Origin of the sequence: Chitinophaga sp. Ak27, assembly GCF_012726295.1 — a bacterium.
In the GTDB taxonomy this organism is placed as follows: domain Bacteria; phylum Bacteroidota; class Bacteroidia; order Chitinophagales; family Chitinophagaceae; genus Chitinophaga.
Genome location: NZ_JABAOB010000014.1, coordinates 57,672 through 115,183, shown reverse-complemented (window position 1 = coordinate 115,183; position 57,512 = coordinate 57,672). Strand labels below are relative to the sequence as shown.

Sequence of the window (57,512 nt, the reverse complement as noted above, 5' to 3'; positions counted from 1 at the left end):
TGCAGATATGATTGTTTTTGCCGGGGTTCACTTTATGGCTGAAACAGCGAAAATTTTGAGCCCTCAAAAAAAAGTACTGCTTCCTGACCTTAAAGCGGGTTGTTCATTGGCTGATAGCGCACCTCCAGAGCTGTTTAAGAAGTTCCGGGACCGTTACCCTGACCACATCGTTATTTCCTATATAAACTGCTCTGCGGGTATCAAGGCGCTCAGCGATATCATTTGCACCAGCTCTAATGCCGAAAAAATCATTGAAAGCGTACCTCGCGATCAGCCGATTATATTTGCCCCTGACCGGAATTTAGGGTCTTATTTGATCAAAAAAACGGGTAGAGACATGGTTTTGTGGAACGGCGCCTGCATGGTACATGAAATTTTTTCCCTGGAAAAGATTACCAAACTGAAGATCCGTCACCCCAAAGCCAAGGTGATAGCACATCCGGAGTGTGAACCTGCAGTATTGGCCATTGCTGATTACATCGGATCCACCACGGGACTGTTGAAGTTTAGTCATAAAGACGATGCCCAGGAATATATCGTAGTAACTGAAACAGGTATTCTTCACCAGATGCAAAAGGAAAATCCGGGTAAGACTTTTATCCCTGCTCCTCCCAACAATGCATGTGCGTGCAACGATTGTCCACATATGAAATTAAATACCCTGGAAAAGTTATACCTCTGCATGGAATATGAACAACCAGAAATTACGATGGAAGAAAACCTGCGAATTGCAGCGAAAAAGCCAATTGAACGGATGCTAAAAATCAGTGCTCAAGCTGGTTTGTAATGTAAATACTTGAATATCAATATAATTTGAATTTTAGTTTACGTTAATAAAATTATAGAATGTAATACGAAGGCCATGAGGATGTAATATTCTCATGGCCTTCGTATTTATATCGGAAATAATTAATTCTCAGTTAGTTATGATCATTTTCTGGCAATCCCTGCAGCTTTGTGCTAGCGAATTTTTTTGTGGATAACCTGGTTTATTTACTAATATTCTTGTTGAAAAGGGTGTGAATATGTTTTTAAAGGCTGTGAGAATCTAATATTTAAAAGTGCCCTTGGGTAAGTCAAGGATTTCAAAAAATTTTGGATTCTCAGCGAGCTACTATCGCGCTGTGAGTACCATATTTTAATTATTTCTGTACGTTGACCTGTGAAATGGCCGTATCATCTTCCTGGAGCCTATTTTCTGAAGAGCCTGACATTCTTCTATTTTTCTCTTTCCTTGGGATATGGCGGATGTTCTATTTTTATTCGATTGTCAGTGCTCATTATTTTTGTTACGAATGATTTAGTGTTAATAAGTCCATTTAGATAAAAGCATTTTGGTGGATATCTCTATATGGCTTGTGTTTTTGGCGTGCATAAACAAGGATGGTAGGGGGCTGAGTTTGATTTTAAAAGAGGCTCGTGAGAATTAAATATTTTTTTCTGATACGGGGTTACCACGGGAAATTTGTTTTCATTCAATTGTCAAGACATTCGTAGTTTATTGAGAATCAAACATATCTGGGCCTATGGAAAGGCCGCATAATTTCATTCAATTCTCAGCGCGTTGCCAATGCGCTGAGAATTGAATAAATGATTTCGGTTTTATTGACGGTGTGGATAAGTAATTTATAATGGATTCTAATGAGGCAATGAAAGCGCTGAGAATCGGATATTTTTTGTTGTGTCGACAAAAGTGATTGATTCCATCTTTTATAGGCACCTCAAGTGTTTACCAATCAGCCGAGGTTGTGATATTTAAAATGTTACGGTGTTACCCCCGGGGAAATAGATCAATGAAAACCTCAGCGAGTTATGAAGGCGCTGAGAATTAGATATTTTTTATCTCGCTTTTAAGTATGCAGTAAATTTTAGGGAGCTTGTTCTCAGTTCGCTGGGTAGCTGCTGAGAATCGCATATTCTTGAATAACCTGATAATTGTTTGGAGAAGAAAAAATTACAGGTGAATGTGTAGGCGATTAGAATCGCCTATTTTTTTATGAGCTGGCATCCTGCCAGGATATCAGAAAATAGGAGAGTGTGGGTCCATATATTTACGTGAATGCTTTTCTAAGAAATGTTTGACAATGAGATATAAACGCAAAATTTTTTTTGAGAAAATTAATATCCTTAAGATGGGATAAATCACTGATTTAGTCGAAAAGAAAGTTTTTATCTAAAAGTGCGGAGAAAAATGGGGATAAATGGGGAAGTTTTCTATAAGTGGAGCTATTTTTCTAAAAATTTTTTCTTTTTCCTTCAAAAAAAGGCTAAAAAATGTGAATAAAACAAGCAAAACGGTAAATTTTCCCGCTTTTTCTGTTTTTTTTTATTTTTTTTTCTGGTATAAAAAAAGAGGAAATTAAATTTCCTCTACCCAAATATGATCAGCTTCTGTTTTGCGAAGTGAGAGATTATAACCAGCCACCATAATTGAAATGGGATCTCCCAGTGGCGCTATTTTTTCAATCTTCACTGTTTCACCTGGTACGCAGCCCATTTCCATCAGTTTGATATGAAGATCGTCTTTTTCAAATTCTATAATTACTGCACTCTTTCCTGTGGTCAGGGATGACAATTTTATAATGCCTTTTTTCATTTCCTGCTTGTTAATCTGTTTAAACATAGTTCCGGCATACTGATGCTTGTATAGGCAAAGGTAGTCCTGTAAGACCAATATGTCAAAAAGAAACGGGGGCAATCGGAAATTTCACTTTACTTTTACATCCACATAATTTTTTAAGCGTAAATGGCCATTCAATTCACCTCGCATGAGGTAAAGGATTATTTAAAAAATAAACGGAAGTTAAAGAGCTTCCTGGTTGATCTTTTTGCTACGGAAGGACAGGGGCTAAAGAGTCTGCATTTTGTATTTTGTTCTGATGCCTATTTATTAGAGATCAATAAACAGTTTTTGCAGCACGACACCTACACAGATATTGTTACTTTTGAGATGGGAGAGGACCCAGCTGTCACCGAAGGTGAAATATATATCAGTATAGATAGAGTGATAGAAAACGCTGCAAAGTTTAAAGTACCTATTACTCAGGAACAGCATAGGGTTATTTTTCATGGAGCATTACATCTTTGCGGTTTTAAAGACAAGAGTAAAAAGGACGCCATGCTAATGAGAAGTAAAGAAGATGAATATCTGGAGAAATACTTTGGAGGTAGATAATCCTTACCAGAAATAGGTTTATTAAAAGATGTTCCACGTGGAACATCTTTTATTTTTGGCTAGATTTTATTTTTTAAACATTCATATACAATGTTCCACGTGGAACATTGTATAACAACAAATAGGTTTAAAGATTTTATTGAGATCAACACGCTGGAGTTTTATAAATTTTTTTGACAATAGTTCGGTTGGTTTTTGTGAGTTGATTTACACTGGAGAATTTGCTTGTGTTCATCGCACGGTACCAAACTGCTTGAGTTTGATATAAACGTAAATGATGAGAAAGGGAATTGATCTGTGATGCTGCTAATTAAGTGCTAGAGATAGCAGGAAACACTTTTAGTTGTTATATCTGAGTATATAAACGGGATATTATCGGGTGAAATGAAATAAAAAGGATCACTCGGGTTAAGTCCAGAAATATGAGACCAGGAGCAATAGATTGCGATTGTTATATGCCAGCTAAAGAGTGACTTCAACGTCTGCATTTTACTCAGGATAAAAAAGTGTAGGTTTCCAAAGGACAGGGAAGGAAGGAATGATATTTATTTTCAGATAGGTCTATTTACAGTACAGGGAGGAAGAAGCGCTACTTATTGAATGGTTTACCGTGAGATATAAGTGAGTTGGTAGCATGGGTTCTTGTTTTGTGTACGCTATTTTGGGTGAGAACAACAAAATGTAGTGGCATTCGAATTTAGCGGCAGGAAACTCTTTATGTTCCACGTGGAACATAGACACTTATGCCAGGATATTTTCATTTCCTGATGTTCCACGTGGAACATCTTAGTTTATCCAAACAATCTCCCTTCTTCTACGTAATTTTGCACTTTCTAAAAGTTATTATGTTTCCATCGTACGATATAATTGTTGTAGGCGCAGGTCATGCCGGCTGCGAGGCCGCCGCCGCTGCTGCTAATATGGGCTCCAAGGTATTGTTGGTGACCATGAATATGCAAACCATTGCCCAGATGAGCTGTAATCCAGCCATGGGAGGTATTGCAAAAGGACAAATTGTAAGAGAAATAGACGCATTGGGAGGATACTCTGGCATTGTTACGGATCAGTCGATGATTCAATTCAGGATGCTGAACCGTTCCAAAGGACCTGCTATGTGGAGTCCCCGTACACAGAACGACCGTATGCTTTTCGCCGCCAAATGGAGGGAAGCCCTGGAGAAAACCCCGAACGTAGATTTCTACCAGGATATGGTAAAAGGGCTCTTGGTAAAAGATGGCCGTTGTCATGGCGTAATTACCGGGCTGGGTCATGAAATAAAGGCAAAGGCCGTGGTATTAACCAACGGTACTTTCCTGAATGGGGTAATACATATTGGAGATAAACAGTTTGGTGGAGGCCGTGTGGCAGAGAAAGCCGCCACAGGTATTACCGAGCAATTGGTTTCCCTCGGCTTTGAAAGCGATCGTCTTAAAACAGGCACACCTCCCCGTATTGATGGACGTAGCCTCGACTATTCCAAAATGGAAGAACAGAAAGGGGATGATGAGATTGTTGGGTTCTCTTACCTGGATGTAGAACGAATTAAACCAGCCCAACAAAGGAGTTGCTGGATTACATATACCAGTGATGCTGTACATGAGATGTTGCGTACAGGCTTCGACAGATCACCTATGTTCCAGGGACGTATCCAGGGAACGGGCCCTCGCTACTGCCCAAGCATTGAAGATAAGATAAACCGTTTTGCAGAAAGGGAACGCCATCAGTTATTTGTGGAACCAGAAGGTTGGGATACGGTGGAAATCTATGTAAATGGTTTCTCTACTTCTCTGCCTGAAGATGTACAAATGAAAGCGCTTCGTCTGGTACCAGGATTTGAGAATTGCCGTATGTTTAGGCCTGGTTATGCAATAGAATATGACTTTTTCCCACCTACCCAGTTGCAGTTTTCCCTGGAAACAAAACATGTACAGAACCTCTTCTTCGCCGGACAAATAAATGGTACTACCGGTTATGAGGAAGCCGCCTGTCAGGGTATAATGGCTGGTATAAATGCTCACCTGAAAGCAACAGAACAAGATCCTTTTATTCTGAAAAGAAGTGAAGCTTATATTGGAGTGCTTATTGATGACCTGATCAACAAAGGTACAGAAGAACCCTACCGGATGTTTACTTCACGGGCAGAGTTCAGAACCCTGCTCCGCCAGGATAATGCGGACCTGCGCTTGACAGAAAGAAGCTACAAAATGGGACTCGCTAAGGAGGAAAGGCTGGAGAAAGTACGGGAAAAGAAGAGTGGGGTAGAGCAAATTAAACGTATCCTGAAGGAATTATCGGTGGAACCGGAAGAAATAGCTGCACTACTGGAAGCCAGATCGTCTGCTCCGTTAACCCAAAAACAGAAAGCACACCAAATATTACTGCGCCCTGGTTTAGATATTTTTGCCATGAAAGAACAGGTAGCAAAAATTGGAGCGGCACTTTCCGGCTTTAACAAAGAAATATTGGAACAGGCAGAAATCCAGATCAAGTATGATGTATACATTGAAAAGGAAAATGAACTGGTGCAAAAGATGAGTCAACTGGAAGACCTGGTTATTCCAGCCAATTTTGACTATGGAAAGCTGGTATCTTTATCGACGGAAGCCCGGCAGAAATTTAATAAAATACGTCCTCATACTTTGGGACAAGCGAGTCGGATTAGCGGAGTTAATCCGAGCGACGTACAAATCCTCATGGTTTATATGGGACGATAAAGTAATAATCACTATTTTAAAGCGGGCAGATTGTTTTTACAATTTGCCCGCTTTTTTGGCGTCTATTTCAAAAAAAACAGTCAAAAAGGCAAAAAATCGACCTTCATAAAGTGGGTAAATTTCGCACATCAGGAAGAAGCCGGATATAAGTGTTAAAAACAGGGGTAAGGTGAACTAAAGGGCTAAAAATGCGTTTTTTTGATAGTAGAAATGTTTTTTGAATGTAAGCAACCATTTTTCTACAGGGTTCGTATCATTAGTATGAATGATTTCAATAAATCAGCATCAACCATCATTTTCCCTTAGAGGAAGGAACACATTTAAAAGAAAAACGAAGGCAAGAATTTTTTTGTGCAGGATCTGAACAATATTAATGATCTCATTGCCGGTTGCTGCAAAAAAGAACGCAGCAGCCAGGAGGCGTTATACCGAAACTTCTTTGGGTATGGGCTCAGTATTTGTTTGCGGTATGCACAAAATAGAGAAGAAGCAGTGGAGATTCTTAACGATGGTTTCCTCAAAATATTTAATCATATCCAGTCATTTGATACCAGCAGGTCATTTAAAACATGGTTAGGCAAAATCATGGTTAACACCTCCATTGATTTTTTACGTAGTAAAAAGCGGTTGATATTTATGGATGATATCAGCCAGGTTGCTGAACCTACCACGGATGAAACATCAGTCGATAAGTTGTCCTATGATGAACTGCTCCGGCATGTGCAAGCATTGCCGCCGGCTTATAAGACTGTCTTTAACCTATACGTGATGGAAGGTTTTCAACACCAGGAAATAGCTGCTATGCTGGGCATCTCAGAAGGAACCTCGAAATCAAATTTATTTAAAGCGAAAAAAATATTAAAGGAAAGAATCACAAAATCATCTATGAACATTGCAGATGGGATAGACATAAATATGCATTAGTATAAACAATGAATGACGCGTTTGAAAATAGCATCCGGAATAAGCTGAATGAAGGAGATATTCCTTTTGACCAGGATGCGTGGACTAAAATGGAATCACTGCTGGATGGTAAGCGCAAAAAGCGCCCGACCGCCTGGTGGTGGTTTGTACTGTTGCCCATACTTGGAGGACTGAGCTGGTGGATAGTACAGATGCCAAAAGGAGGTAAACAACCGCAGCAAACTATTGTAATGGAGGTCCCTAAAGAAAATGCGTCTCAAAAAACCACAACAGATAAAACTACTACTACCAATACTATACTTGCAAATGAAAGTCACTCATCCAGTCAACCTGGACCTATACCAGGATCGGCTGCTGACAGCCATCCATCTGCTACTCAGCAAACCACTGAGCATGCCGGTAACCCTGTGACAACCAGCGGTAAAGGAAAAGCTACTACCCCGGTTATCCATCTCCCCATACCTGATGCTGCTACCCGGCAATTGAATCAGCAGGTGATTAACCCGGTTAACCCTCACACTAAAAATCCGATATCAGATAACGCTATTCATAATCCTGGTAAGGAGACTATAAATAGTAATATCACCGACGCTACACAGACGATTTATAATGATATCCATCCGGTTAAGATAAAAAACGTTAATAACGGTAACGTATATACGAAAATTGAAAACGTCCATGAAGTACCTATTAATACTGCTATTCCGGCAACACAGGAAAGTAAAATTAACAGGAGAAAAATAAATAGTAAGGGGCTGTACGCAGGTGTTACGCTTGGTCCTGATCTGAATGTGGCGCCTTCTATGAATTATGGAAAAATTGGCTTTAATGCCGGCGTATTGGCACATTATTATTTCAACAAACATTGGTTTGTAACTACAGGCGCCGTGTATAGCAAGAAAATATATGGTGCTACCGATAAGGATTATAATTTACCGTCCGGTTATCCCAATACCTATGGATTAGTAAAAGTAAATGCCAACTGTGATGTGCTCGATATACCGGTAAATGCGAACTATACCTTTTTAGAAGTAAAAAATAATACCGTGAGTGCCACACTGGGGATCTCCAACTATTTTATGTTGAAAGAGAAGTACCAGTATATCTACAAAACCTTGCCAACAGCAGAAAAGACTGTGGAGAATGAAAATCAGCATTACCTGGCTATCCTGAATGTAGGTGCGCTTTATCAGCATCCTGCCGGCAGGAAATTAATTATAGGTGTTCAACCTTATGCCAAAATACCACTTCGCGGAGTAGGGCTGGGTCAGGTAAAACTCTATTCCGCAGGAGTATCTCTTCAGGTTAACCTGGTAGGCAAAAAGCGCTGAGCGGCGTTTTTGCTACCGTAAACAATCACCATTTTAGGTTGTTATCAATCATGGTAATGCCTGCTGCTTTTCGCAGGATTATTCATGTTAAAAATGTGTTGATTATGAGTAACAAAAATAAACCAGGCAAGAAAGCTACCGAATCCAACGATAAAGCGCAGGAAGATTTTCCGGGATATCCTGAATATCCTTCCGGAGAGGATATTATGAGCAAGCGGAACAGGGATATGGAGGTAGATGTAGACGTGAATGCACTTACCGGCTCATTCCGCCATAACAGCGAATTGCCCAGTGAAAAAAAGAAACCAGCTGAAATGGATGACGAGCAGGAAGAAACCTGGCGTAAGGATAAAGTGGGAGATGACCTGGATGTTCCGGGATCTGAGTTAGACGATGATGAGGAAGCGATAGGGCAGGAAGACGAGGAAAATAATATTTACAGCATAGGTGGCGACCGGCACCAGGACCTGGAAGAAGACAATGGGGAATTTCTTGACTTTGATGATGAAGAAGAACGTAACTCATAGTAATGGTGTGAGTAAGCGGCATACCGCATCCATAAAACGCTTTAATATATTACGCTTGTTCCAACGGGTTTCCTGTACAGGTACAGCATACAAGAGGTCTTCATCAAATGCCCTGTTTAATTTTGCCGCTACTTCCTGGTCGTATATTAGCGCACCGATTTCACAATTAAGATAAAAGCTGCGGTTATCGAAATTAACGGAGCTTACCCAGGCAAGATTATTATCTATTACCATCGTTTTGGCATGAATAAAACCACGGGTGTAGAAAAATATTTTCACACCCGCAGCCAGTAGGGGCTTTATGTATGAGAGTGCTGCATGTTGCACAATATAGGAATCCCCTTTCAACGGTAACATGAGTTGTACATCTTTACCTGCCAGCGCAGCCATCTGTAATGCAGTCAATAATTCTTCTGTGGGGATGAAATAAGGATTGCTGATACGAATACTTCTCTGTGCAATATTAATGGCCATCAGGATGGTTTGCATAGCTATAGGCCATTCAGAATCCGGACCGCTGGCTACTATGTCTGTGAAACAGTTGCCGGTGAGCACCGGCCGTTGGAAGAAGGGCTCAGCAAAGGGAAATACTTCTTTACTGCAATAGCGATAGCTCATTAAGAACTGCAGCTGCAAAACATTTACAGCATCTCCTTCAATACGTAAATGCGTGTCGCGCCAAAACGTAGGGTGTTTACCGTTATTGATGTAACGTTCGTCCAGGTTGATACCGCCTACGAATCCAACGGTGCCATCTACCACAATTATTTTCCGGTGATTGCGGTAATTGGCATTCAGGTAAAAATCGACCAGTACCGGTGAAAAGGTGTGTACACTGGCGCCTTGTTCGCGTAGCCGTTTGGGAATATCTCCTATACGGTCGCTTCCCATATCATCATAAATGAAACGTACCTGTACACCGACATTCAATTTTTCGATCAATATTTCGGTGAGTTCGTTGCCTACATCATCTGCCGCTACCATATAATACTCTATGTGGATATGGTGTTTAGCGGCTCTGAGCGCGCTGAATACGGCTGGAAACTTTTCTTCTCCGTTAATCAGCAACTGTACCTGGTTGTTCTTACTTAGTACCGATTGCCGGGTATTTAGTAACATGGCAGAAAGTTCCTGTTTACTACCGGCCTGTTGCCGTAGTTCCAGCTGCATTTGCTCGAGCTGAGCCCGCTGGGATTCCCAGTATCGTAAAAACAATACTTCATCTTTACTTCCTTTTAGAGTAAACCGCCGCCTCTTACGCAGGTCCCGGCCCAGGTAATAGTACACGATTAATCCTACGATAGGAATAAATACTAGCACCAGGATATAAGCAATCGCTTTAACAGGATTACGGTTTTCGAGAAGGATAGTAGCCACCAGCCCCACAAAAATGAGGATCAACAGCACGGTACTGCCTATTTTGATATAAAGATGCCATTCGTTGCCCGTAAGGTAGCCTATCAACGTTTTCACCGGCCGTAAGAGTTTAAACAGTTAGCAAGATATATTATTAACGCGTTGGGGCTAAAATGGTTATGTTTTTCTTTTTCTTCAACATAGGCAAATGTATTGACAAAGCGAGTACCACATTGCAGATGGAGAAAGCTGTCATATACCGGTTTTCTGCCGAAAAGCCTCCCAGGAACAGCCAGGCGAGAAAATACACGTGGAACCATAATGGCACTATCCATGCCGCCAGCGGGAAATAATGAGTATCTGCCTGGTTTCTCTTGAGGTATCCGGCAATTGTCAGTGAAACGAATAGCACCAGCAATACCACTAACCGGTGCCCGGCAGTGATACCAAAATATTGTTTTAGTAAATCAGCTAAAGGAAATAATGACAGCCATAATGCTACTTGTGAAATAAGGATGGAGAGTAACGGGATAGTGGCTTTCCAGGAAGCAGTGACCAATCGTTTTTCCAGTAGCCGTCCAAACAGGGAATAGAAGAAAACGACCGATAGCCAGCCGTAGAAATTGGCGTATGGAACGCCAAACCATTGCCCTGTGAGCGCTTGAGCAGATAGTCCTTTGCCTGCCCAATCCCAATGCCACATATGCAGGCGATATGCCACTACATCCATGCTCAGGTCGATATTCAGTGCTAACAGGCTATCCAGTGCAGCAGCCGCCCAAACTGGCAGGCCAAAATTATCTGTAAACAAACGCGACGAATAAATGATCACTGCCCAGCCACAGCCAATGCAAAGAGGAATGTTGCGGGGAGCAGTACCCAGCATTAGCCAAAATTGTCCGTAGCGATAACCGTTACTGGTAGTGACGTTTACGTATTCCAATAATAACCCGAAGCCCAGTCCGCCCAACAGCCAGGAAATGTGGCCTACCCCCTTACCACCGGCATGCCAGCCGCAAATCAGCAACAATACATACATGCAGATTCCCGTAAGCGGAAAGCAATATATTGGTGCATAGCCATAGGGCATATCGGAGAAGGGAAGCATGTGCTGGCATTTTTATGGGTTGAAGATAGTAAATCAGGAAGTATTATCCTGCGCTGCCAGCATACATAAAAATGTCCTGCTTCCCCAAAGTAAAGGGTGAGGCAGGACATGCTATTTTTGAGGCCTTATTCGGCCGTTATTTCGAGAATATTGCTGGTTAATGACCGGCCACCCCCTGGCGCCAATTGAATACCTTCTTTCATCAGGAAATCGCCGCTGTAGAGTTTATCCTGGTGAAATGCGGAGTGTGTGCCTGGAAATAAGTTGATTTCCCTGATGCGGTATTGCTGCTGAGGATCGAGCCCCAGGAGTTTTACGGGCGTAAAAACATCGTTTTTGCCAACGTTCATCAGGTAGTTAAAAACAATTGTTTTCTTTTGGTCATCGCTGGTATACTGAAATACTGCCCGATTTTCCCGGTAAGGAGAAACCAGCCGGTATAGGTTGCCATACCATACAATATTACTGATACGCCTATACGTTTCAACGGCATCATGACTGAATTGCAGCTCTTTGTCATTGAAATCGCTCACCTTAATATCATAGCCGAGTTTGCCCATCATGGCTACGTCTGTACGGAACTTAAGCGACTGATGCCCCCAGTTGGTAACATGTGCTGCCATGGTATTGGATGGAAAGAAGTGGGAATATCCGTACTGGATATAAATTCTTTCAAGTCCGTCGGTGTTATCACTTGGCCAGAATTCGGTGAAGTATTTAAGGGCGCCGTAGTCGGTACGTCCACCACCACCAGAGCAAAGCATGATAGGCAGATGAGGGTACTTGGCTCTCACCCTTTCGAATACTTTATATAGACTACGGGTATATTCTATAAAGAGATGTGATTGTTTTTCTTTCAGATAGGGAGAGTAGGTATTGGTAAGCAGCCGGTTACAATCCCATTTAATAAAGGCGATTCCAGGATTTTCGGACATGGTTTTATCCACCACGCCAAATACAAAGTCCTGTACGGCGGGATTGGTAAGGTCCAGTACCATCTGGTTGCGGTAGTAGTTTTCTGCACGGTTAGGGAGTCGGAGGATCCAGTCGGGGTGTTTGGTATACAGTTCACTTTTGGGGTTAACCATTTCTGGCTCCAGCCAGATACCGAATTTAACGCCCTGTTTTTCAGCTTCTTTTACCAGGTAGCCCAGTCCGTGAGGGAGTTTGGCCGTATTGGGTTCCCAATCGCCCAGTCCGGCGTTATCCTCGTTGCGCGGAAATTTATTGGCAAACCAGCCGTCATCTAGAAGAAACAGGTCTACTCCGAGTTGTTTGGCGCCGCCAAAGAGGCCAGTAAGACGTTGCTCATTGAAATCCATGCCAGTGGCTTCCCAGTTATTGAGCAGGGTAAGCCGGGGGCCATGTCCATCCAATATACCGTAGTTCAGTGCCCAGCGGTTAAAGTTGCGGCTGGCTTGGCCTTTCCCCTTATCTGATAAAGTGAAGATAAAAGCGGGAGTTGTAAATACTTCTGCTGGTTTTAGCGTATAGTCGCTGGCGTAAGGATTGATGCCGGCATTGATATGCAGGGCGTTGCGTTCATCTACTTCAAAACCGAATTTAAAATTCCCGGTCCAGGCAAGGGTTCCGGCCAGCACCATTCCATTTTCCTCCTGTGCAGGCTGATCTACAGACAATAGGAACATGGGGGATTGGTACATGTTGGCGCGGGTTCCCAGTTTGCTGTCCAGTATTTTCATGCCGGCAGTGAGGTATTGCTCCTGCATATTTACTTCTTTGGCCCAATCGCCATGGAATTGGGTTAGCCAATATTTTTCTGCATTTATATGCAGCATGGAAGAGGCATAAGCGGTAAGGAGAATTGGTTTCTTCTCGTTATGTTTTATTTCTGTCCATGCTTTAATAATGTCTTCCTTGTCATAGGCTTCAAAATGGAGGATAACCGTTACAGGGTATACCGGATCCTGGAGGGTAATGGAGGTAGCTGTAATATCAGGTGCTGTTGGAGCTGAGGTGTGAGAAATATATTTCAGTTCCAGGGAAGGATTACCATCATTGTGTACTACGCGTATGGCAGGGTCGAGGAGACTTTCCATACCAGCGGTGATATAGGCCTCCTGTTTGTTTTTTACCAGGGTATCGGCGTATTCCGGGCGGAGTTGTGGCCCGAAATATTGTTGTACCAGTCGTCCCTCCTGGTTTACATGGTAAACGAGGCTGATGTTGTGGGTGATGATGCGTATGTTCTGTGCGGATATCCTGACAGACAACAGGAGCAGGCCTATGGCCAGTAGTTTTTTCATACCAGATTATTTATCTACGAGGAATAAGCGTACAAAATACAAATAAAAGGGCATGTTGTATAGAGGGTTTTTTATACCTACTGGTGGAATACCCCATGCAAAAGTGGACGAACATTGTGCATAATCGGACAAGTATATTTATTTTATATTCTGATTATCAATTAATTATGTTGCGGCATTTTTTTGGTGGAAGTCCAGTAACAATTTTTTGCCTTATGATTAAAAACTACTTCCTGGTTGCCTGGCGGAACATTACGAAGCATCGTTTTTTTGCCATGGTAAATGTTTGCGGATTAGCCATCGGAATCACGTTTGTGTTATTGATTGGCGTATTTGCCTGGGGAGAGTGGCAGGTGAACCGGTTTATTAAGAACAGCGACCGTATTTTTCTTCTGAAAAGCAAATGGGCAAACCCTGAAACCGGTGTTGAATTTGCTACGTTAGGGCCACTAACTAAGGCATTGCAGGATAATTATCCTGCCCTGATAGAAAAAGCATATGCGCATGATGCTATCACCGTGGTGGTTACTGTGGGAGATAAGCCTTACCGGGAAGGCGTACATCCGGGAGATTCTACTCTTTTTGATGTGTTTAATTTCCCGGTATTGTATGGGGATCCGCGTACTGCACTGGATAAACCCAACGCCGTAGTGCTGGCCGAAAAGAAAGCAAAACAGTTTTTTGGAAAGTCGGATGTAGTTGGGAAGTTGTTAAAAATACAATCGTTTGACGGCAGGAATGATAACTTTGAAATAACTGCAGTCATTAAAGATTTGCCATTTAATACGGTTACGAACTATGCAAAGCCGGGGAATGAAATATTTCTTGCTCCAGCCAGCGTTCGTTATTTCGGGCGCACTTTTGGATTTAACAGTTGGCAATCCCCCAATATAGTTGGATATGTATTGCTGAAACCAGGTGTGAAACCGGAGCAGTTAAAAGGGCCATTGGCCACGTTGATAAGAACGAATGCGACTCCTGAAATACAGAAGGCTTTGGAAGTGCATCCTGTTGCTTTAAAAGATTGTTACCTTAGCATGTATAAGGGATTAGCGGGCAGGATGGTAGCCATCTTTTCGTTAGTAGCTTTATTTATATTGTTGATGGCAATTATCAACTTTGTCAATATTTCTGTAGGTAATTCCCTGACACGATTGAAAGAAATAGGTGTAAGAAAAGCGATGGGTAGCAGGAAGCGGCAATTGATTCTCCAATTCATTACAGAATCAGTGCTGGTAGTCACGTTTTCCTTTATAGTATCCGTTGCTTTATTTTTTGTGCTGAAGCCCATGTTTGTACAGTTGATCGGGAAACCTCTTCCTTCGCTGGCGTCTTTCCCAGCGTGGTTTGCGTCTTTGCCAGTGATGATTATATTGGTTACCGGTTTGCTGGCGGGTTTGTATCCCGCATTTGTATTATCTGCGCAACCATCTGTAGCAGCATTGAAAGGGAAGTTAAAGAATGTTCAGGAGAAGCTGGTTTTCAGACGTTCCCTGGTCATCGTACAATTTGTAACGGCGATTGTGGTGTTTATTGTTGCCATTGTGATAGATAAGCAGGTGTCTTTTTTCTTTCATACGGATCTTGGCTATGACAAGGATCATATTGTTACAGTGCCGGTTCCGCGGGATTGGACCGCTACCGGCGTAAAGCATATGGAAAGAATGCGGGATGAGTTCCGGGCAATGCCTGAAATAAAAGATGCTTCGTTTTCCTATGAAATTACCGATGGGTGGAGTAGTGGGGCGTATATGGTTTATCGTGCTGAAAATGATTCCAGCACGGCCGTGTCTATGACGTCTGTAATATCAGATGAGCGTTTTCCCACAACGTATAATATTAAGATGAAGGAAGGAGCTTTTTATAACGGGGCTGCTGCTGATTCATCTAAATTAGTCATTACCGAAGCGGCGGTGCGCTCACTGGGCTGGAAGAATCCGGCTGAGGCAATGAATAAGCCGGTGCGTATTCATAATATAAATACTGTGATGTATGTAAGTGGGGTGGTGAAGGACTTTCATTTTGGCACCATGAAAGATGCGATTGCTCCAGTTTGTTTTATAGACGTGCATTTCAATAATATCTACCGGTATCTTTCCTTTCGGTTTGGGCCGGGTAATCCTTCCAGGCAGATAGCTGCATTGGAGCGGAAGTGGCGCGAGGTGTTTCCGGATGCTCCGTTTGACTTTAAATTCCTGGATGATAGTATTGCACAGTTGTATGAAACAGAGACGCAGATGCAAAAGGCTGCCAGGGTAGCTACGGTGGTATCTTTGATGATAGTATTGCTGGGTGTATTGGGGATTGTAACGCTGAGTATTGCCAGGAGGGGTAAGGAGATGGGAATCCGTAAGGTACTGGGGGCTACCAGCGCAGATATTGTATCCTTGTTTGTAAAAGAATTTTCCTGGATCATGGTTATATCTAATGTGGTGGCCTGGCCACTAGCCTGGTATCTTTGTCACAGGTGGTTAATGGATTATGCGTACAGAGTAGATATAGGGGTGGAGCCGTTTTTAATGGTGGGTATGTTGCTGTTGGTGCTGGTGTTTGTTGTGATAACAGGCATGACCAGACGCCTGGCGGCAACCAATCCTGTAAAGAGTCTTAGTACAGAATAAAGTCAATAAATACGTCATTACTGGGCTATCATCGGAAAAAATTTGCCTGTTAAGATTTGATTAACAGTTTGTGTTTTTATTTATAGTTGTTTTGGGTATGAATTTTAACCCAAAAAAATTGTTTGTCATTGTTGGTTACCCACACATAGGCAAGACAAAGACGTTACAACAAATATTTCAAAGAAGATTATTCTTCCCTTTTAAGCAACCCATTCATGCGCCTTCTCTGGGAGACGCGCCTTTTATTGTTGTTAACAATTCTGATACTAACCATCGTTCGGAAGATCAACTGGCGCGAATAAGGTCAGCAATGCATTTTCATACGGAAACGGATACATCTTTCCTGATTCCTGCCAGCCTTGTATTTGATGATGGCATTAGAGATATAAAGGGCATACTGGGGTATCTGAACCGGTCGGGACTGGATGTTCACTATCTGGTACTCAGGAATAGCTGGTTTGACAAGCGGGTTATCAGTGATGATGATTTATTGTTGCTGAAAAAATATGTAGAGAGTGGAACCATACATATATTGGATCGGTTGGTAACACAATCGAAATTGCGATTTGATGAGCGGGTAAAGGAAATGGAGGCGTTAATGCGGACTGTGTTGGAGAGTAGGGTACGATACTGCGAATGACATCAAATAAGGGTGGATAGCATAGTATCAGTATACTGCATAAAGTGCTTTATGGCATTTTATTTTGAGGGGTTGTGGTTGTCGCCCGGGAGGGCGGCAACCTTTTTTGATAAAGAAGGCGTAATAGGTTATTCTTTATCGAACAATGCTTTATGCTTTTTACCCCAGATTTCCAGCTGTTGGATGACAGGGATTAGTTCGTGGCCAATAGGTGTTAATTCGTATTCTACACGTACAGGTACTTCTGCGAAAACAGTTCTGGAGATTAATCCTTTTTCTTCCATTTTCCGGAGCTCTAGTGTCAACATCCGATCGGTGATGGTAGGTAGCTTTTTCTTCAGGGTAGCAAAACGCATTTTGCCGGCGCCGAGGTAACAGCAGATAGCTACCGTCCATTGCCCGTTGATCAGGTTGGAGGCATATATTTCAGGGCACTCTGCTTCCAGCATCCGTTTGTTTTCATCGTGGGTCGATGTGGGTTTTATTTTGCTCATACTTACACTTTTGTTAGCTCCATACATTGGGCTTTCATGCCCGATTACAGCGGCAACTTAAATATTTTTGCACAGAGTTAAAAATAGATAGTAAGATATGAGCAAGGTATTGGTAATAGTGATCCATCCGGATATGGAAACATCGGTCGTAAACAAAAAATGGGCAGCAGCATTGCGGCAATATCCCGATAGATACCGGGTACATGATTTATATGCAGCTTATCCATCTGGTGAAATAGATATTAAAAGAGAACAGGCGTTGTTGGAAGAGCATGAAACCATTATTTTCCAGTTTCCGTTTTACTGGTTCAATTGCCCTCCGCTGCTAAAAAAATGGTTGGATGAGGTACTCACCCATGGCTGGGCATATGGGAGTAAGAGCGGGTATAAAATGAAGAATAAAAAGGTGGCGCTGGCTATTTCAGTAGGCATTGATGAGCAGGAATATACTACTGGGGGTAAGTACAAATACACGTTAAACGAGTTAACTGCGCCATTTGAAATAACCTTCCAGTATGTGCAGGCAGATTACCGGCCTTTGTTTGCATTTTATGGGTTAGAACATCGTGCCACGACCTCGAGGATTGAAAAGAGCGTGGAAATGTACCTGGCTTTCATGGACAAATATTGCGGTACAGCAGCTGAAAATGCAAGAAGCATAGCCGGTGATCGTTAGGTTACACTTTCTTTTGAAGGGATGGGGTGGAAGTAGTAATTTTAAGAGACCTCACAAAAATTACTTATGTCTACCCAGATTATCATCGTTCTTATTCTCACATTGCTGATAAACCTGATTACTACTTTGTCATATGCGGTACGGATTGTAGGCGTCAGAACAGGAAGGATAGCGATTACTTTTTCATTGTTTAACATATTGGTTTTATTCTCCCGTACCGCAAACACGTTACAGGCGCCTTTATTGGCTAAAACAGTGGAGCAGGATTTGCAGCAGCATGTATCATCCAATATGCTGGTATTCAGGTATATTATTTTATCCTGTACAGTAGGATCTGTTTTAGGTGCGTTGCTGATACCTACTTTTCAACGGTTGTTATCCGGGGCTGTAGCTCATTTCAGCATTCATAAGTCTATACCCCGGCTATTTTACCTGGGACTTTCTGGAGCGGGCATGCTGTTTATAAAAGAAAGCCTGAAAATGCCTTCCCGGGAACATATACTGGAGTTGCCGGATCAGCGTAATTTTCCCTGGCGTATTTTTTTATATAACCTGGTGGCGACGGCTGTTATAACCATTTCGGTTTTATCCTGTGTGTATGCAGCCTATCTGAATCCTTCCTATAGAACAACCGCGAGTAATTTATCCGGCGTTATTAATGGGGTAGCAACGGTGTTGATGGCGTTATTTATTGATCCGCATTTATCCATTCTTACCGATGACGTTGTATTGGGGAAGTTGGCAGAAAGTTCTTTCCGGAAGTACATCAGTTATATGGTACTGGCCAGGGTGGCGGGGACTTTATTTGCACAGCTGTTATTTTTGCCTTGTGCACAAATGATTGCCCTGTTGGCAGAAAAAGTATAGATGAATTTTAAGCGAATAAAAAAAGGGAACTTTACCGTAAGTAAAATTCCCTTTTTTCTGTGGTGTGAGCCGGGATCGAACCGGCGACACAAGGATTTTCAGTCCTTTGCTCTACCAACTGAGCTACCGCACCATCCGTTTTTATTGCCCTCTCTCGTGAGGGGATTGCAAAAGTAAGACAATCTTTTGAATTGCAAAATTTTTTTTGAGAAATTTTATAAAACTACTTTCTCTTCAAGGATACCACTCCACAATTGATGCCGCCAATGCAGCGACTGGCGGGCATATTCAGCGGCTTCCTGCCATTTATCTGTATCTTGTCCACATAGTTCACTCACCATTTGCATGGCCAGTTGACTATGATGATCACCATCTACTTCGATATGTCTTTCGAGATAATAAATGAACAGGTCCAGCTTTCCGGGAAATTTCCTGTCAAGATCTTTTACCAGTGCCAGGAACATATCAGGGATAAGGTCCTCCCGTCCAAAAGTAAACACGGATGCCATAATATGGGCTTTGCCGGTAGCAATTACTTCAAAAGTAAAGCCAAGGAACCCCTTTACAGCCTCAGGAAGCGATGAATTGTCCAGAATGTGACGGATAGGCTTCCCGGCTTTTACATCGGCTATAATCGCTTCTATAGGGGCACAGTCGGCGCCAGCCTGTAGCATGGCCCGCTCATACAATTCAAAATGGCTGCAGCGGGCGCCGGTATGGTCAATATCACTTTCTTCCCCGGTTACAATTTCATTGATCAGGTAGCGGGTGGCGGCGTTGCCAACAGGTACCCAGGGGACGTTTACACAGGTGAGTTGTTGTTGCAATGCTTTGAGCAGCGACATAAAATCCCATACCGCATAAACATGGTACTGTATAAAAGTGCGTACATCTTCCAGCGTCTGGAGTTTAGCATATAAGGGGTGCGCTACTACTTTCTGCCGGGCGGCAGCAATGGTTTCCTGAATATATTGAATGCTCATCTTACTATTATTTGTTGCCTGCCGGTTTAGTTACCATATACGACCAGGAATTTGATACGTACCAGTTTTAGTTGTTCCAGGGTGTAGTCATTTTCAATGAGTTCTTCCCTTGCTAAAGCGAGGCTGGAAGTTTCACAGCCTTTGAAATATTCCATGATTTCATCCTGGGCATAGTCATCCAGTTCTTCGTCGAGGCAATAGTCGATATTCAGTTTGGTACCACTGGCAACGATGGTTTCCATTTCATCGAGCAGTTGAGAAAGGCTCAGTTCTTTGTTTTTGGCGATCGTTTCCAGCGGTATTTTTTTATCGATATTCTGGATGATGAATACCTTCATGCCGCTTTTGTTTACCACGCTCTTCATCACGAAGTCATCTGGCTTGGTGATATTATTTTCTTCCACGTAGCGGGTAATCACATCGAGGAATTGCTTGCCGTAGCGAATCGCTTTTCCTTTGCTGACGCCCTGTATTTTTTCCAGTTCCTGGACGGTGGTTGGATATTGGGTGGCCATATCTTCCAGGGACGTTTCCAGGAAGATTACGAAAGGAGGGAGGTTTTTTTCTTTGGCTACTTTTTTCCGCAGTTCCTTCAACATTTCTACCAGCACTGGATCAGCTGCTGCATGGGCTTCTGCGGCGGCGTCTTCTTCATCGTCTGCAGCATCTTCATCAAATTGATGATTCAGCGCCACCATGATGGAATATGGCTTTTTCAGGAATTTAGTGCCTTTATCGGTTACTTTCAGGAGGCCGTACTCTTCAATATCTTTCTCTATCAGTCCTTCGAGCATCATTTGCCGCATGAGGGAGTTCCAGAAGTGCGCATCAAATTCTTTCCCTTCGCCAAATACTTCCAGCTGATCGTGGCGGTAAGTGTTGATCTGGGGACTTGTTTTCCCGGTGATAACGTTGATCACATATTCGCTGCCAAAGCGTTCTTCCAGGGCGCGAATAGCTTTCAGCATGATCACTACCCGGTTTTTCACTTCTATTTTTTCCTTTGGATTACGGCAGTTATCGCACTGACCGCAGTTCTCTGTTTCAAAATGTTCTCCGAAGTAGTGCAGGATTACTTTACGGCGGCATACGGCGCTTTCCGCATAGGCTACCGTTTCATTGATCAGTTGTGCGCCCATTTCGCGTTCGCTGAGCGATTTATCCCGCATCAGGTGTTCCAGTTTCTGTACATCTTTATGGGAGTAATAGCAGATACAATGCCCTTCCAATCCGTCCCTGCCGGCGCGGCCGGTTTCCTGGTAGTAGTTTTCCAGGCTTTTCGGAATGTTGTAATGGATTACAAAACGGACATCCGGTTTGTCGATACCCATTCCAAAGGCAATGGTGGCAACAATGACTTCTGTGTCTTCATGCAGGAACATGTCCTGGCGTTGGGCTCTGGTACTGGGATCCAGGCCGGCGTGATAGGCTACGGCTTTTACGCCGTTGGCTACCAGCATGTCTGCCAGTTCTTCGGTGGTTTTGCGGTTCAGGGTGTAGATGATGCCGCTTTTACCTTTATGTTGGTGAATGAACTTGACGATATCTTTGATGGTCTGGTCCTTTTTGCGTTTTGGCCTGATTTCATAATACAGGTTAGGGCGGTTAAAGGAGGAAATAAAGATATTGGCTTTATTCAGTCCGAGGTTCTTTACGATGTCGCTTTGTACTTTAGGCGTAGCAGTGGCCGTCAGGGCAATGATAGGCAGCTTGTCGCTGATCTGGTCTATCATTTCTTTCAGGCGGCGGTATTCCGGCCTGAAATCGTGTCCCCATTCAGAAATACAGTGTGCTTCATCTACGGCAATAAATGATATTTCCAGTTCCTTGAAGAAATCGAGATTTTCCTGTTTGGTAAGCGTTTCAGGCGCTACATATAACAATTTAGTTTTGCCCGCCGTAAGATCAGCCCGCACTTTTTTAATCTGCGCCTTGGATAAGGTCGAGTTTAAGAAGTGGGCCACATTGTCTTTACTGCTATAGCCTCTTACCAGGTCTACCTGGTTTTTCATCAGCGCAATAAGCGGCGAAACTATTAATGCACATCCCGGGCTCATTAGCGCGGGTAATTGGTAGCATAGTGATTTACCTCCACCAGTTGGCATTATAACGAAAGTATCTTTGCCTGAGAGGATGCTATTTATAATTTTTTCCTGATTTCCTTTAAAGGAATCGAACCCGAAGTGTTCGCGTAATGCATCCATCAAACGTTCCTTAACAACAGCCATTGCATTCAAATTTTAACTCTAAAGAACCAACAAATGACGAAATATATTTATATGTTTTTTAGGGGACACGAAGTTACTTAAAAAAGCCCGGAGTATCAATATAAATTACCGGAGCGTACCAGTGCTGACTAAAAAATGATAAATTTGTAAATCGTCATGAAAAGGAATCAAACTATCAATATAGGAGCCGTAGCCAAACGCACTATTGCATTGGAAGCATCAGCTATTAATGATTTGCAGCAGTTTATAAATGCAGATTTTGAGAAAGTTGTTGAAAGGATTGCGCAATGTGAGGGGAGATTAGTAGTAACCGGGATCGGGAAAAGTGCCATTATTGCGCAGAAAATAGTAGCCACGTTAAATTCTACCGGCACCCCGGCACTTTTTATGCATGCCGCAGATGCCATTCATGGCGACCTGGGAATGATCCGGGAAGAAGATATTGTGATGTGTATCTCCAAAAGCGGTACTTCTGCCGAAATCAAAGTACTGGTGCCACTGGTGAAGAATTTTGGCAACACTTTAATTGCCATGGTGGGGAATACCAGCTCATTTTTAGCCCTGGAAGCCGATTTTATACTGAATACAACTGTTAGCCAGGAAGCCTGCCCTAATAATCTCGCACCCACTACCAGCACCACTGCACAACTGGCGATGGGAGATGCACTGGCAGTATGCCTGATAGAATGGCACGGATTTACGGCAGCTGATTTCGCAAAATTTCACCCGGGAGGAGCCCTGGGAAAAAAATTGTATCTCAAGGTGGGAGACCTTAGCAAGCTACATCTCTCCCCACAGGTACTGGAAGACAGCTCTTTACGGGAAGTAATTGTGGAAATTTCATCTAAAATGCTGGGTGTTACTGCCGTAGTAGATGAAAATGGATTACTTAAAGGTATTATTACAGATGGTGACCTGCGCAGGATGCTGGAGAAAAATGTTCCCACGGCAGCTGTTACGGCCAAAGATATAATGTCGCGACATCCGAAAATGATACAGCAGGATCAACTGGCCATCAATGCATTGGAAATGATGCGCCAGCATGATATTACCCAACTGCTGGTAATGGACGGAGCGCGATATCAAGGTATTATTCACTTACATGATTTAATCAGAGAAGGAATTATTTAGAAATGACACAGCTGAACAGCCATTTTTATGTGGCAATAATGGCAGGGGGTATTGGCAGCCGCTTCTGGCCCCATAGCCGCACAGACAACCCCAAGCAGTTCCTGGATATCCTGAACACGGGGAAAACCCTGCTCCAATGGACATATGAGCGCTTTGTCCAGTTCATTCCAAAGGAAAACATATTCGTCGTCACCCATCACCAGTATACTGGTAAAGTGGGAGAACAACTGCCGGAGCTGCCTGCTGCCAATATTGTAAGCGAACCCTCCCGCAAAAATACAGCGCCCTGTGTTGCTTACATATCCCATAAAATCCATAAACAAGACCCGCTGGCCAACATCATCTGTGCACCAGCCGATCACCTGATTATGGACGGACCAGCCTTTACCAATGCCTGCCTCAACGCCCTGCTGTTTGTACAGAAAAACAGTGCATTGCTAACGCTGGGCATCAAGCCTACCCGCCCAGATACCGGCTATGGATACATACAGTTCGAACCACAAATGGTGGCCGACAATGTATACCAGGTCAAAACATTCACAGAAAAACCTAACCTGGAACTGGCTAAAACCTTTATCCAGAGCGGTGACTTCCTCTGGAATGCCGGCATCTTCGTATGGAATGTAAAAACCATCCTGGCGGCATTTAAACAATACCTCCCGGAAATAGATGAGCTGTTTGAACAGGCCACCTATGCCCTCAATACACCGCAGGAGAAAGAAGCGATTGAACAGGTATACCCGCAGTGTACCAACATTTCTATCGACTATGGTATCATGGAAAAAGCCAGCAATGTATATGTAATCCCATCCAATTTCGGCTGGAGCGACCTGGGCACTTGGGCTTCTGCTTACGAAAACCTGGAAAAAGATTATCTCGGCAACGCCGTACAAGGCAAAAATGTAGTGGTGATCGATGCTACCAAATGCATGGTAAAAGTACCCAACGAGAAACTGGTACTGCTCCAGGGCCTCGATGAGTTCATCGTTATCGATACCAGCGATGTATTACTGATCTGCAAGAAAGACAATGAACAACAGATCAAGGAATATGTAGCGGAAATAAAACGCAATAAAGGCGAAAAATTCCTCTAAAGATTTAATGTTTTTTGGTGTTGAAATTTAGATATTTAGCGCTGGAAAAGCTCTGCGCTTTGCCACTAAATAGCTAAATTTCAATATCTAAAAAAAAGGTAATGATCTCTAAACTCCCCGACGTAGGTACTACTATATTTACCGTTATGTCGTCCCTGGCGGCCACCCACCAGGCAATTAACCTCTCCCAGGGATTTCCCGACTACGATTGCAGCGATGAATTGAAAGCGATGGTGAATGAAGCCATGCAGCAGGGACATAACCAATACGCGCCTATGCCGGGACTGATGCCGCTCAGAACCAGGATCGCTGAAAAAATAAATTGCCTTTACCAGCAATCCGTTAACCCCGACACCGAAATAACTATTACACCAGGCGGCACTTACGCTATCTTTACTGCTATTGCTACGTGTATACGTCCCGGCGATGAAGTCATCATTTTTGAACCGGCATATGACAGCTATATTCCCAATGTATTGGTAAATGGCGGCACGCCGGTGCTCATCCCGCTTTCGTTCCCAGGATACCGGATCAACTGGGATGAAGTGCGCGCCAAAGTAACACCCCGTACCAAAATGATTATGCTCAATACACCGCATAATCCAACAGGAAGCATTTTACAGGAAAACGATATCCGGGAACTGGAAAAGTTAGTGGAGGAGTTTAACCTGCTGGTGTTATCAGACGAAGTATATGAGCACCTGATTTTCGATGGTGCACAGCACCATAGCATATTACGTTATCCGGCTATTTACCGTAACAGCTTTGTCACTTTTTCTTTTGGGAAAGTATTTCATAATACCGGTTGGAAAATGGGCTACTGCGTAGCGCCGGAGCACCTGATGAAAGAGTACCGTAAAGTACATCAATACCTATGTTTTTCTGTGAATACCCCCATGCAATATGGCCTGGCCAGGTTCCTGGAAACACCGTCCCATTACCTCGAACTGCCTGCATTTTACCAGCAAAAACGGGATTATTTCCTGGAGCTCATGAAAGATACCCGTTTTACTCCACTATCCAGCGAGGGCAGCTATTTTCAGCTGATGAAATATGATCGTATTTCCGATGAGGGAGATAAAGAATTTGCCGTCCGCATGACCAAAGATTTTGGCGTAGCTGTAATTCCGGTATCTGCCTTTTACCGCGATGGAAAAGATGATCATGTCATCCGATTCTGCTTTGCGAAGAAGCAGGCAACCCTGGAGCAAGCCGCGGCCAGGCTGCGGCTTATATAGCAAAAGGAGGCAATTAATAACTGTTGGAACAAGTGCCTTTAAATAAAATGTTCCAACGGGTTATTAATGCCTCCTCTACTCATGAAAAAGCAAACTTATTCCCCTTTATAAAAACAAAGTTGTTAAACCGCTACCGCCGACTCGGCTGGTTTGTTGCTTTCCAGGATCAGCGTATGGTCCATGAAGCGTACCAGGCCTGTTTCTACATCATATACCGCTCCTATAATACCGATTTCCCCTTTTTGCAGCATATCACGCAGAATATTGCTTTGTTCTACGATGGCTTGTACAGAGCGTTCTACATGAATATTGTTAACGGCTTCTACAAACGCGCTGTTATGGGAATGGCGATCTGTTTTAATTGTTTTTTCTGCGAAAACAGCGGGTGAAATTTTGTTCAGCAGTCCGGTCAGGTTGCCCAGTTCTACCGCATCGCAGGCTCCTTTAATAGCGCCGCATTTGGTATGTCCAAGTACTACGATGAACTTGGAACCGGCTATTTTACAGGCATATTCCAGGCTTCCCAGCACATTGTCAGAAATAACAGCGCCGGCTAAACGAATACTGAAGATGTCGCCCAGGCCCTGGTCAAAGATTAGCTCTGCCGAAGTTCGGGAGTCCATGCAGCTAACAATAGCCGCCATAGGCCATTGTCCATCGCTGGTGTCATTTACCATTTGCAGAAGGTTGCGATTAAAGCGAAGATTGTCTACAAAGCGGTTATTACCGGCCTGCAGCAGTTCTAAAGCTTTCCTGGGAGATATATTTGCCTGGGATATTTTATTGAGTGTTTTCATGATTGTCATTTTTAAAATTTGAAAAATGAACGGAAAAAAGCATGGTGTTCCGTTTACGATTCCCTAATAATTGAGACGCATGGCCTACGTCCTAATTTAACTGTAACTGTTTCAGTAATTCTTTATGGTTGCCGGAAGAAATAGTATGTACAGATGAGGAGCTAAGCTCCGTCTGTTCTTCCTCCGAGAGGTCGGGCGTATTTTGTATGTTATACACCGGCTTAAACCCCGTTAATATCACTTTGATATTTTTTTGTGGCGCTTTAATATCCTTAAACTCACGGATGGTTTGCAATACATCAAAATCGATGTACGCTGTTTTATGCGCATCTATCACCAGCGTGATATTTTCTGGCATATGATCCAGGGTAAGCAGGATGCTGGCTTTATTCAAGAAAGAAACCTCCTGCGCCAGTTCCAGCCGGATGCTATCGCCGGTATGGTATTTTTCTTTGCGGAAATAGTAAGAGCTTTTCATATTACCGCGTAAAATAGCCAGTACACTTACCGCCATACCTAATGCAATACCGACGAGCAGATCGGTAAATACGATAGCGACTACTGTTACCACAAAAGGCACCCATTGGTATTTACCGTTTTTAAACATCTCTTTGAAGATGGAAATCTTACAGAGTTTATAGCCGGTTACGAGCAATACAGCGGCCAGGGTAGCTAATGGGATCTTGTTCAGCAACACGGGGATCAGGGCCGTACAGCTCAGGAGCAATGCACCATGCACCATGGTGGCCATCTTCGTTTTGCCACCTGCGTTGATGTTAGCGCTGGAGCGGACAATTACGGAAGTAATGGGCAATCCACCGATTAAGCCACTCACTATGTTACCGATACCCTGGGCTTTCAGTTCCCGGTTAGGAGGGGTGTAGCGTTTCAGGGGATCGAGTTTGTCGGTGGCTTCCACGTTCAGCAAGGTTTCCACAGAAGCTACGATAGCAATGGTGACTGCGGTGATCCATACTTCTTTATTAGTAATAGCGCTGAAGTTAGGCATGGTGAACTGGTGAATGAAATCACTGAAGCTATTGGCAACCGGTAAGCTTACCAGGTGCTTAGATCCCAGTGCCAGCAGCTCACTGCCGGAAAATGCCATATTGAGCAATATACCGGTAACTACTGCTACCAGCGGCGCTGGCACGATGTTAAGTTTCGGGATCTTGTTCCAGTACAGAATAATGAAAATGGAAACAATGGTTATAATGGTTGCGCCGATACTGATGTGATTTACAGCAGATAATAAGGCACTAAAGGTGTTATCCCCATCTACCTGGAAAAAAGTGAAATCGCCTTCTGTATTGGCATCGTAGCCAAATGCATGCGGTAATTGTTTCAGGATGATGATGATACCGATGGCAGTGAGCATACCGGTGATGACGTTGGAAGGAAAGTAGTTGGCTACTGTTCCCGCTTTCACCAGGCCCAGCACTAATTGCAGGGCGCCGGCTATCACTACGCTCAGCAGAAATATATCGAAGGCGCCGAGTTTGGTAATGGCTACCAGTACTACGGCGGTAAGACCAGCAGCAGGGCCGCTTACGCTCAATTGAGAGCCACTGAAAAAGCCAATAACCAGGCCACCGATGATACCGGAAATCATACCGGCAAACAAGGGGGCGCCAGAGGCCAGGGCGATACCCAAACACAGAGGCACAGCAATGAGGAAAACAACAAGGCCGGCAGAAAAGTCGCCTTTTATATTGGAGAATAAGGATGTTTGCTTGTTCATAAAATAAGCTTTTCCGTTGAAGGATCGCGTTTCCGGATAGCAGCTATCCGCTGCAACCGTGGAAACGACTTTGCTCGTATAGTGATACCATCAGGAACGCTGTTCGGATATCTCCATAGCGGAGACACGATGCCCTGGCAGTAATCGGTGAATAAAAAAATGAATAATAAAGACAGCCGTTGTGAAACAACAGCAAGGGAAGTTTATGCTATGTGCACATTTGGAGGAGGCGCGTGTATTTCCTGGGCAGGGTTGCTCGGAATATCTTCCATTAATTGATAGTGTATAACATCCAACACCAATTGTGTATTAAACTGTAGTTCGTCAAATTGCTTACAGAATTTAAGATCCTTGGCAATTTTAACGTGGTCACCACCAGCATCTACCGGGTGTTCTTCCACAATCTGGTTATTAAACAGCAGCTTTCCTACTTCCTTGATTGGAAGGAGTTGAGACACCATAAGTGCCAACAGGAATATGCCGATAATTTTCTTCATGTGTATGTTACGCTTGTACAAATGTAATTGAGGGAGACCATAAATACTTACATAGGGTAATTAAAATAATGTTAAAGGATTTTAACAATAGCATCCATTTTGTCCGAAAGTGCCGTCTATAATTATTTATGACCGTTTATCACTTTTGAAATATATTCTGAGAAGCAGCTTTTTCTGTTGAAATGACCGCTGGTATTGCTTTTCTAATCATTTTTCAGGTATCGTGGAAAGCAAAATAACTTGCTTTCTATGGTATTGTGTATTGCATAGTAGTAAATAATTCCTATTTTTGTATTGTAAAGTTGAAAAATAGCTATCACAACTGATCACAAAACCAACATTAAAAAACTAAAGCTCACTTGCCATGAATATAGATAACACACAGTCGCAGATGAGGAAAGGAGTGCTGGAGTTTTGCATCTTATCCGTTATTAAGCAAGGAGAAGCTTACCCTTCAGATATCATAGAGAAGATGAAAGAAGCGAAGCTGGATATCCTGGAGGGCACACTTTATCCTTTACTAACGAGATTAAAAAATGCGGAATTACTCACCTATCGTTGGGTAGAAAGCAGCTCCGGTCCCCCAAGAAAATATTTTTCCATGACTGAAAAGGGGGAAACCTTTTATAAAGAATTGGAAAGTACCTGGAACGAACTGGCCAACGCTGTTCATGAATTAACCAAAACCAATAGCACACCGCTGTAAGCAGCTTACCTAAAACCTAAAACAACTAGTAATGAAAAAGATAATCAATATAAATCTTTCAGGCCGCCTTATCCCCATTGAGGATAGTGCGTATGAGCTACTTAATCAGTACCTCGGCAGCCTGAAGAAATATTTTTCAAAAGAGGAGGGCGGTGATGAAATTGTTTCTGACATTGAAAGCCGCATTGCTGAAGTGTTCCAGGACTTATTGAAGAAAGGGGCTCATTGCATTACCGACGCCGATGTAATGGCTATCAAAGCCTCTATGGGTACGCCAGAGCAGTTTGACGACGCCACCGGTGACGGTACCCAGCAACAACAACAGAAAGATGATGCCTTCGACTTTACTCCCCGCCCACGTAAACGCCTGTACCGCGATCCGGACAATAAGGTATTGAGCGGTGTATGTAGCGGTTTAGGCGCCTATTTCAACGTAGACCCGGTTATTTTCCGTATCATATTTGCCTTGCTGGCTATCGGTGGTTTTGGCTCCGGTGTACTCGTATACTTTATCCTCTGGATTGCCACCCCATCTGCCGACACAGCTGCTGAAAAGCTGGAAATGCGGGGGGAGCGTGTAGACCTCAACAGCATCAAATCTACCATCCAGGATGAACTGAATCACATGAAGGGTCAGATGAAAAATGTAGGAGATGATATCCGAAATTTTTCGCAGGGCCGCGGAAAGCAAGTAGGTAGCGATATTGAACGCTTCTTTGTGAAACTGGCCAATATACTGGGTACTGTATTGGTGGCTGTTACCAAAGGCTTCTTTTATTTCTTTGCTGTAGTGATGCTGATCTGCCTCATCGTGGTAGGAATAGCCATTGCAGTATCTTCCGCGGCCCTTTTCCCCATCAAGAACCTGTTACTTTCTGCTCCGGCACAAACCTTCTTAATATGGCCGGCCATCGGATTGTTGATAGGTATTCCCATAGTAGCGCTGGTTATTTTCATCATCCGTAAACTTACCGGTGTAAAAGAAACAAACCGCTATGCCGGATATACGCTCACTTTCCTGTGGTTGCTGGGACTGGCTTTTGCCGCCATTGTAGCTACTTCGCTGGTGAAAGACTTCAGAAGAACGGCTACCGAAACAGAACTGGTGTCTATTCAACAGCCCAGTAAAGGAAAGCTGATCCTGAAAAGATCACCAGGTATCTTAACAGATAACGACAGGGCCGAAATGAGCTTTTTTGATGATAACATCCTCATCGCGGACGATACAGTGGTGATCAACGACATCCACATTCGTGTCGAAAAGAGTCTGAATGATAGCTTTGCGGTGGAAGTATCCCGGTTTTCCCGGGGCCGGAATGTGCAACAGGCCAAAGAGCTGGCGCATGACATCGCCTTTCAGCTTAATCAGAAAGACTCCCTGATTTATCTGCCGGATGGTTTCTCCCTGGCTCCTCATTCTAAATACCGCGGACAACGGCTCACACTGACCATAAAAGTTCCGGTAGGAAAGAATATCGAAATAGATCATGAAGTTTCCCGTAACTATTCGATAAGCAGATATGGCCGTGGTGATGATTGGGATGATGACGATGAAGACGCAGTACCGCTCAACCTGAAAATGACACCTGATGGTGCTGATGATCAGAATGCGCCAAAAACAGAAACGGAGAAAACGGAGTCATCAGACAAACCGGGAAAAGACGAAAAGAAGGATACTACCCAGATTTATCGTTATAAAGGTCCCTCAGCTGAAAATGCCGTAAAAGCAGTTAAAAATACAACGATCCTCAAGGGAAGCATGTCTTTCCTAGCCGATGCGCTGATACGCATACATAGTATTTAGTAAGCATAATCAGTTAACAACAAGTAAAGTGTAGCGAGAACGACCGCCGGTTTTCGTTACACTTTTTTTATGCGGTTTACCTTTTGAGATTTTCCCGATCGGATCATTCAACAGCCTGATTAATGTTTAACTTTGCATATTCAGCACATAATATTAAATAATAGGATAAGATAAGGAATGCAGGCTCCCATAAACATCGCGCTGGTAGGTAATCCGAATAGTGGTAAAAGTTCCCTTTTTAATGCGCTCACTGGTCTGAATCAGAAAGTGGGTAATTTTCCGGGAGTAACCGTAGATAAGAAAACCGGGATGGCACAGATAGTACCTGGTCTCACGGCCAATATTATTGATTTGCCGGGTACCTATAGTCTGTATCCTAAGAGCGCCGATGAATATGTTACCTATGATGTACTGATTAATCAGAATAACGCTGATATTCCCCGCCTGGTGATTATCGTGGCAGATGCCTCCAACCTGAAACGTAACCTTCTCTTTTGTTCCCAGATCATAGATCTTAAAACACCTGTAATCATTGCTCTAACGATGATGGATATTGCGCGCAAGAAAGGAGTGGAAATAGATATTGACGGCCTGGAAAGGGAGTTGGGTGTACCGGTAGTGGCTATCAACCCCCGTAAAAATAAAGGGGTTACCGAGATAAAGAAAGTAATAGACCTGGCTATCCGTTCTCAATACAGCACACCGCCCCGGGACTTTATCAACAACACTGCCCTGGCGAAAGAGGTGATTGAAGAAGTAAAACGGGTGGTACCCTGTAAAAGTGATTATGGCGCATTGCATATTGCCACAAATGTGGAAGATTTGCCATTTTTAAATGAAACCCAACGGCAAGCAATCAAAAAATCCCTGCAGGCACACCAGTTTAATAAAACCAAGATGCAGGCGGAGGAGATCATGCAACGTTATGCCCGTATCAAACATATCATGAAAGCTTCCGTAGTGGAAACGGATCCACTACAGAAGCAGCTCCGTTCAGAAAAGATAGACGACTTATTGTTGCATCGTTTCTGGGGATACGCCATTTTGCTGGTAGTGATGTTTCTCTTATTCCAGAGCATTTTCTGGTTGGCCTCTTACCCGATGAGCTGGATCGAAAATGGATTTGGCGCCCTGAGCGGCTGGTTAAGCAGCAGTTTGCCCGATAATAAAGTAACCGACTTTTTCATCAATGGTATTTTAGCTGGGATCAGTGGGTTTGCTGTATTTGTGCCCCAAATCATGATCCTGTTTGGGCTTATCACCATCCTGGAAGATACCGGCTACATGGCCCGCATCAGTTTTCTGACCGACAGGCTAATGCGACAGGTTGGCCTGAATGGGAAATCTGTAATGCCACTCATTAGTGGCGTGGCTTGTGCCGTACCCGCCATTATGGCTACCCGCACCATCGAAAACAGGAAGGAGCGATTAATTACTATTATGGTAACGCCACTGATGAGCTGCTCTGCCAGGTTGCCTATTTACACCATGATGATTGCCCTGGTGATTCCCGATAAACGTTTTGGTATATTGGGGCTGCAAGGATTGGTGATGATGGGGTTATACCTGTTGGGCTTTTTCATGGCTATCACCATTGCTGCGTTAATGAAGTTGTTCGTACGGATTAAAGAGAAAAGCTATTTCATTATGGAGCTGCCGGTATATCGTTCCCCGCGCTGGGCGAATGTAGGTACTACCATGGTGGAAAAAGCAAAAATATTTGTGAAAGATGCCGGTAAAGTTATCGTGGTGATATCAGTGATCCTCTGGTTCCTGGCCTCCTATGGTCCTGCCAGCAAGCGTGAGCCGGTACATCAGAAATATGAACCGCTGTTAGCCCAGGTGGCGCCAGGCTCTCCACAGGCGGCGGAATTAAATAAGGAATACCAGTCTGCCAAGCTATCTACTTCCTATGCCGGTGTGTTGGGACATGCTATTGAACCGGCTATTCGCCCGCTGGGTTTTGACTGGAAAATTGGTATCGCACTGATTACCTCTTTCGCCGCCCGTGAAGTATTTGTAGGTACCATGGCGACCCTATATAGTGTGGGGGAAGACCCGGATAACAACAATGCTACCCTGCGTGAAAAGTTATCTTCCGCTCAAAGGCCCGACGGAAGCCCCGTGTATACCCTGGCCGCCGGTTTGTCGCTAATGATTTTCTATGCATTTGCCATGCAGTGCATGAGTACAATGGCCATTGTTAAACGTGAAACTAAATCATGGAAGTTCCCAGCCATACAGCTGCTCTATATGACAGGACTGGCGTATATCTGCAGTTATATCATCTTTCATATCTTCAGATAATATCTTGTACATTGCAGGTATAGTCAAACCATTAATGCAATGTTTATGAAATGGCTTTATTACAGTTTTTGTTTGTTACCAGTGCTTCCTGCAGTAGCGCAAATCAAGGTAGATTCTTCTCAATTGATGAAAGATGTCCGGGCCCTTTCGTCCGACAAGTTTGAAGGCCGCAAGGCTGGGACCCGGGGAAGCCGTCTGGCCCAATTTTACATTATTGACCGTTTCAAACAAATCGGGATTACGCCCTACCACGACACTTACGAATACGCTTTCTATTTCCAGGAAGGCGAAAAAAAAGTGATGGGCACTAACCTGTACGGCTATATTCCGGGAAAACTAAGTACTGTAATGGTTATTTCTGCCCACTATGATCATTTGGGAATGAAGTTTGACCCCGCTACTCAGGATACTGTATACAATGGCGCGGATGATAATGCCTCCGGTATAGGCGGATTATTGGCCATTGCTGCCTATTTTAAAAAACACCCTCCCCGTTATACGCTCGTTTTTGCTGCTTTTGATGGAGAAGAAGAAGGGCTACAGGGTGCCAAGGCCTTTGTGGCGCAGCCACCCGTACCATTAACACAAATTCGGCAGAACATTAATATGGATATGATCGCCCACAATGATAAAAATGAGTTGTATGTGTGTGGCACTACCCAGTATCCCGATCTTAAAAAATATATCGATGATATCGCTGCTGGTAGCAGTGTACAACTGCTTGCCGGGCATGATAAACCGGGAACCGGTATGGATGACTGGACCGGACAGAGTGATCAGTATGAATTCTTTAAGCAGAAAATTCCTTTCCTGTACTTTGGTGTGGAGGACCATCCCGACTATCACCGGCTAACAGATGAGTATACACGAATTAATCACTCTTTTTATTACCGTGCGGTACAAACCATACTGGGCGTAGTAAAGAAGATGGACAGTGATATGCCGGAGAATAAATATAGCGGTGCAAAAAAGATGTAAAACGAAAAGGGCTCGCCAAAATGGCGAGCCCTTTTCGTTTTACAGTTCAACATTTATTGTTTAATAGTTTGTATCATTCCTTTGAAGTGGGTGGCGGCCAACCGGTTAGCGGGAGTGCGGACCATTTCGCTGCTAACTACCCTTGCAGTGCGTCCCAGGGAGGACACCGGTACCCCCATATCAACCAGGGAGGCCCGCAGCAGCGGATCGTTTAAATTGCCCCAATCTGTTGTATAATCGTCAAGCACGGATACCTGTACAGGCAAACCGCTGAAGTAATCACCTTCCCCGGCAGAATTTTTTGTCTGGAAGTTGACGGCATACATATCGTAGTTTCCGAAGGTGATATTGATAAATCCAACCGGTTTACCATAGGTAGTGCTACCAACCAGTTTGGTGGTCATTACAGGTTTTAGCACGTTATACAATAATTCGCTGGCAGATACCGTATTACCAGTTACTAGGAAGTTTAACTTATCCAGTGCCAGGGCGCCATCTTTCTGAAATTTGGCCGTTTTATAGGTAGTAGCCTCGCTATAGAAAATATCACTCCAGTTAGCAGTTGGGAACCAGGGAGCTGCTTTCATATTGGTGAAGTAGCGGCTATACTTGTTGCTATACACATTGCTGTTGAAATACTGGGAATACATTTCTGTATTTGTTTTGGTGGCTGGTACCAGTTTGTTGGCCAGGTATTCGGCCGTTTCAATCAATCCGCCACCATTGTAACGCAGGTCGATGATCACCTGTTTTACGCCGGCTGTTGCAAATGCACCAAAGATGGAGTCGATCTGGGTTTTTACATCAGCCAGGGCCACGAAGTTGTTGAATACAAAATAGCCAATTTTATTGCCGTTGAAGTTGAACAGATGCGAGTATAAAATGGGATTGAGCTTATAGTCGGTTGCTGTTAACACATTTTCCTGGGTGCTGCCATCAGGTTTGCGGAAGCCAAAGGTATTGCTACCGCCGCCACCGAGGGCATTGTTCAATAAATCGTTGGTAGCCTGGTCAGACTTGAATGAGGTAACCCCATTTACTGCGGTGAGCTGCCAGCCACGTTTAATCCCGGCTTTATCTGCCGGTGAGCCGGGGTATACATATACAACCCTTAGTTCTGTGGTGGTCTGGAAGCCCACTTCGAAACCTACATCGCCTACTACTCCCTGTTGCAGGGCACGGGATGTACCCCCGTTATCAAGGAAGCTGTATCGGTCCAGCGGTTGGTTATTACTGCTTTTCTTATACAACATCAGGGCTTTAAACATATCCCCGGTGGTGGAAAAACTGTTGGGTTTGAAGGTAGCGCTATCCGGCAAGGCATCGTTCCAGAGGTAAATGTCTTTAGCGATAAAAAAGATGCTGTCATTGATACTGGCGCCCGTACTCGTATTATTTCCGGGTTGGCGATCAGGCGGGGGATTGTTGCTTTTTTTACAGGCAGGCAGCAAAAAAAGCAGGAAAAGTCCGGTTACCAGTGATTTGTAGAGATAATTTGATTGCATGTATCGGTTTTTATACTGTATAACTAGTATGGCTAAACGTTGGCAAAAACGCTATTATTATTCTATGGGGGTGAAGTTAATGCCTTCAATGCCCAACTCTTCCGGGAGTACGCCATTATTTTTTAATCCGATATTCACTTTATCCCTCCACCGTATTTGTGCTGCGGGATTTAATCCGTGGTCGGTTTCCTCATCGAATTTATATTGGAGGCGGTTCATTTCCCGGAATGACTGAAGGTACTGATATTGTATGATACTATCGTAGTCATCGCGATTAAGGGCTGTTTGCCGGAGTTTTTGTTTAAACCGTTCCACTACCAGCCGGGTGATGTCAAAATGCAATTGTTCGTGGGCCAGGGTATAGCTGTTTTTGGCGTCGGGGCGTACCCAGGAAGCACTTTTGATGAAGAATACCTGCAGGCGGAGTACGATCCGCAGGGTATCGTGTACCAGGTTACTGCTGCCATCGTAGGCGAAGCTGGTATAGGCTACCGCCGCGCTGGGGCCGGCGGGCGAAGGCTGGGCCAGGAAATCGTCCCATTGCAATCGTCTCTCCGGATCATAAAAAAGGGTGTCAGAACCGCAGGAAGGAGGTGTACGCACGTCTTCAAAACTCAGTTCTATGACCGTATAGTGGGGATCCGCCTCTTTGCCGGCATGCGGGTGTTTATGCCCATGAGGCAGCAACAGTAAACACAGTATAGTGGCAGTAGATAACATCAGTAAAACCAGATGTTGTTAAAATTACTGCAATGGATAAAAATCTGTTCCATTGCGGAAAAATTTGGCGATTCTATAACATTTAGCCCCATTTTTTAGACAATCATTTCCCACCAAACCGGGCTTTTTTCCGTAAATTACTTTCGACCAAAACAATCGCACTATGTACGGCGGTGGATATATATTTGATGAACCCAACAAGAAACAGTTGCGGGAAGAAGAGCAGCATGATGAGCCCGAAAAACTCGCTGCTTTCGAAGAACGTATTGCCAGAGGAGAAAAGATAGAATCTGGTGACTGGATGCCGGCAGAGTATCGCAGACAGTTAATACGTTTGATAGAACAGCATGCACACTCAGAAGTTATCGGTGCATTACCGGAAGGCACCTGGATTACCCGGGCGCCGGGGTTTAAGCGCAAGCTAGCGCTAATAGCCAAAGTACAGGATGAAATCGGCCATGGACAGCTATTGTATAACGCGGCGGAAACACTGGGGAAATCCAGGGAAGCCATGATCAACGATCTGTTGAGCGGCAAATCCAAATATTCCAATGTATTTAATTACCCTGCCGAAACATGGGCAGATGTGGCCGTTATAGGTTTCCTGATCGATGCGGCGGCTATTGTAAACCAGGTTGCCAATGCAAAAGGGTCCTACGGTCCGTATTGCAGGGCACTGGAACGTATTTGTTATGAAGAGAGTTTTCATTTGAAACAGGGCCATGATGCTTTTATTGAACTGGCTACTGGTACGCTGGCGCAGCGGGAGATGCTGCAAGACGCTCTGAACCGCTGGTGGCAGCCAATTATGCATTTCTTTGGCCCACCCGATAAAGTATCCAGTCACAGTGAAAAGCTCATGCAATGGAAAGTGAAAATGGCTAGCAACGATGATATGCGTAACCAGTTCCTCGATGCTTATGTACCCAAAATATGGGAGCTGGGACTTACATTGCCTGATCCGGCATTGCGTAAAAATGAGGCTACCGGTCGCTGGGAATATACAGACCCAGACTGGGACGAGTTTTTCCGCGTCATCAATGGCGGCGGTCCTTGTAACGCCGAGCGTTTGCAAGTGCGTAAATGGGCAGAAGAGCATGGGCGTTGGGTACGCCAGGCACTCATGCAGCCGGCTGAAAGAAAGGCTTTCCCGGTAGCTTAATTTTTTCGATTAACAACTATTCAGCAATTACATGTCGAACGAATCTTTAGATCCCCGCGTAAACAGGTTGAAACTGGGAGAAGCGGGTGAAGTTGTGAAAGTGGCGGAAGGGGAGAATTGGAACATATATGAAGTATTTCACCAGGAAAAAAGAGGCGCACATCATGAACACGTGGGGTGCGTACATGCCCCAGATTCACAGCTGGCATTGGTATTTGCCAAAGAACAATTTGGCCGCCGTAAAAAGTGCGTGAACCTATGGGTAGTGAAAAGTGCAGATATCCTGGCTTTTGATGTAGAAGATGAAGATATGTTTGCCAACAACCTGGAGAAGACCTATCGCGATGCGAGCGGATTTAAGGTGATGGAAAAGATCAATAAATTCAAACAATCCAAATGAGCTATAACGCAGCATTAACGGACCTGATCATTAAAATGGCAGACGATGAACTGATACAGGGACATCGTAATTCCGAATGGACCGGATTAGGGCCTGTAATGGAAGAAGACATAGCCTTTTCTTCCATGGCGCAGGATAAAATAGGGCATGCATGGGCATTGTACCGCATTTTGCACGAAAACCTGGAAGGAAAAGATCCTGATACGTTTGCTTTTCACCGGCCGGAGAAGGATTTCAAATGCAGCCACCTCGTAGAAATGCCCAATGAAGAATATGGGTTTAGCCTGATGCGGCATTTTTTATTTGATCATGCAGAAGCTATCCGGTACGAAAGCCTGTTAGATAGCAGTTTTGAGCCGTTCCGGATACTCAGCAAAAAGGTAAAAGGAGAATTGAAATATCATACGCTGCATGCCAATGCCTGGATCACGCAGTTAAGCCAGGCGGGGGAAGACAGCTACCAGCGGATGCAGGCGGCATTGAATAATACCGTAGCCCTGGCAGCGGGTATTTTTGAGGCTTCTCCCGAATATGAAGATACGCTTGTAACTGAACGGGTATATCCTGGTGAAGCAATCCTGTATCAGCGCTGGTTGGACCGGATTTATCCAATACTGGTAAAAGCCTCGCTTAATTTACCCGACCCAAAAACCATTACACCTGCCTATGGTGGCCGGCAGGGCATTCATACACCCTATCTGCAACCATTATTAAAAGAAATGGGCGAGGTATTTAACCTGGATGCGGAGGCCAGCTGGTAAGTCATGTCACAAACAATTACGATAGCGTCGGTATATGAAGCGCTGGAACACGTGATGGATCCGGAAATACCGGTGTTGAGTGTGATAGATCTGGGTATGATTACCGGCGTAGATCTGGGAGAAGGGGAGGTACATGTTAAAATGATTCCCACTTTTGCAGCCTGCCCGGCAGTAAGTTATATTCAGCAACGAATAAAAACAGTATTAGAGCAGGAACTAGGCATAGCCGTCACCGTAACCGTGGATAAGGAGGCGCACTGGCAGAGTAACCGGATGACATCGGCCGCCAAAGAAAAGCTGCAGCACTTTGGCATAGCCCCCCCCCAGGTGCTCGCGGGGGAAATGCATGCCGAAATATTACTGGCGGTGCCCTGTCCGCATTGTGGCAGTAAGGAAACCTATTTACGTTCCCCATTTGGCTCAACGCTTTGCAGAGCTATTCATTTTTGTAAGTCCTGTGGACAGGTATTTGAGCAGTTTAAGCCGTTGGAATAAGCTGATTGTCATGTTCCCGCATTAAATACCTATTTTTACACGCATTATTGATGTCGCCATTGGCAACTTATACGATGAAACATGAGAATAGGCTTGTATTTTGGGTCTTTTAATCCTATACACACGGGGCATTTGATCATTGCCAATTACGTTGCTTACAATACAGATCTTGATAAAGTATGGTTGGTGGTTTCTCCGCATAATCCACTAAAACCCCAGTCTGCCTTGCTCAACGAGCATGACCGTTTTCACCTGGTAGAGCTGGCCATCAAAGACGAGGTTCGTTTAAGGGCAAGCAATATTGAATTTTCTTTACCCCGACCTTCTTATACTGTAGACACCCTCATTTACCTGGAGGAGAAGTTTCCCACCCAGGAATTTGCTATTATTATGGGGAGCGATAGTTTCCAGAATTTACCCCGCTGGAAAAACTATGAGCAGATCATAAAAAATTATCCCATCTACGTATATCGCCGGCCGGGACATGAAATAGGTGACACCTTTGGAGCTACTATTGAAATACTGGATGCACCCATGTTGGACATTTCCGCTACAGATATCCGGAAATGGATTAAGGAGGGGAAATCAGTACGCTATATGGTGCCGGATCCGGTGATCAATTACATTGCGGATAACAATTATTATCGCTAAGGCCCGGGCTCAAGAGGTGTTTGCGGTTTGTCGCGCCTTTTCACCACAAACTCATTGCTGTATATTTCCAGCAATAAAATGAACATGGAAATCAGTAACGGGCCGAAGATCAGGCCAATGAAGCCAAACAGGCTTACTCCCACAATAACGCCTATGATGGTAATCAGGGGGTGAACATCCGCAATTTTTTTTGCCAGCATCATACGGGCTATATTATCGGAAGTACCCACCACGCCAAACCCGTAAATGAGGATCGCCACGCCTTGCCAGGCGTCACCGGTGGCCAGTAAATAGACTCCCATCGGAACATATACGGCAGCAGCACCCACCACTGGCAGCATGGCAGTGAAGCAGGTGACTACAAACCAGAAAAAGGGTTGGGGAATGCCAAAAATGAGGTAGCCTATCAACGACACAATTCCCTGTACTATGGCAATTAAAGGGATACCTACCGCATTGGCAATAACCAGTGTGTTGAACTCTTTACCCAGTCTGTCTACGTTTTTATCTTTGAGGGGAATGTATTCGTACAGGGTTTCCTCCATTTTCCGGCCATTTACCAACATGAAGAACAGGATAAAGTACATTAAGGCGATGGTGGTGAGGGTATTGAAAGTAGCACCCAGGAAGCCTGGCAGGATGGCCGTAATGCGTTCCTGCAGTTTCTGCAATCGTTCTGTGGTCAATACGCCCATGCCGAGGTGCTCTTCTACTTTGCTGTTGGCCTGTTTGAGGGCATTCATCAAGTCGGCGGTGTGATTGGCAGCATAGGCCACCTTGGCAGTCAGAAGATTTATCAACAGTCCCACGGGGAGCAGGATAACCAGGAACGACAGTATGAGTATGACTGTAGCGGCCAGGCTCATTCTCCATTTCCTTTCCTCCACCAGGCGAAACATCCACTTCCGGCAGATTACATATAATGTAACCGCACCCAGGAAGCCAGGGAAAAAAGTATACATTTCCTTAAACAGGAGAATTCCCAGGAAGAGAATCAATAACAGAAATCCAATTTGTTTAATACGGTCATTGTCAAAATAGCTCATAGTACATCATATCGTGTGAGGTAGTGGTATGTCAAAAAGCAGACCGTTGGTCTGGCATAAGCTCCTGTCAACAGTAAACAAAATCTGCGGGCACTTGTTCTTATTGCGGAGGTTTAACATGGAAGTTATACAAAATTGTCATTTATGGAATAATGTTTGTTGAACCTCTGTTACCCAAAAAGAAAACCTAATTTATAACATCTTTAAAACCTTAGTTATGAGTAACAGTTCAAAAGCCGTGGTTTCATTTATCGTGGGCGCAGCAGTAGGTGTAGCAGTGGGATATTTCCTGAATTCAGACAAAAAAGATGAATTAGTAGAAAAGCTGAAAGATCAGTCTGAAAAGCTGAAAGAAAAATGGAGAAAAAGAAAAGACCAGTTTCATGATGAGTTAGAAAACGAGTTGGCATAATTCCATTGAGTAAATTCATTTGCATGGAAGATAATTTCGGCAACTACTTTAACCAAACGGGAAAAGTAGCCAGGGAATACCTGGAAACCAGACTGGACCTGATTAAGCTCCAGGCAGCAGGAAAGTTATCGAAAGCTTTGGGGTTGTTTTTCTCCATCACGATGGCTTTCCTGCTGTTCTTTTTTGTGATTGTATTCCTGGGTATGGTGGTAGGCTTCTGGATCGGAGAGATGACAGGCAGCTTTACCATTGGTTTTAGCTGTGCGGCGGGGCTATTTGTGTTATTATTCCTGGTGATCCTGTTGTTCCGCAAGCAGCTGATACAGCGGCCCCTGGCCAAACTGCTGATTGCGGAGCTGGTAGACGAGATTACTGACCGGGATGCGGAAAGTGATCATATTCATGCCAAACGGGAGCGGTCATCCGCCAGGAAAGAAGAGACCGTTGATGATAAGCCGGAAGACCTGGGCTATGTACCTGACGACGAAGCTACAGAAAACACAATGCGGGATAAACCATGATAAAAATTTACACATGCGTAAAAAGATAGACAGCTTCGAAACACTGGAGCTGGAAATTGAGCGTTTAAAGCGGCGTTCCAAACAGCTGGAGTATGAGTTGGGGGACCGGGTAGATTATTTCAAGGATAATTATAAGAAGATGGCATTAAATGCAGTCATCCCCGGTAGCGCAAGACATAGCGGTGCCCTGAACGTAGCCATGAATGTGGCTAAGATGGCGTGGGGAAGCGGTAAATTTAAGAATTTTGCTACCGGGGCATTGATGACGGCATTGGAATTCATTGGTGTGCAGCTGGGGATTAACCTGTTTAATAAGGTCACCAAAGCACGGAAAAAGAAGAAAGAACCAGTGGCAGAATAGGTTATTTTTTGCCGTAGGCAACAACAACTATATCTGCATTGTCGCTACCAGGGCCTTTATGGAATTGTCCGCCCTTTTCCAGCATAAAAGATGCGGTAAAAGCAACGGTCACTATTTTTCCCCCAGCATCCGGCCTGAAAGAAGGTAATGCTTTAATAACACGCTTTACTTCTTCTCCCATTGTTTTATCCGGGGCTATCAGTACTTCGGCGTCCTCAATAGTACCATCCGCTAAAATTGTGTACTGTGCCATCACCTCGCCTACGATGTCATTTTCCTGGCAATAGCGTGGATAACGGATATTTTTTGAAAGCGCTTTTTTATATGCCTCTTCTCCTCCCGGAAAGCGCTTAAGATAAGTGGAATCTGTAGTAATACCCTTTGCCGGGCCACTACTTTCCTTCAGCGCGCGGGCTAGTAAGCTTTTAGGGGTATGTTTAAAAGGCACTGGCCCAATACCGCTTTCCTCTGGTCCCAGATAAAAATAGAAATTAGGAATAGGGCGTTCTTCTGTGATTTCATCTGACAAACCGCTACGCTTGTCTTTTACATCGAACTTGATACTGATAATTTCACCTGACGCGTTGCGTTTCAGCACGGGGACCGAAAGGTGGATATCTTTCGCTGCCAATGCCGCTTTCATGTCGGCCAGATCCTGATCGGTTGTTAACCGGGTGATTATACCATGTACAACACCATTTTCGGTGACCAAGTACTTATCGGCGCCCGATTGTGTGATCATATTGGTGGTGGTAGCGGATAAAAGGCCGGCTGTAAGCGCCAGTACCGGCAGCAACAACAGGTACCGCCAGGTACGCAGGCGGGGTGATTGGGTTTTGTTCATCATAAGTATTCTGTTTTTAATGAATGACTTGCTGAAATGGCTGACAATGGCCACAGGTGTGCGCGGGGTTCCAATCCGCAATAAGCTGTACTGGTAGTCTGCCGGTGCCTGGGAGCTGGTAACTACCGCATCGTCGGCGAGGAATTCAAGATTCAGTTGCAATGCTTTTTTACATAGCCAGGCAAACGGATTAATCCAGAACAGGCAGCAGTAGAAAGCCGACAATAACATATCTATCGAGTGGTATTGTTTTACATGGGTCTCCTCGTGTTGCAGGATATGTTTAAACTCCGTATGCTCGTACGCGTTATAATCAATGAAAATGGTATTCAGGAATGAAAAGGGTGCAGTGAGTTTTTCTATATGTACATACCGGATGCGATTGCTGTAATATATGTCTCCGGACTTGGCTAAGCGATTGATTTTCAGTAATTGGAGACAATGTGTGATAACCAGGCAAAGGGCAACAGTAGCGTATATTACCAATAGAATAGTGGTGCCGTATACCAGCAGGGGATCCCACCAATGTGTAACTACAACGCTCGTCTGTGCAGCCGCGTTAGGCAGGTGATCCGCAAAATATACTTGTGCGTTGCCCGGTTCGGGAGCAGCTGTTTTGTTCCAATGTATAGCAGGTATCGGCAGCAGTGGGAGCAGGGCTGAAAAAATAAATGCACTGAGCAATAATATCCTGTTGTAACGGTAAAAGGTTTCCTTCCTGAAACAGGAAATATAAAGGAGATAGAAAAGCGCCATGGCTCCTGATGCTTGCAGGAGGTATAAAAACAGGGTAGGCATATGCGTTATTTTTTATCTTTCTCAATCATTTTTACCAGTTCCTTCATCTCTTCGGGGCTGATTTTCTCTTCCTTGGCAAAATAGGCCAGCATGTTGAGGTAGGAGTTATCGAAAAAAGTGTTGAGTACCTTTTTCATGAAGGTTTGCTTATAGTTTTCCTTACCTATAATGGGATAGTATTCATAGGAGCCGCCGTATTCGGTGTGGGCGAGATACCCCTTTTCTTCCAGTCGCTTCATGAGGGTGGCGATGGTATTGTAATGTGGTTTGGGATCGGGAAGATGTTCGATGGCATCTTTTACAAAGGCCTTTTCCAGGTCCCATATTACCTGCATCAACTCTTCTTCTTTACGTGATAGCTTTTTCATATCACCAAGCTAATACTATTTTTGTAGTTTAAAAACTATTTTTGTAGTTATTAAACGAAAAACGTAGTAATTGACTGATAATCAGCGGGAAGAATTTTTTAATCGCCGGGTATTATCCCCAAACTTTAGTGCCTTCGCTACAGTTGGCGCAGATGTCTATATTTTTGCGGGTTTCGAGGATCTGGCTACGGAAACGGATATATTCTTTGTTGTGCCAGAGGGCTTTGAAGGATTCTTTTTTCAGGTTGCCGAGGCGATGTTGCGCGTCTTTATCGAAGCAGCAGGGTACCACGAGGCCATCCCAGGTAACCACGGGCGAATGCCAGAGGCGCCAGCAATGATTGCCCAGTTTATTTTTAATAGCATAGGTCCCATCCTCATTACGGTGGTAGCGGGAGTATTTATCGATAGTAGGAATGAGGCGGTTGCCTTCTTCATAGTCATATACCTGGGCGGTTTTAAATCTCACCTGGTCTACTCCTATTTCTTTAGCCAACCGCTTAATATCTTCAATCTGGTGTTCATTGGGCTTTACTACCAGGAACTGGAAAAAGACGAAAGGCTTGGATGAATTCAGCTCTTTTTTCCATTTTACAATGTTTTTGGCGCCCTGGATCACTTTATCCAGGTGGCCTCCTACGCGGTATTGCGTATATACATCCTGGGTAGTACCATCTATAGAGATGATTAACCTGTCGAGTCCACTTTCTACGGTTTTCTTTGCGTTTGCATCTGTGAGGTAGTGGGCATTGGTAGAAGTGGCGGTATAAATGCCTTTGGAAGAAGCATATTTTACCATGTCCAGGAAACCTGGATTCAGGTAAGGTTCTCCCTGGAAATAAAAAATCAGGTATAGAAGTTCTTTTGAAATTTCATCGATCGTTTTCCTGAAGAAATCCTGTTCCAGCATACCGGTAGGGCGGGTAAAGGCTCTGAGGCCGCTGGGGCATTCCGGGCAACGGAGGTTGCAGGAAGTGGTTGGTTCAAAGGACATGGAAATAGGATATCCCCATTGAACGGGCTTGCCTGTCCACTTACTTACAAAATAACTTCCCAGCACCTTGCCAGCATTCAAACCGCGGCGCAGCGTGAATTTAGAAAACAAATTGAGGGTATCCTTCAGGTTAAAATCGGGCATAAAAATTCACTTGACCGTTGTAAAAGTAGCGTCTTTAAACAAATTATAGCCTATACTTGCTGTAAAAAATAAGGACGTCAGTAATTTATGACAAGGCCCTTACCCAATTACCCTGCAACTAACCGAAGCAAAGTGAAACGCATATTGATCAGAATATCCCCGGCGATAGTAGTAATAGCAGCCGTGGCGGCTTATATATGGTGGCATCAGCGTGAAAACCGAATCACCTTTGTACGGTATGAAGAATTTGGCATTGATATTCCCGAAAACTATAAAATACACGGCATAGACGTATCTAAGTTCCAAAAAGATATCAACTGGCAGGCAGTTAAGCAGATGCAGGTGAAGAAAGTTCGTATATCCTTTGCCTTTATTAAGGCAACGGAAGGCATTACCCGGCAGGATGCATCGTTTCGTCAGAACTGGGAGAAGGCCGGGAAAGCCGGACTGGTAAGGGGTGCCTATCACTTTTTTTATGCCACCCGCGACCCTTTAAAACAAGCAATCAATTTTCATAATGTAGCCGACCTTCAATCGGGCGATCTGCCACCGGTACTGGATATTGAAACCAGTAATAACCAGCCGGCGGCGGTGATTCGCAGTACCGCAAAGATCTGGCTGGAAGAAATGGAGAAAGTATATAAGGTAAAGCCTATTATTTATACCAATATTCATTTTTATGAAACCTACCTGGGCACTGAATTTGACCGCTACCCGTTGTGGCTTGCCCATTATTACCAGAAAGAACGTCCCAGATCCGACAGGGCCTGGTTGTTTTGGCAACATAGTGACATAGGCCGGGTAAACGGGATCCGTACTACGGTAGATTTTAATGTATTTAAAGGAGATAGTACCGACCTGGCCAAACTCTGCATACCTTAGTAATATTGATATAAATAATTATGGCAGAAGAAACAGAAGACCCGGAAGTGCCGGATATCCCAGAGCGGGATCCCAACCAGCTGGATTACGACTTGTTTCACTTCCTGATAAAGATCATGCGCACCATTTTCATTGGTCTTTTCTGGATGTTGATCAACGTGTTCCTGGGGCTGTATCTTGGTTTTGCGGAGCCGGAAGCCTCAACACCAGGGCGGATGTTTTTTTTCTATTCCTGGTTTGTGCTTTCGCTGGCCGCCTTTATTTACTTCGCCTGGCGGATGTGGCGCAAAAAGATGGATGCGCCCTGATTACCGGGCGGCATTTCGTTTGCCCAGCTCCATGGTCCAGTTGCCGCTATAATAGCCTACGCCCATTTCTGAAAATACCGGGTCCATCATATTATGACAGTGCTTGGGGCTATTCAGCCAGCCCAGTACAACGGCTTGTTCATCCATATTACCGGCTGCAATGTTTTCCCCATAATAATTCCAGTGATAGCCGGCGGCATCCAGCCGGGTGCCTGGGGTAGAGCCATTGAGGCCGTTGTGGTCAAAATATTTGTTGAGTGCCATGTCTTTACTATGGTCGAACGCCGCCTTTTCCAACAAGCCATTCCAGACAACGGCTCCTACCGGGGGCATTACATCTGTGCCACATTTACAGCCATGAGTACGTAAGCCATTGACCAACACCAGCAGGGCACTCCGATCAAGTTTGTTTTCCAGCACAATAGACGTATCTGCCTGTGGCGCTTTTTCCGGTTCTTTCAGGGTCAGACCTGAAGTTTTGGAGCAACTGCAATAAAAAATAATGGCCATCCATGCGGTGGCAACGCGGATAAATTTCCCGGACATAACCAGCAATAAGTTAGAGTAAATAGATACCGGGTTCTAAACAGGACTTAGATTAAAACTAAATAGAGGTTCTTAGGAAGGAAACTGATTAAAACTACTCGTGGTTGCTCAGAGGTTATGGGTTAAAAAAACATTCAAGGATACGAAGATAAGGGGTAGATATGAGAAATGGATGATAGTTTTTGTAAATCTAATGTTAATCAGAACTTCTATATGTCCGCCCGTGAAAGTGTTGTATTTCTTTCTCATTCTGAATCAGGTAATTGGGGAAGAGATGCCTCAGATGTTGCTCCTCAGTTTGCCTGTAGATGTCCTCCGGGGGCATGGAACAAAGTTTGTTCATCTTCTCATGTGCCACTTATTTGTCATCTCCAAAAGCGATTTTATGAAAAAGAAGAAAACGCCTGGTCAGCATTATGATAAGCAAAAGAAGCCGGTAGATATACTCAGCCAGGACAAAGGCACGCATACCAGGAATCCCCTGCACGGCAATTTATCCGAAAGTCCGGAGAAAGAGAATAAAGTCGTGAGGGATAACGACAGCAACAGCAAATCAAAGCGTTAACGGTCTATTTTAATCAATAAGAAAGCTATTACTTTTTAATGTTGTGGTGTATAGCGGCCATCCTATTCCTGGGATGGTTTTTTTTAGCTGCTATGGTCGGCAATAATTTTCCACTGACCGTTTATTTTTTTCAATACCAGGCTGAAATGTCCCTGCAGATCGCCTATGGTTCGCTGTAGGTGCCATTGGCCAATCAACAGGTACACATCGGTTGCCAGCGGCTTGAATTCCAGCAGTTTAAAATCCAGTTTACCCATGGCCGTTACATCCGGGTAGGTCTTTTTATAGCGGTTCAGGGTAGCCTGCCAGCCATAGGTAACCCCATTTTTGCCAATGAAGAGCAGGGAATCGGAATGCCAGTAGGTTTGCATAAAGCCATCTATATCTCCCTTATTCCAGGCCATTGTTTGCGCCGTCATCAGGGCTGTAATTTGCTGTTGATCGTGCTGCTGGGCATGGGCCGGTTGGAAGGAAGAGAAGGCAAGACCACCCAATAGGGTAAGGAACAGTAGAAAACGCATATTAATTTTTTAGCAAAAGATAAACAGTTTTTCCGATGTAACGCAACATTGATTATAGTAACTTTGCAGCACTATTTTTAAACATCTCTTTCAATTATATTTTAAAATCAACAGTTTATGCCCGGATATGAACTATTTGGAGCCGAGGAAAGGAAAGAAGTAAACGATGTACTGGAAACCGGTATTATGATGCGTTACGGATTTGACGGTCCGCGTAAAGGCATCTGGAAAGCAAAAGAGCTGGAACAGGCGATTTGCGATAAACTGAATGTACAGTATACCCAGTTGGCTTCCAGTGGAACTGCCGCGTTGACCACTGCTATGGCGGCTCTTGGATTGGGTGCCGGCGACGAAATCATTATGCCCACCTTTACTTTTGTGGCCAGCTTTGAATCGGTATTTTCCGTTGGAGCTACGCCGGTACTGGTAGATGTGGATGATACGCTCACCCTGGATCCGAAGGCGGTGGAAGCAGCCATCACCTCCCGTACCAAAGCGGTAATGCCGGTGCATATGTGTGGTGCTATGGCCGACCTGGAGGCCCTGCAAGCCATTTGCAAAAAGCATAACCTGTTGTTGCTGGAAGATGCTTGTCAATCTTTCGGTGCTACCTATAAAGGCAAAGCCCTGGGTTCCATCGGGGATGCAGGTACCTTCTCTTTCGACTTCGTGAAAACCATTACCTGTGCAGAGGGAGGAGCTATTATCACGAATAATAAAGACGTATATACCAAATGTGATGGTTATACGGACCATGGCCATGATCACCTGGGGGTAGACCGTGGCGCTGATCTGCACCCGTTTATCGGCTATAACTACCGTATTTCGGAACTGCATGCGGCGGTGGGACTGGCACAGGTTCGTAAACTGGATACTTTCCTGGCGATACAGCGTAAAACCAAGAAAATTTTTAAGGATGCGTTGTCCACCGTACCGGGTGTTACTTTCCGCCGTTTGCCTGATGAAGCCGGCGATAGTGCGACCTTCCTGTCTTTCTTCCTGCCCGAAACCGCCCAGGCGGCTAAAGCGGCAGCAGCCATGAAAGCAGCGGGGCTGGCAGCTTTTCATTACTATGATAATAACTGGCACTACATCCGTCAATGGCAGCATTTTAAACATGGGGCAGTACTAACACCATTTGCAGCCGGACTAAAACAGGCCATGGAAGTATATAAAACAAAGGAATTCCCTGCTTCAGATGCTATTATTGGCAGAAATATTTCCACGCCTATCAACCTGAGCTGGAGCGATGCAGAAATCCAGGAAAGAGCAGAAAAGCTGGTGAATGCTGTAAAAAGCGCGTTATAAGTCGGCACGCAAAGCTGCATAAGCAACAAAGCCGTTAAGCGACTGCTTTTGTCGCTTGGCGTGAACAAAAACAGAATGCATGAAAAAAATTGCGTTGATACCTGCCCGTTATGGCGCTACCCGTTTCCCCGGAAAGATGATGGCGAAGCTGGGAGGGAAGTCAGTTATTTTACGTACCTATGAATCTACTTTAAATACCGGAGTGTTTGATGATGTAATGGTAGTAACAGATAGTGATATCATCTACCAGGAGATTGTGAACAATGGTGGTAAAGCCGTGATGAGCAAGAAGGAGCATGAATGTGGTACTGATCGTATAGCCGAGGCGGTGGTAGACATGGAGGTAGATATTGTAGTGAATGTGCAGGGCGATGAGCCCTTTACGCAGAGAGAGCCCCTGGAAAAGCTGTTGCAGGTATTTGAAGGAGAAGCCGGCAAGCAGGTGCAGGTAGCATCGTTGATGCAGGTGTTGAAAGATCCCGCTTCCATCGAAGACCCAAATTACGTGAAAGTGGCGGTAGATAAGAATTTCAATGCATTATTCTTTTCACGTTCCGTGATTCCGTACCCAAGAAATAAGGATATTCAATCGGTATACTACGAGCATATCGGTATTTATGCCTTCCGCAAGCAAATGTTGCTGGACTTTACTCAAATGCCGGTAACGCCGCTGGAAGCAGCCGAGAAAATAGAGTGCCTGCGTTACCTGGAAAATGGGATCTCCATGAAAATGGTGGTTACTTCTTACATGGGAGTAGAAATTGATACTCCGGAAGATCTTGACAAGGCGGCAAAACTTTTATAACATCTAACTAACAGGGATATATGAAATTCAGGAATTTTAAGATGGTGGACTACGTAGTTTACGGCAGCGGATGTTTTGATCAGCTGGGCGAAATACTGGCCCCCAGGCGCGTAGGTGATGCTCCCATGATATTTTTCGTGGATGAGTATTTCCAGGATAAGCAAGAATTTTTGTCTCGCATTCCGTTGCAGGGTAAGGACAAAATTGTGGTGATTGATGTAACGGATGAACCTAAAACCAAAACGGTTGATAAGATCCGGGATGAGCTGAAAGCGGAATTTGGCACCGTATCCGGTATTATCGGTATTGGTGGCGGATCTGTAATGGACATGGCTAAGGCAGTATCGCTGATGATGACTAATCCCGGTTCTTCAGCAGATTATCAGGGCTGGGACCTGGTAAAGGTTGCCGGGGTATATAAAGTGGGTATTCCTACTATTTCCGGTACCGGTGCAGAAGTGAGCCGTACCTGCGTTTTGACCGGACCTACCCGTAAACTGGGTATGAACTCTGATTTTACGCCTTTTGACCAGATTGTACTGGATCCTGCTTTAACTAAAACAGTAGAACCTAACCAACGTTTTTATACGGCGATGGACTGCTTCATTCACTGTGTGGAGTCGCTGACTGGTACCTATCTCAATGCATTCAGCCAATCGTATGGTGAGAAAGCGCAGGAGCTGTGTGAAGAAATTTTTCTGCAAAAAGAAAAGTGGGATGACGATGCAGATGAAAAGCTGATGATGGCTTCTTATGCCGGCGGAATGAGCATTGCTTATTCCCAGGTTGGGGTGGCGCATGCTGTGAGCTATGGTTTGGCGTACCTGTTGGGCACCAAGCATGGTATCGGTAACTGTATTGTGTTTGACAAGCTGGAAGAGTTTTATCCGGAAGGCGTGGCTAAGTTTAAGGAAATGGTGAAGAAGCATAATATTACCATCCCGCAGGGCATCACCAAGGGTTTAACAGATGAGCAGTTCGACACAATGATCAATGTATCGCTGGGAATGGCGCCGCTGTGGGAAAACGCTTTGGGTAAGGACTGGAAGGAGATTATGACCCGCGAAAGGCTGCGTAAGCTGTACGAGCGGCTATAATCGACGACCATTGTTTTAAGATATCAGGGGGAGATAGCCGATGGCTGTTTCCCCTTTACTTTTATAAAAGATCGTTACGCAGATCCAATGCGTAGAAAAAAGGTATTATTGTTAAAGGGGGAAGATTATCATGCTGATACTATCAATTATTTCGGGAGTGGTGGTGTTGTTGCTGGGGTATTTACTGTTTACCGCCAGGCAGCAGCAACAGGCGCAGTCTACAGTGTATGCACAACAACTGGATGCCGCCCAGGCCAGCTACACTGCATTGCAAGCAAACTTTGCTGCTCAGCAGGAACGGCTGCATATGCTGGATGCCAAACAGGAGTACCTGCAAAGTTTGCTGGATGACAAAAGCGGACAGGTGGCTGAAAAGCAGCAGCAATTGGAACGGATAAACGAAGAGTTTTCAGTGCTGATGTCTGAGCAGGGCCGTTTGATGGAGCAGAATAAGTACCTGCAGCAGCAGCTGGCTGGCGAGAAAGAGCGGATGGAGCAGGTGCAGCAAGACTTTAAGGTGCAATTTGAAAATACTGCCCAGCAGCTATTGCAGCGTATTTCAGGCAACTTTATGGAACAGAACAAGGTGAAAATGGAAGATATTCTAAAGCCGTTGTCAGAAAAGATAGATAGCTTCCGGAGCAGTGTGCAGCAGTCGCTCGTATCGGAAACGGAGCAACGCGCCCAACTGAAGACAGAGTTGCAACGCCTGTTGCTGTTGAATCAAACCCTTTCCAAAGAAGCGAATAACCTCACGAATGCCCTTAAAGCGGATACCAAGAAACAGGGTAACTGGGGAGAGATGATCCTGGAGCGGGTATTGGAAGCTTCAGGTCTGGAGAAAGGGGTGCATTATTTTACGCAGGATGCACAACGTGATGAAACAGGGCAACTGAGGAAGCCGGACCTGGTGTTGCATTTGCCGGAAAGCCGGCAGCTGGTGATTGACTCCAAGGTGTCCCTCAAGGCATATGAACAATATTGCAGTGCCACCAGCGATGAGGAAAAGCGATATGCCCTGAAAATGCACCTGCAATCGGTAAAGAACCATGTAACGGAGTTGAGCGCTAAGGCATACCATACGTTATATCAAAATACGACCGACTTTGTGATGTTGTTTATTCCTATAGAACCGGCATATGCGTTGGCCATTATGCAACAGGAGGAGGACTTATATGATTTTGCGTTCCGTAAGAGAATTATACTGGTGAGTGTGCCTTCCCTGCTGGCCACTTTGCGGGTGATAGATAATATGTGGCGGTTGGATAAACAGAATAAAAATGCTGAGGAGATTGTGCGCCAGGGGAGTGCGCTCTATGATAAATTTGTAGGTTTTGTGGAAGATCTGGGCCTCGTTGGGGAGCACTTGAAGCGTAGTCAGAATGCTTATGAAGGTGCCATGAATAAACTGGTTTCCGGTAATGGTAACCTGGTAGGCCGTGCGGAGAGGATGCGTAAACTGGGGCTGGATAATAAAAAGGGACTACCCAAAGAGGTGACCGCGCGGCTACAACAACCGGAAGATGCGCCACAGGCAACGATTTCGGAGGAAACTGCCGCTGCGGAAGAGCAGGAGGTAGCGGAGTAATATTATTTAGCAGGGCTGTTTCTGTGCTGGTTTGTACCCAAAACTCAGGTAAAGCGCTGCCGCCAGGGTAATACCTGCCATTACATAAAAGGTGAGTGGGAAGTTGGCTGACTGGTTGCTATAGATGAATGCAGAAAAATAAGCCCCCAGGCCAATACCAGCTTCCATGGCAATATACATGGTAGCCAGCGCGCGGCCGCGGTGTTCCGGTCGTCCCAGGTCCACCGTCCAGGCAGTAACAGCGGGTGCATTGAGTCCCACCGAAATACCGTATACAACAGCTGCTGTTAACAGAAGCGTGCTGTTGCCGGCCAGGCCCAGCATGAGCATAGATATGGCCATCAGCACCGCTGAAATCTTCAACACAGGTACCCGGCCGTATTTGTCAGATACTTTCCCAGCCAACAGCCGTATGCCGATAGAGCTGCCGGTGAAAAAAGTATAGAAAAGTCCTTTGTTGGAAATGCCCAGGTAGGCTCCAAAATCAGGGATGACGGTTAGTATGGCGCCATAACTGAAATAGGTGAGGAAAGTAATAATCACCGGAGACCACACTAGCGGCTCAAATATTTCATCGCCGGAAATTTTCAGCAATGCCAGGCGGAATCGCTGTTTATTGGCGAGGGTTTCCTTCATGCCCACCAGGATTACTACAGATAAGAGCGAGAACAGGGCCGACAGCTGGAACATGATGTTGATATTCCACCGCATGGCTACATAGCCACCAATAGCGGGACCCATGGCCATTCCAATGGTACTGAATAAACCAACCATGCCCATTGCTTCGCCACGGCGGGTTACAGGTACCAGGTCTGATACATAGGCAGAAGTGCCGGTAGGTTTAAAACCAGTAGAAAAGCCATGAAAAAAGCGTAGCAACAGGAAAGCCCCCACGGAGCTGATCAGTGGGTAGGTAAGGCTGCAAACCACGCATACCAGCGATCCAAAAATCATCACCGGCACACGCCCGATCGTATCGGATAATTTACCGCTAAAAGGCCTGGATAACCCTGCCATCAATGTAAATAATCCTATAATATATCCTTTGTAATCTGCTCCCCCCATCCGGGTTAAATAAGCCGGCAACTCTGGAATCATCATGTTGAAGCTGGCTGAGAAGAGGGCATTGCTAAGGCATAGCAGGATGAATTGCAGATTATATATTCTTCCTGTAGACTGATACATGGGCACAAAATTAACAACAATGGTACAATTTTCGCAAAGTAATTGGCCTACGACACTTGAACAAAAACAGGAGATAGCCTGTTTATATTAACCGGCTGTTAAATCATGATAGTCATCATATTTACAAGAGTTTCAAAGTCGTACATTTATAATAACCAAAAAATTCAATGATATGAAAGTAAACATTGGTGTTTCAGCAGAAAACACAAAGAAGATTGCATTAGAATTGAATAAGGTACTCGCAGATGAGCTCTTGATTTATGCGAAAACACGTAATTCCCACTGGAACATTGAAGGAAGCAACTTTATGGAAATGCACAAGTTCTATGAAGAGCAATACGAAGAGCTGGAGCAGTATGGCGATGACGTAGCTGAATACATTCGTTCTATTGGACATTATGCGGAAGGCCGTTATGCTGACGTGTTGAAACTCACTAATTTACTGGAATCTGAATACTCCAACGACCAGAAGAAGCAGCTGCAGGAATTGCTGGACGATCATGAAACCATTATCCGTAACCTGCGCAGGTTGATCGACGAATTTGATGAGAAATATCATGATAAAGGAGCAGCTGATTTTGCTACCCAGATGTTGCAAAAACACCTCAAGCTGGCTTGGATGATCCGTTCTTATCTCAAATAATCATGTTATGCGATATTAATAACGTGTTGGTTGCAGTGCTGCTGTAGCTAACACGTTTTTAATTTACATTTGTTTGTATCCCCGTCATCCCAAAAATGCATAACAATGGATAACACAACAAACGATCTTCGACTGGCAGTATTGATCGATGCCGATAATATACCGTATCACAACATAGAAGGTATGCTGGAAGAAATAGCCAAATATGGCAACCCCACCTTCAAAAGAATTTATGGCGACTGGACCAAACCTACGGTGGTAGGGTGGAAGAACGTATTGCTAGAATATGCCATTACGCCTATACAACAATACAGTTATACCTCCGGAAAAAATGCTACCGACTCTGCCATGATTATAGATGCCATGGACATTTTGTATACCGGACGTGTAGATGGTTTTTGCCTGGTATCGAGCGATAGCGATTTTACCCGGCTGGCTACCCGCTTGCGGGAAGCCGGCATGCGGGTGTACGGAATGGGGGAGCAAAAAACGCCCACCGCTTTCCGGGCTGCCTGTGATAAGTTTATTTACCTGGAAATATTACAGGTAAGAAAGAAAGCAGACCACGATACCGATGCGGATACGGATGCGGGCAAACCTAAATCCGGTAAAACCAAGCGGAATAGTATCAGCAAAGCAGACAAACAGCTGCTGACATTGATCTCTACGAGTATCAACGATATTGCAGATGAAGATGGCTGGGCTTACCTGGGTGAGCTAGGGAACCTATTGTTAAAGAAAAAGCCCGACTTCGACTCCCGTAACTATGGCTTTAATAAGCTATTGCAGTTGCTCAAGAGCTTTCCGAATTTCGAAATTGATATCCGGGAAAGTGGAAAGAAAACTGGGAAGCTAGTATATGTAAGAACTGTTTAATCTATGGCATACCGAAAAATCCGTATTGTAAAAGGCGACATCACTAAGATAAAAGCAGATGCGATCGTTAACGCGGCCAACTCGTCATTGCTGGGTGGTGGCGGCGTAGACGGGGCCATTCATCGGGCCGGCGGCCCTGATATCCTGAGTGATTGCAGGGCAATTGTGGCCCGGCAGGGTGGATGTAAAACGGGTAGTGCTGTAATTACAACTGCTGGCCGCCTTCCGGCAAAGCATGTAATACATACTGTAGGCCCGGTTTGGAACAACGGCGACAAAGATGAAGTGACGCTACTGGCTAACTGTTACCGGCACTCACTGGAACTTGCGTCCCGGCATCACCTGGCCACTATTGCCTTTCCTAATATCAGCACCGGAATCTACCATTTTCCGAAGGAACTCGCCGCCAGTATTGCTATGAACACGATTGTAACTTACCTCGAGGAGCATAACGACATAGAGGAAGTAATCCTGGTATGCTATGATGATGAAAATTTGCGCTATACCGAGCAGTATTATAACCAGCATATAAGACCCGAGGAATGATCCCCGCAATAGAGGATTATAAGGGTTTGAGTACAAATGCAAAAAGGCTTCCTGTTAAGGGAAGCCTTTTTGACTATAGTGCGATGTAAAAAGCGATGTGATTAGAGCTTGGCGTATTTTACCCAGGCGTAGATAAACATAGCAGCAAAAACGATAATAGCTACGGGAGCCAGGAAGTGGCCAATACTATCTCCAACTTTGTAGAAGTTGGTGGTGTGTACAACTGTTAAAAGATTCGTCAGCATTGTATAATGATTTATATTATTCCGGGTGCAAATTAAATCATTCGGGTCAAATTCCCAATCAAAGGAGCTGTTACCATGTCATTAATTGCTGTATACATTGATCCAGTCTTGATTTGGCGAGAAAATTTTTTTCCAGCGCGCCTGCAAAAGGGATGGGAGTGTCCAGGCTGGCGCAACGCATCACCGGTGCATCGAGCTGGTGGAAGCAGTGCTCGGCAATCCAGGCGCTGATTTCTGCGCCGAAGCCACCGGTAAGGGTGTCTTCATGGAGTACCAGTATCTTTCCGGTGGCAGCCACCATGGCCTGTATAGCCGGATAATCCAATGGCAGGAGCGTTCGGAGATCAAGGATGCCCAATGATACTTCAGGATGCAGGGCGGCATACTCTAGCGCCCAATGAACACCGCTGCCATAGGTAATAATGCTGATATCCTCTCCTGACTGTATTAGCGAGGCTTTACCTATTTCTATAGTATAATAATTTTCCGGTACATGACCACTGATACTGCGATATAGGGCTTTATGCTCAAAGTACATGACCGGGTTGGGGTCTGCAATAGCTGCGGTGAGCAAGCCTTTGGCATCTTCTGGAGACGAAGGGTACACTACTTTGAGGCCGGGGATATGTGTAAACCAGGCTTCATTGCTTTGAGAGTGGAAGGGGCCGGCGCCTACACCGCCACCGGCGGGCATTCGGATCACCACGTCGGCCGGCTGCCCCCAGCGGTAATGAATCTTAGCCAGGTTATTCACAATCTGGTTGAAACCACAAGACACAAAATCGGCAAACTGCATTTCCACCATGCTTTTGAAGCCTGCAAGGGCTAATCCCAGTGCGGTACCGATGATAGCGCTTTCGCAGAGTGGGGTATTGCGCACCCTGTCTTTGCCAAAGCGGGTTACGAGTCCCTCGGTAATTTTAAAGGCACCGCCATATTCAGCGATATCCTGTCCCATCAGGATCAGCTCGGGATGCTTTTCCATGGCCTGGGTGAGTCCTTCTGTGATGG

At 44.6% G+C, this 57,512-nt stretch carries 56 protein-coding genes and 1 tRNA gene (2 of these 57 cut by a window edge); 35 read left to right on the top strand and 22 right to left on the bottom strand.

Going from position 1 to position 57,512, the window contains the following annotated elements:
- A protein-coding gene (gene nadA / locus HGH90_RS31150; RefSeq protein ID WP_168765245.1) for a quinolinate synthase NadA crosses the window boundary here: on the top strand, positions 1–787 show its 3' portion. Its footprint begins 215 nt before the window's first position; the window shows 787 of its 1,002 coding nt (coding positions 216–1,002); the start codon falls outside the window, past its left edge; it ends in the stop codon at positions 785–787.
- A gap of 1,572 nt (positions 788–2,359) precedes the next feature.
- On the opposite strand, the gene HGH90_RS31145 is transcribed toward nadA, so the two are convergent.
- On the bottom strand, positions 2,360–2,596 hold the full coding sequence (locus HGH90_RS31145; protein ID WP_106526548.1) for a ferrous iron transport protein A: 237 nt from the start codon (positions 2,594–2,596) through the stop codon (positions 2,360–2,362).
- A gap of 150 nt (positions 2,597–2,746) precedes the next feature.
- On the opposite strand from HGH90_RS31145, the gene ybeY reads away from it, so the two are divergent.
- From ybeY to HGH90_RS31120, 5 genes are all read left to right on the top strand, one after another.
- Positions 2,747–3,175 (top strand): rRNA maturation RNase YbeY, encoded by a 429-nt coding sequence (gene ybeY, locus HGH90_RS31140; RefSeq protein ID WP_169192769.1) that lies wholly within the window; start codon positions 2,747–2,749, stop codon positions 3,173–3,175.
- Between the two features lie 845 nt (positions 3,176–4,020).
- Entirely contained in the window at positions 4,021–5,889 is a 1,869-nt protein-coding gene (gene mnmG, locus HGH90_RS31135) for a tRNA uridine-5-carboxymethylaminomethyl(34) synthesis enzyme MnmG (protein WP_169192768.1), read from the top strand.
- 351 nt (positions 5,890–6,240) lie between these two features.
- Positions 6,241–6,813 (top strand): RNA polymerase sigma factor, encoded by a 573-nt coding sequence (locus HGH90_RS31130; RefSeq protein ID WP_168764971.1) that lies wholly within the window; start codon positions 6,241–6,243, stop codon positions 6,811–6,813.
- Between the two features lie 8 nt (positions 6,814–6,821).
- Entirely contained in the window at positions 6,822–8,144 is a 1,323-nt protein-coding gene (locus HGH90_RS31125) for an outer membrane beta-barrel protein (RefSeq protein ID WP_169192767.1), read from the top strand.
- Between the two features lie 104 nt (positions 8,145–8,248).
- On the top strand, positions 8,249–8,671 hold the full coding sequence (locus tag HGH90_RS31120; RefSeq protein ID WP_169192766.1) for a hypothetical protein: 423 nt from the start codon (positions 8,249–8,251) through the stop codon (positions 8,669–8,671).
- Here the strand turns inward: HGH90_RS31120 and cls are convergent.
- The 3 genes from cls to HGH90_RS31105 form a co-directional block, all read right to left on the bottom strand.
- Entirely contained in the window at positions 8,666–10,144 is a 1,479-nt protein-coding gene (gene cls / locus HGH90_RS31115) for a cardiolipin synthase (RefSeq protein WP_169192765.1), read from the bottom strand. The genes HGH90_RS31120 and cls overlap by 6 nt on opposite strands.
- A gap of 37 nt (positions 10,145–10,181) precedes the next feature.
- Entirely contained in the window at positions 10,182–11,135 is a 954-nt protein-coding gene (locus HGH90_RS31110; protein WP_169192764.1) for a carotenoid biosynthesis protein, read from the bottom strand.
- 125 nt (positions 11,136–11,260) lie between these two features.
- Complete coding sequence (locus HGH90_RS31105) at positions 11,261–13,402, bottom strand: alpha-galactosidase (protein ID WP_169192763.1); 2,142 nt, start codon at positions 13,400–13,402, stop codon at positions 11,261–11,263.
- Between the two features lie 215 nt (positions 13,403–13,617).
- Here HGH90_RS31105 and HGH90_RS31100 point away from each other — a divergent pair, with 215 nt between their 5' ends.
- Both HGH90_RS31100 and HGH90_RS31095 read left to right on the top strand, forming a co-directional pair.
- Positions 13,618–16,023 (top strand): ABC transporter permease, encoded by a 2,406-nt coding sequence (locus HGH90_RS31100; protein ID WP_169192762.1) that lies wholly within the window; start codon positions 13,618–13,620, stop codon positions 16,021–16,023.
- Between the two features lie 310 nt (positions 16,024–16,333).
- Positions 16,334–16,663 (top strand): hypothetical protein, encoded by a 330-nt coding sequence (locus HGH90_RS31095; protein ID WP_169192761.1) that lies wholly within the window; start codon positions 16,334–16,336, stop codon positions 16,661–16,663.
- Between the two features lie 128 nt (positions 16,664–16,791).
- Here HGH90_RS31095 and HGH90_RS31090 read toward each other — a convergent pair whose 3' ends face one another.
- Positions 16,792–17,157 (bottom strand): winged helix-turn-helix transcriptional regulator, encoded by a 366-nt coding sequence (locus HGH90_RS31090; RefSeq protein ID WP_169192760.1) that lies wholly within the window; start codon positions 17,155–17,157, stop codon positions 16,792–16,794.
- Between the two features lie 97 nt (positions 17,158–17,254).
- On the opposite strand from HGH90_RS31090, the gene HGH90_RS31085 reads away from it, so the two are divergent.
- Both HGH90_RS31085 and HGH90_RS31080 read left to right on the top strand, forming a co-directional pair.
- Positions 17,255–17,833 carry an NAD(P)H-dependent oxidoreductase gene (locus tag HGH90_RS31085; RefSeq protein WP_169192759.1) on the top strand — a complete coding sequence of 193 codons (579 nt, stop codon included), beginning with the start codon at positions 17,255–17,257 and terminating at the stop codon, positions 17,831–17,833.
- A 66-nt stretch (positions 17,834–17,899) separates the two neighbouring features.
- On the top strand, positions 17,900–18,700 hold the full coding sequence (locus tag HGH90_RS31080) for a lipid II flippase Amj family protein (protein ID WP_169192758.1): 801 nt from the start codon (positions 17,900–17,902) through the stop codon (positions 18,698–18,700).
- A 60-nt stretch (positions 18,701–18,760) separates the two neighbouring features.
- Here the strand turns inward: HGH90_RS31080 and HGH90_RS31075 are convergent.
- From HGH90_RS31075 to recQ, 3 genes are all read right to left on the bottom strand, one after another.
- Positions 18,761–18,833, bottom strand: a tRNA-Phe gene (locus HGH90_RS31075).
- An 82-nt stretch (positions 18,834–18,915) separates the two neighbouring features.
- On the bottom strand, positions 18,916–19,683 hold the full coding sequence (locus HGH90_RS31070; protein ID WP_169192757.1) for a DUF3050 domain-containing protein: 768 nt from the start codon (positions 19,681–19,683) through the stop codon (positions 18,916–18,918).
- A gap of 26 nt (positions 19,684–19,709) precedes the next feature.
- Positions 19,710–21,911, bottom strand: a complete 2,202-nt coding sequence (recQ, locus tag HGH90_RS31065; protein ID WP_169192756.1) for a DNA helicase RecQ — start codon at positions 21,909–21,911, stop codon at positions 19,710–19,712.
- A 156-nt stretch (positions 21,912–22,067) separates the two neighbouring features.
- Here recQ and HGH90_RS31060 point away from each other — a divergent pair, with 156 nt between their 5' ends.
- The 3 genes from HGH90_RS31060 (at position 22,068) to HGH90_RS31050 (ending at position 25,374) form a co-directional block, all read left to right on the top strand.
- Positions 22,068–23,042: an SIS domain-containing protein gene (locus HGH90_RS31060; protein ID WP_169192755.1), complete on the top strand. Its 975-nt coding sequence runs from the start codon at positions 22,068–22,070 to the stop codon at positions 23,040–23,042.
- A 2-nt stretch (positions 23,043–23,044) separates the two neighbouring features.
- Positions 23,045–24,136 (top strand): mannose-1-phosphate guanylyltransferase, encoded by a 1,092-nt coding sequence (locus HGH90_RS31055; RefSeq protein ID WP_168764985.1) that lies wholly within the window; start codon positions 23,045–23,047, stop codon positions 24,134–24,136.
- A gap of 101 nt (positions 24,137–24,237) precedes the next feature.
- Entirely contained in the window at positions 24,238–25,374 is a 1,137-nt protein-coding gene (locus HGH90_RS31050) for a methionine aminotransferase (RefSeq protein WP_168764986.1), read from the top strand.
- Between the two features lie 122 nt (positions 25,375–25,496).
- Here the strand turns inward: HGH90_RS31050 and HGH90_RS31045 are convergent, their stop codons facing one another.
- The 3 genes from HGH90_RS31045 to HGH90_RS31035 all read right to left on the bottom strand — a co-directional run bounded on the left by HGH90_RS31045 (position 25,497) and on the right by HGH90_RS31035 (position 28,409).
- The gene (locus HGH90_RS31045) at positions 25,497–26,171 is read right to left on the bottom strand and encodes a carbonic anhydrase family protein (protein ID WP_168764987.1); all 675 of its coding nucleotides are present in this window, start codon (positions 26,169–26,171) and stop codon (positions 25,497–25,499) included.
- Positions 26,172–26,262: 91 nt separating this feature from the next.
- On the bottom strand, positions 26,263–27,912 hold the full coding sequence (locus HGH90_RS31040) for a SulP family inorganic anion transporter (RefSeq protein ID WP_168764988.1): 1,650 nt from the start codon (positions 27,910–27,912) through the stop codon (positions 26,263–26,265).
- Between the two features lie 203 nt (positions 27,913–28,115).
- Positions 28,116–28,409, bottom strand: a complete 294-nt coding sequence (locus tag HGH90_RS31035; RefSeq protein ID WP_168764989.1) for a hypothetical protein — start codon at positions 28,407–28,409, stop codon at positions 28,116–28,118.
- 364 nt (positions 28,410–28,773) lie between these two features.
- Here HGH90_RS31035 and HGH90_RS31030 point away from each other — a divergent pair, with 364 nt between their 5' ends.
- The 4 genes from HGH90_RS31030 to HGH90_RS31015 all read left to right on the top strand — a co-directional run bounded on the left by HGH90_RS31030 (position 28,774) and on the right by HGH90_RS31015 (position 34,204).
- Positions 28,774–29,115, top strand: a complete 342-nt coding sequence (locus HGH90_RS31030) for a PadR family transcriptional regulator (RefSeq protein ID WP_168738278.1) — start codon at positions 28,774–28,776, stop codon at positions 29,113–29,115.
- A 31-nt stretch (positions 29,116–29,146) separates the two neighbouring features.
- The gene (locus tag HGH90_RS31025) at positions 29,147–30,919 is read left to right on the top strand and encodes a PspC domain-containing protein (protein WP_168764990.1); all 1,773 of its coding nucleotides are present in this window, start codon (positions 29,147–29,149) and stop codon (positions 30,917–30,919) included.
- Between the two features lie 177 nt (positions 30,920–31,096).
- Positions 31,097–33,226 carry a ferrous iron transport protein B gene (gene feoB, locus HGH90_RS31020; RefSeq protein ID WP_169192754.1) on the top strand — a complete coding sequence of 710 codons (2,130 nt, stop codon included), beginning with the start codon at positions 31,097–31,099 and terminating at the stop codon, positions 33,224–33,226.
- 45 nt (positions 33,227–33,271) lie between these two features.
- The gene (locus HGH90_RS31015) at positions 33,272–34,204 is read left to right on the top strand and encodes a M28 family peptidase (protein WP_168764992.1); all 933 of its coding nucleotides are present in this window, start codon (positions 33,272–33,274) and stop codon (positions 34,202–34,204) included.
- A 53-nt stretch (positions 34,205–34,257) separates the two neighbouring features.
- On the opposite strand, the gene HGH90_RS31010 is transcribed toward HGH90_RS31015, so the two are convergent.
- Positions 34,258–35,709, bottom strand: a complete 1,452-nt coding sequence (locus tag HGH90_RS31010) for a S41 family peptidase (RefSeq protein WP_168764993.1) — start codon at positions 35,707–35,709, stop codon at positions 34,258–34,260.
- A gap of 57 nt (positions 35,710–35,766) precedes the next feature.
- Entirely contained in the window at positions 35,767–36,429 is a 663-nt protein-coding gene (locus HGH90_RS31005) for a hypothetical protein (RefSeq protein WP_168764994.1), read from the bottom strand.
- A 163-nt stretch (positions 36,430–36,592) separates the two neighbouring features.
- On the opposite strand from HGH90_RS31005, the gene paaA reads away from it, so the two are divergent.
- From paaA to nadD, 5 genes are all read left to right on the top strand, one after another.
- Positions 36,593–37,591, top strand: a complete 999-nt coding sequence (gene paaA, locus HGH90_RS31000; RefSeq protein ID WP_169192753.1) for a 1,2-phenylacetyl-CoA epoxidase subunit PaaA — start codon at positions 36,593–36,595, stop codon at positions 37,589–37,591.
- Positions 37,592–37,622: 31 nt separating this feature from the next.
- Entirely contained in the window at positions 37,623–37,991 is a 369-nt protein-coding gene (locus HGH90_RS30995; protein ID WP_168764996.1) for a 1,2-phenylacetyl-CoA epoxidase subunit B, read from the top strand.
- Positions 37,988–38,752: a 1,2-phenylacetyl-CoA epoxidase subunit PaaC gene (gene paaC / locus HGH90_RS30990; RefSeq protein ID WP_168764997.1), complete on the top strand. Its 765-nt coding sequence runs from the start codon at positions 37,988–37,990 to the stop codon at positions 38,750–38,752. Before HGH90_RS30995 ends, paaC begins: the two co-directional genes overlap by 4 nt.
- A gap of 3 nt (positions 38,753–38,755) precedes the next feature.
- Positions 38,756–39,247, top strand: a complete 492-nt coding sequence (gene paaD, locus HGH90_RS30985; RefSeq protein ID WP_168764998.1) for a 1,2-phenylacetyl-CoA epoxidase subunit PaaD — start codon at positions 38,756–38,758, stop codon at positions 39,245–39,247.
- Positions 39,248–39,328: 81 nt separating this feature from the next.
- Positions 39,329–39,898, top strand: coding sequence for a nicotinate (nicotinamide) nucleotide adenylyltransferase (nadD, locus tag HGH90_RS30980; RefSeq protein WP_168764999.1), 570 nt, complete (start codon positions 39,329–39,331; stop codon positions 39,896–39,898).
- On the opposite strand, the gene HGH90_RS30975 is transcribed toward nadD, so the two are convergent.
- The gene (locus HGH90_RS30975; protein WP_168765000.1) at positions 39,895–40,944 is read right to left on the bottom strand and encodes an AI-2E family transporter; all 1,050 of its coding nucleotides are present in this window, start codon (positions 40,942–40,944) and stop codon (positions 39,895–39,897) included. The two genes, nadD and HGH90_RS30975, sit on opposite strands and share 4 nt — an antisense overlap.
- Positions 40,945–41,161: 217 nt before the next feature.
- Here HGH90_RS30975 and HGH90_RS30970 point away from each other — a divergent pair, with 217 nt between their 5' ends.
- From HGH90_RS30970 to HGH90_RS30960, 3 genes are read left to right on the top strand one after another with little or no spacing between them, the layout of a single operon-like run.
- Positions 41,162–41,356: a YtxH domain-containing protein gene (locus HGH90_RS30970; RefSeq protein ID WP_168765001.1), complete on the top strand. Its 195-nt coding sequence runs from the start codon at positions 41,162–41,164 to the stop codon at positions 41,354–41,356.
- A gap of 23 nt (positions 41,357–41,379) precedes the next feature.
- A complete protein-coding gene (locus tag HGH90_RS30965; RefSeq protein ID WP_169192752.1) occupies positions 41,380–41,877 on the top strand; it encodes a hypothetical protein in 498 nt (165 codons plus the stop codon).
- 13 nt (positions 41,878–41,890) lie between these two features.
- Positions 41,891–42,238, top strand: coding sequence for a hypothetical protein (locus tag HGH90_RS30960; protein ID WP_168765003.1), 348 nt, complete (start codon positions 41,891–41,893; stop codon positions 42,236–42,238).
- 1 nt (position 42,239) lies between these two features.
- Here HGH90_RS30960 and HGH90_RS30955 read toward each other — a convergent pair whose 3' ends face one another.
- The 3 genes from HGH90_RS30955 to HGH90_RS30945 all read right to left on the bottom strand — a co-directional run bounded on the left by HGH90_RS30955 (position 42,240) and on the right by HGH90_RS30945 (position 45,386).
- Positions 42,240–43,880 carry a M56 family metallopeptidase gene (locus tag HGH90_RS30955; RefSeq protein WP_169192751.1) on the bottom strand — a complete coding sequence of 547 codons (1,641 nt, stop codon included), beginning with the start codon at positions 43,878–43,880 and terminating at the stop codon, positions 42,240–42,242.
- Positions 43,881–43,885: 5 nt separating this feature from the next.
- Complete coding sequence (locus tag HGH90_RS30950; protein WP_168765005.1) at positions 43,886–44,248, bottom strand: BlaI/MecI/CopY family transcriptional regulator; 363 nt, start codon at positions 44,246–44,248, stop codon at positions 43,886–43,888.
- A 112-nt stretch (positions 44,249–44,360) separates the two neighbouring features.
- A complete protein-coding gene (locus HGH90_RS30945) occupies positions 44,361–45,386 on the bottom strand; it encodes an SPASM domain-containing protein (RefSeq protein WP_168738262.1) in 1,026 nt (341 codons plus the stop codon).
- Positions 45,387–45,518: 132 nt separating this feature from the next.
- Between HGH90_RS30945 and HGH90_RS30940 the strand changes: the two genes are divergently transcribed.
- Both HGH90_RS30940 and HGH90_RS30935 read left to right on the top strand, forming a co-directional pair.
- On the top strand, positions 45,519–46,268 hold the full coding sequence (locus HGH90_RS30940; RefSeq protein WP_317166197.1) for a glycoside hydrolase family 25 protein: 750 nt from the start codon (positions 45,519–45,521) through the stop codon (positions 46,266–46,268).
- Positions 46,269–46,288: 20 nt separating this feature from the next.
- A complete protein-coding gene (locus HGH90_RS30935) occupies positions 46,289–46,576 on the top strand; it encodes a hypothetical protein (protein WP_168765007.1) in 288 nt (95 codons plus the stop codon).
- Here HGH90_RS30935 and HGH90_RS30930 read toward each other — a convergent pair whose 3' ends face one another.
- Positions 46,577–47,122, bottom strand: coding sequence for a CAP domain-containing protein (locus HGH90_RS30930; protein WP_169192749.1), 546 nt, complete (start codon positions 47,120–47,122; stop codon positions 46,577–46,579).
- Between the two features lie 385 nt (positions 47,123–47,507).
- On the opposite strand from HGH90_RS30930, the gene HGH90_RS30925 reads away from it, so the two are divergent.
- Positions 47,508–47,687 carry a hypothetical protein gene (locus HGH90_RS30925; protein ID WP_168765009.1) on the top strand — a complete coding sequence of 60 codons (180 nt, stop codon included), beginning with the start codon at positions 47,508–47,510 and terminating at the stop codon, positions 47,685–47,687.
- An 83-nt stretch (positions 47,688–47,770) separates the two neighbouring features.
- On the opposite strand, the gene HGH90_RS30920 is transcribed toward HGH90_RS30925, so the two are convergent.
- Entirely contained in the window at positions 47,771–48,208 is a 438-nt protein-coding gene (locus HGH90_RS30920; RefSeq protein ID WP_169192748.1) for a YybH family protein, read from the bottom strand.
- 117 nt (positions 48,209–48,325) lie between these two features.
- Between HGH90_RS30920 and HGH90_RS30915 the strand changes: the two genes are divergently transcribed.
- The 4 genes from HGH90_RS30915 (at position 48,326) to rmuC (ending at position 53,006) form a co-directional block, all read left to right on the top strand.
- On the top strand, positions 48,326–49,516 hold the full coding sequence (locus tag HGH90_RS30915; protein WP_169192747.1) for a DegT/DnrJ/EryC1/StrS family aminotransferase: 1,191 nt from the start codon (positions 48,326–48,328) through the stop codon (positions 49,514–49,516).
- 79 nt (positions 49,517–49,595) lie between these two features.
- Positions 49,596–50,321, top strand: coding sequence for a 3-deoxy-manno-octulosonate cytidylyltransferase (gene kdsB / locus HGH90_RS30910; RefSeq protein WP_168765012.1), 726 nt, complete (start codon positions 49,596–49,598; stop codon positions 50,319–50,321).
- Positions 50,322–50,341: 20 nt separating this feature from the next.
- Positions 50,342–51,418, top strand: a complete 1,077-nt coding sequence (locus HGH90_RS30905) for an iron-containing alcohol dehydrogenase family protein (protein ID WP_168765013.1) — start codon at positions 50,342–50,344, stop codon at positions 51,416–51,418.
- A 130-nt stretch (positions 51,419–51,548) separates the two neighbouring features.
- Entirely contained in the window at positions 51,549–53,006 is a 1,458-nt protein-coding gene (gene rmuC, locus HGH90_RS30900; RefSeq protein WP_169192746.1) for a DNA recombination protein RmuC, read from the top strand.
- A gap of 6 nt (positions 53,007–53,012) precedes the next feature.
- Here the strand turns inward: rmuC and HGH90_RS30895 are convergent, their stop codons facing one another.
- Positions 53,013–54,191 carry an MFS transporter gene (locus HGH90_RS30895; RefSeq protein WP_169192745.1) on the bottom strand — a complete coding sequence of 393 codons (1,179 nt, stop codon included), beginning with the start codon at positions 54,189–54,191 and terminating at the stop codon, positions 53,013–53,015.
- A gap of 172 nt (positions 54,192–54,363) precedes the next feature.
- On the opposite strand from HGH90_RS30895, the gene HGH90_RS30890 reads away from it, so the two are divergent.
- The 3 genes from HGH90_RS30890 (at position 54,364) to HGH90_RS30880 (ending at position 56,256) form a co-directional block, all read left to right on the top strand.
- Positions 54,364–54,834, top strand: coding sequence for a Dps family protein (locus tag HGH90_RS30890; protein ID WP_168738253.1), 471 nt, complete (start codon positions 54,364–54,366; stop codon positions 54,832–54,834).
- Between the two features lie 105 nt (positions 54,835–54,939).
- The gene (locus HGH90_RS30885; protein ID WP_168765016.1) at positions 54,940–55,710 is read left to right on the top strand and encodes an NYN domain-containing protein; all 771 of its coding nucleotides are present in this window, start codon (positions 54,940–54,942) and stop codon (positions 55,708–55,710) included.
- A 3-nt stretch (positions 55,711–55,713) separates the two neighbouring features.
- A complete protein-coding gene (locus tag HGH90_RS30880) occupies positions 55,714–56,256 on the top strand; it encodes an O-acetyl-ADP-ribose deacetylase (protein WP_169192744.1) in 543 nt (180 codons plus the stop codon).
- A 101-nt stretch (positions 56,257–56,357) separates the two neighbouring features.
- Here HGH90_RS30880 and HGH90_RS30875 read toward each other — a convergent pair whose 3' ends face one another.
- Positions 56,358–56,501 carry a hypothetical protein gene (locus HGH90_RS30875; protein ID WP_169192743.1) on the bottom strand — a complete coding sequence of 48 codons (144 nt, stop codon included), beginning with the start codon at positions 56,499–56,501 and terminating at the stop codon, positions 56,358–56,360.
- A gap of 70 nt (positions 56,502–56,571) precedes the next feature.
- Positions 56,572–57,512, bottom strand: partial view of a thiamine pyrophosphate-dependent enzyme gene (locus tag HGH90_RS30870; protein ID WP_168765019.1) — the final stretch only. The gene runs 1,033 nt beyond the window's last position; the window shows 941 of its 1,974 coding nt (coding positions 1,034–1,974); the start codon falls outside the window, past its right edge; it ends in the stop codon at positions 56,572–56,574.

Excerpts from the sequence above, each read along its gene's own strand:
- HGH90_RS30895 (WP_169192745.1), bottom strand. The coding sequence starts at position 54,191 with ATGTATCAGTCTACAGGAAGAATATATAATCTGCAATTCATCCTGCTA.
- HGH90_RS31090 (WP_169192760.1), bottom strand. The coding sequence starts at position 17,157 with ATGAGCAAAATAAAACCCACATCGACCCACGATGAAAACAAACGGATG.
- HGH90_RS31080 (WP_169192758.1), top strand. The coding sequence starts at position 17,900 with ATGTCTACCCAGATTATCATCGTTCTTATTCTCACATTGCTGATAAAC.
- HGH90_RS30880 (WP_169192744.1), top strand. The coding sequence starts at position 55,714 with ATGGCATACCGAAAAATCCGTATTGTAAAAGGCGACATCACTAAGATA.
- HGH90_RS30975 (WP_168765000.1), bottom strand. The coding sequence starts at position 40,944 with ATGAGCTATTTTGACAATGACCGTATTAAACAAATTGGATTTCTGTTA.
- feoB (WP_169192754.1), top strand. The coding sequence starts at position 31,097 with ATGCAGGCTCCCATAAACATCGCGCTGGTAGGTAATCCGAATAGTGGT.
- paaD (WP_168764998.1), top strand. The coding sequence starts at position 38,756 with ATGTCACAAACAATTACGATAGCGTCGGTATATGAAGCGCTGGAACAC.
- HGH90_RS30945 (WP_168738262.1), bottom strand. The coding sequence starts at position 45,386 with ATGCCCGATTTTAACCTGAAGGATACCCTCAATTTGTTTTCTAAATTC.
- HGH90_RS31055 (WP_168764985.1), top strand. The coding sequence starts at position 23,045 with ATGACACAGCTGAACAGCCATTTTTATGTGGCAATAATGGCAGGGGGT.
- mnmG (WP_169192768.1), top strand. The coding sequence starts at position 4,021 with ATGTTTCCATCGTACGATATAATTGTTGTAGGCGCAGGTCATGCCGGC.
- HGH90_RS31015 (WP_168764992.1), top strand. The coding sequence starts at position 33,272 with ATGAAATGGCTTTATTACAGTTTTTGTTTGTTACCAGTGCTTCCTGCA.
- HGH90_RS30875 (WP_169192743.1), bottom strand. The coding sequence starts at position 56,501 with ATGCTGACGAATCTTTTAACAGTTGTACACACCACCAACTTCTACAAA.
- HGH90_RS31120 (WP_169192766.1), top strand. The coding sequence starts at position 8,249 with ATGAGTAACAAAAATAAACCAGGCAAGAAAGCTACCGAATCCAACGAT.
- HGH90_RS31045 (WP_168764987.1), bottom strand. The coding sequence starts at position 26,171 with ATGAAAACACTCAATAAAATATCCCAGGCAAATATATCTCCCAGGAAA.
- paaA (WP_169192753.1), top strand. The coding sequence starts at position 36,593 with ATGTACGGCGGTGGATATATATTTGATGAACCCAACAAGAAACAGTTG.
- HGH90_RS30885 (WP_168765016.1), top strand. The coding sequence starts at position 54,940 with ATGGATAACACAACAAACGATCTTCGACTGGCAGTATTGATCGATGCC.
- kdsB (WP_168765012.1), top strand. The coding sequence starts at position 49,596 with ATGAAAAAAATTGCGTTGATACCTGCCCGTTATGGCGCTACCCGTTTC.
- nadD (WP_168764999.1), top strand. The coding sequence starts at position 39,329 with ATGAGAATAGGCTTGTATTTTGGGTCTTTTAATCCTATACACACGGGG.
- HGH90_RS31035 (WP_168764989.1), bottom strand. The coding sequence starts at position 28,409 with ATGAAGAAAATTATCGGCATATTCCTGTTGGCACTTATGGTGTCTCAA.
- HGH90_RS31095 (WP_169192761.1), top strand. The coding sequence starts at position 16,334 with ATGCATTTTCATACGGAAACGGATACATCTTTCCTGATTCCTGCCAGC.
- HGH90_RS30955 (WP_169192751.1), bottom strand. The coding sequence starts at position 43,880 with ATGCCTACCCTGTTTTTATACCTCCTGCAAGCATCAGGAGCCATGGCG.
- HGH90_RS31110 (WP_169192764.1), bottom strand. The coding sequence starts at position 11,135 with ATGCTTCCCTTCTCCGATATGCCCTATGGCTATGCACCAATATATTGC.
- paaC (WP_168764997.1), top strand. The coding sequence starts at position 37,988 with ATGAGCTATAACGCAGCATTAACGGACCTGATCATTAAAATGGCAGAC.
- HGH90_RS31040 (WP_168764988.1), bottom strand. The coding sequence starts at position 27,912 with ATGAACAAGCAAACATCCTTATTCTCCAATATAAAAGGCGACTTTTCT.
- HGH90_RS30970 (WP_168765001.1), top strand. The coding sequence starts at position 41,162 with ATGAGTAACAGTTCAAAAGCCGTGGTTTCATTTATCGTGGGCGCAGCA.
- HGH90_RS31060 (WP_169192755.1), top strand. The coding sequence starts at position 22,068 with ATGAAAAGGAATCAAACTATCAATATAGGAGCCGTAGCCAAACGCACT.
- HGH90_RS31010 (WP_168764993.1), bottom strand. The coding sequence starts at position 35,709 with ATGCAATCAAATTATCTCTACAAATCACTGGTAACCGGACTTTTCCTG.
- HGH90_RS31105 (WP_169192763.1), bottom strand. The coding sequence starts at position 13,402 with ATGAAAAAACTACTGGCCATAGGCCTGCTCCTGTTGTCTGTCAGGATA.
- HGH90_RS30935 (WP_168765007.1), top strand. The coding sequence starts at position 46,289 with ATGGCAGAAGAAACAGAAGACCCGGAAGTGCCGGATATCCCAGAGCGG.
- HGH90_RS31030 (WP_168738278.1), top strand. The coding sequence starts at position 28,774 with ATGAATATAGATAACACACAGTCGCAGATGAGGAAAGGAGTGCTGGAG.
- HGH90_RS30995 (WP_168764996.1), top strand. The coding sequence starts at position 37,623 with ATGTCGAACGAATCTTTAGATCCCCGCGTAAACAGGTTGAAACTGGGA.
- HGH90_RS31145 (WP_106526548.1), bottom strand. The coding sequence starts at position 2,596 with ATGAAAAAAGGCATTATAAAATTGTCATCCCTGACCACAGGAAAGAGT.
- rmuC (WP_169192746.1), top strand. The coding sequence starts at position 51,549 with ATGCTGATACTATCAATTATTTCGGGAGTGGTGGTGTTGTTGCTGGGG.
- HGH90_RS30965 (WP_169192752.1), top strand. The coding sequence starts at position 41,380 with ATGGAAGATAATTTCGGCAACTACTTTAACCAAACGGGAAAAGTAGCC.
- HGH90_RS30915 (WP_169192747.1), top strand. The coding sequence starts at position 48,326 with ATGCCCGGATATGAACTATTTGGAGCCGAGGAAAGGAAAGAAGTAAAC.
- HGH90_RS31050 (WP_168764986.1), top strand. The coding sequence starts at position 24,238 with ATGATCTCTAAACTCCCCGACGTAGGTACTACTATATTTACCGTTATG.
- HGH90_RS31005 (WP_168764994.1), bottom strand. The coding sequence starts at position 36,429 with ATGTTATCTACTGCCACTATACTGTGTTTACTGTTGCTGCCTCATGGG.
- recQ (WP_169192756.1), bottom strand. The coding sequence starts at position 21,911 with ATGGCTGTTGTTAAGGAACGTTTGATGGATGCATTACGCGAACACTTC.
- ybeY (WP_169192769.1), top strand. The coding sequence starts at position 2,747 with ATGGCCATTCAATTCACCTCGCATGAGGTAAAGGATTATTTAAAAAAT.
- HGH90_RS30890 (WP_168738253.1), top strand. The coding sequence starts at position 54,364 with ATGAAAGTAAACATTGGTGTTTCAGCAGAAAACACAAAGAAGATTGCA.
- HGH90_RS31125 (WP_169192767.1), top strand. The coding sequence starts at position 6,822 with ATGAATGACGCGTTTGAAAATAGCATCCGGAATAAGCTGAATGAAGGA.
- HGH90_RS31070 (WP_169192757.1), bottom strand. The coding sequence starts at position 19,683 with ATGAGCATTCAATATATTCAGGAAACCATTGCTGCCGCCCGGCAGAAA.
- HGH90_RS31100 (WP_169192762.1), top strand. The coding sequence starts at position 13,618 with ATGATTAAAAACTACTTCCTGGTTGCCTGGCGGAACATTACGAAGCAT.
- HGH90_RS30920 (WP_169192748.1), bottom strand. The coding sequence starts at position 48,208 with ATGCGTTTTCTACTGTTCCTTACCCTATTGGGTGGTCTTGCCTTCTCT.
- HGH90_RS30930 (WP_169192749.1), bottom strand. The coding sequence starts at position 47,122 with ATGTCCGGGAAATTTATCCGCGTTGCCACCGCATGGATGGCCATTATT.
- HGH90_RS31085 (WP_169192759.1), top strand. The coding sequence starts at position 17,255 with ATGAGCAAGGTATTGGTAATAGTGATCCATCCGGATATGGAAACATCG.
- HGH90_RS30950 (WP_168765005.1), bottom strand. The coding sequence starts at position 44,248 with ATGAAAAAGCTATCACGTAAAGAAGAAGAGTTGATGCAGGTAATATGG.
- HGH90_RS30925 (WP_168765009.1), top strand. The coding sequence starts at position 47,508 with ATGAAAAAGAAGAAAACGCCTGGTCAGCATTATGATAAGCAAAAGAAG.
- HGH90_RS30960 (WP_168765003.1), top strand. The coding sequence starts at position 41,891 with ATGCGTAAAAAGATAGACAGCTTCGAAACACTGGAGCTGGAAATTGAG.
- HGH90_RS31025 (WP_168764990.1), top strand. The coding sequence starts at position 29,147 with ATGAAAAAGATAATCAATATAAATCTTTCAGGCCGCCTTATCCCCATT.
- HGH90_RS30905 (WP_168765013.1), top strand. The coding sequence starts at position 50,342 with ATGAAATTCAGGAATTTTAAGATGGTGGACTACGTAGTTTACGGCAGC.